Source organism: Aeromonas enterica (genome assembly GCF_054052465.1).
Genome location: NZ_JBSTYL010000027.1, coordinates 1 through 56,863 on the forward strand (window position 1 = coordinate 1; position 56,863 = coordinate 56,863).

39 protein-coding genes, 3 tRNA genes and 1 pseudogene are annotated in these 56,863 nt (G+C 55.9%); 32 read left to right on the forward strand and 11 right to left on the reverse strand.

The genetic code is table 11. The features are described from left to right. Positions 1–68: 68 nt before the first annotated feature. Both ACW5XD_RS20425 and ACW5XD_RS20430 read right to left on the reverse strand, forming a co-directional pair. A complete protein-coding gene (locus ACW5XD_RS20425; protein WP_456496460.1) occupies positions 69–1,454 on the reverse strand; it encodes an alkaline phosphatase in 1,386 nt (461 codons plus the stop codon). Between the two features lie 11 nt (positions 1,455–1,465). Further along, on the reverse strand, positions 1,466–2,857 hold the full coding sequence (locus tag ACW5XD_RS20430) for an alkaline phosphatase (protein WP_456496461.1): 1,392 nt from the start codon (positions 2,855–2,857) through the stop codon (positions 1,466–1,468). A gap of 331 nt (positions 2,858–3,188) precedes the next feature. On the opposite strand from ACW5XD_RS20430, the gene ylqF reads away from it, so the two are divergent. After that, positions 3,189–4,139, forward strand: a complete 951-nt coding sequence (gene ylqF / locus ACW5XD_RS20435; RefSeq protein ID WP_456496462.1) for a ribosome biogenesis GTPase YlqF — start codon at positions 3,189–3,191, stop codon at positions 4,137–4,139. 142 nt (positions 4,140–4,281) lie between these two features. On the opposite strand, the gene ACW5XD_RS20440 is transcribed toward ylqF, so the two are convergent. The 3 genes from ACW5XD_RS20440 to dinG form a co-directional block, all read right to left on the reverse strand. Beyond that, entirely contained in the window at positions 4,282–5,178 is an 897-nt protein-coding gene (locus ACW5XD_RS20440; RefSeq protein WP_456496492.1) for a histone deacetylase family protein, read from the reverse strand. Between the two features lie 78 nt (positions 5,179–5,256). After that, on the reverse strand, positions 5,257–5,916 hold the full coding sequence (locus ACW5XD_RS20445; protein ID WP_456496463.1) for a YccT family protein: 660 nt from the start codon (positions 5,914–5,916) through the stop codon (positions 5,257–5,259). A 172-nt stretch (positions 5,917–6,088) separates the two neighbouring features. Further along, the gene (gene dinG / locus ACW5XD_RS20450; RefSeq protein WP_456496464.1) at positions 6,089–8,161 is read right to left on the reverse strand and encodes an ATP-dependent DNA helicase DinG; all 2,073 of its coding nucleotides are present in this window, start codon (positions 8,159–8,161) and stop codon (positions 6,089–6,091) included. A gap of 381 nt (positions 8,162–8,542) precedes the next feature. Here dinG and ACW5XD_RS20455 point away from each other — a divergent pair, with 381 nt between their 5' ends. The 3 genes from ACW5XD_RS20455 to ACW5XD_RS20465 all read left to right on the forward strand — a co-directional run bounded on the left by ACW5XD_RS20455 (position 8,543) and on the right by ACW5XD_RS20465 (position 12,184). Further along, on the forward strand, positions 8,543–9,661 hold the full coding sequence (locus ACW5XD_RS20455; RefSeq protein WP_456496465.1) for a porin: 1,119 nt from the start codon (positions 8,543–8,545) through the stop codon (positions 9,659–9,661). A 231-nt stretch (positions 9,662–9,892) separates the two neighbouring features. Further along, positions 9,893–10,834, forward strand: a complete 942-nt coding sequence (locus ACW5XD_RS20460) for a hypothetical protein (protein WP_456496466.1) — start codon at positions 9,893–9,895, stop codon at positions 10,832–10,834. A gap of 159 nt (positions 10,835–10,993) precedes the next feature. Continuing rightward, positions 10,994–12,184 (forward strand): amino acid aminotransferase, encoded by a 1,191-nt coding sequence (locus ACW5XD_RS20465; RefSeq protein ID WP_456496467.1) that lies wholly within the window; start codon positions 10,994–10,996, stop codon positions 12,182–12,184. A 105-nt stretch (positions 12,185–12,289) separates the two neighbouring features. On the opposite strand, the gene ACW5XD_RS20470 is transcribed toward ACW5XD_RS20465, so the two are convergent. The 3 genes from ACW5XD_RS20470 to ACW5XD_RS20480 all read right to left on the reverse strand — a co-directional run bounded on the left by ACW5XD_RS20470 (position 12,290) and on the right by ACW5XD_RS20480 (position 14,937). Next, on the reverse strand, positions 12,290–13,798 hold the full coding sequence (locus ACW5XD_RS20470; RefSeq protein ID WP_456496468.1) for a helicase HerA-like domain-containing protein: 1,509 nt from the start codon (positions 13,796–13,798) through the stop codon (positions 12,290–12,292). Positions 13,799–13,930: 132 nt separating this feature from the next. Continuing rightward, positions 13,931–14,425, reverse strand: coding sequence for a DUF2062 domain-containing protein (locus tag ACW5XD_RS20475; protein WP_456496469.1), 495 nt, complete (start codon positions 14,423–14,425; stop codon positions 13,931–13,933). Then, on the reverse strand, positions 14,419–14,937 hold the full coding sequence (locus ACW5XD_RS20480; RefSeq protein ID WP_456496470.1) for a DUF2062 domain-containing protein: 519 nt from the start codon (positions 14,935–14,937) through the stop codon (positions 14,419–14,421). Before ACW5XD_RS20480 ends, ACW5XD_RS20475 begins: the two co-directional genes overlap by 7 nt. Positions 14,938–14,964: 27 nt before the next feature. On the opposite strand from ACW5XD_RS20480, the gene ACW5XD_RS20485 reads away from it, so the two are divergent. The 12 genes from ACW5XD_RS20485 (at position 14,965) to ACW5XD_RS20540 (ending at position 26,997) form a co-directional block, all read left to right on the forward strand. Then, positions 14,965–17,202: a DNA internalization-related competence protein ComEC/Rec2 gene (locus ACW5XD_RS20485; protein WP_456496471.1), complete on the forward strand. Its 2,238-nt coding sequence runs from the start codon at positions 14,965–14,967 to the stop codon at positions 17,200–17,202. A 190-nt stretch (positions 17,203–17,392) separates the two neighbouring features. Further along, complete coding sequence (gene msbA / locus ACW5XD_RS20490) at positions 17,393–19,162, forward strand: lipid A ABC transporter ATP-binding protein/permease MsbA (protein ID WP_456496472.1); 1,770 nt, start codon at positions 17,393–17,395, stop codon at positions 19,160–19,162. Further along, entirely contained in the window at positions 19,162–20,157 is a 996-nt protein-coding gene (lpxK, locus tag ACW5XD_RS20495) for a tetraacyldisaccharide 4'-kinase (protein ID WP_456496473.1), read from the forward strand. The genes msbA and lpxK overlap by 1 nt, the downstream gene beginning before the upstream one ends. Positions 20,158–20,357: 200 nt before the next feature. Next, the gene (locus ACW5XD_RS20500) at positions 20,358–20,546 is read left to right on the forward strand and encodes a Trm112 family protein (RefSeq protein ID WP_042036532.1); all 189 of its coding nucleotides are present in this window, start codon (positions 20,358–20,360) and stop codon (positions 20,544–20,546) included. Further along, positions 20,543–21,304 carry a 3-deoxy-manno-octulosonate cytidylyltransferase gene (kdsB, locus tag ACW5XD_RS20505; RefSeq protein WP_456496474.1) on the forward strand — a complete coding sequence of 254 codons (762 nt, stop codon included), beginning with the start codon at positions 20,543–20,545 and terminating at the stop codon, positions 21,302–21,304. Before ACW5XD_RS20500 ends, kdsB begins: the two co-directional genes overlap by 4 nt. A gap of 209 nt (positions 21,305–21,513) precedes the next feature. Continuing rightward, complete coding sequence (gene uvrY / locus ACW5XD_RS20510) at positions 21,514–22,158, forward strand: UvrY/SirA/GacA family response regulator transcription factor (RefSeq protein ID WP_011706579.1); 645 nt, start codon at positions 21,514–21,516, stop codon at positions 22,156–22,158. A 130-nt stretch (positions 22,159–22,288) separates the two neighbouring features. Then, on the forward strand, positions 22,289–24,142 hold the full coding sequence (uvrC, locus tag ACW5XD_RS20515; protein ID WP_456496475.1) for an excinuclease ABC subunit UvrC: 1,854 nt from the start codon (positions 22,289–22,291) through the stop codon (positions 24,140–24,142). Between the two features lie 328 nt (positions 24,143–24,470). Continuing rightward, entirely contained in the window at positions 24,471–25,025 is a 555-nt protein-coding gene (gene pgsA / locus ACW5XD_RS20520) for a CDP-diacylglycerol--glycerol-3-phosphate 3-phosphatidyltransferase (protein WP_042036538.1), read from the forward strand. 182 nt (positions 25,026–25,207) lie between these two features. After that, positions 25,208–25,283: transfer RNA gene (locus tag ACW5XD_RS20525), tRNA-Gly, on the forward strand. 35 nt (positions 25,284–25,318) lie between these two features. Continuing rightward, positions 25,319–25,392 (forward strand) — tRNA-Cys (locus ACW5XD_RS20530). Between the two features lie 41 nt (positions 25,393–25,433). Further along, positions 25,434–25,520, forward strand: a tRNA-Leu gene (locus tag ACW5XD_RS20535). Between the two features lie 262 nt (positions 25,521–25,782). Then, positions 25,783–26,997, forward strand: a complete 1,215-nt coding sequence (locus tag ACW5XD_RS20540) for a tyrosine-type recombinase/integrase (RefSeq protein WP_456496476.1) — start codon at positions 25,783–25,785, stop codon at positions 26,995–26,997. 182 nt (positions 26,998–27,179) lie between these two features. Here the strand turns inward: ACW5XD_RS20540 and ACW5XD_RS20545 are convergent. Then, positions 27,180–27,524 (reverse strand): annotated as a pseudogene (locus ACW5XD_RS20545) (ATP-binding protein). Positions 27,525–27,667: 143 nt separating this feature from the next. Here ACW5XD_RS20545 and ACW5XD_RS20550 point away from each other — a divergent pair. From ACW5XD_RS20550 to ACW5XD_RS20565, 4 genes are all read left to right on the forward strand, one after another. Then, positions 27,668–27,904 carry a helix-turn-helix transcriptional regulator gene (locus ACW5XD_RS20550; RefSeq protein WP_427234282.1) on the forward strand — a complete coding sequence of 79 codons (237 nt, stop codon included), beginning with the start codon at positions 27,668–27,670 and terminating at the stop codon, positions 27,902–27,904. A gap of 10 nt (positions 27,905–27,914) precedes the next feature. Then, complete coding sequence (locus tag ACW5XD_RS20555; protein WP_456496477.1) at positions 27,915–28,247, forward strand: hypothetical protein; 333 nt, start codon at positions 27,915–27,917, stop codon at positions 28,245–28,247. Further along, positions 28,244–30,505, forward strand: coding sequence for a DUF5906 domain-containing protein (locus ACW5XD_RS20560; protein ID WP_456496478.1), 2,262 nt, complete (start codon positions 28,244–28,246; stop codon positions 30,503–30,505). The genes ACW5XD_RS20555 and ACW5XD_RS20560 overlap by 4 nt, the downstream gene beginning before the upstream one ends. A 717-nt stretch (positions 30,506–31,222) precedes the next feature. Beyond that, positions 31,223–31,771, forward strand: coding sequence for a terminase small subunit-like protein (locus tag ACW5XD_RS20565; RefSeq protein ID WP_456496479.1), 549 nt, complete (start codon positions 31,223–31,225; stop codon positions 31,769–31,771). 118 nt (positions 31,772–31,889) lie between these two features. Here the strand turns inward: ACW5XD_RS20565 and ACW5XD_RS20570 are convergent, their stop codons facing one another. Further along, on the reverse strand, positions 31,890–33,599 hold the full coding sequence (locus ACW5XD_RS20570; RefSeq protein ID WP_456496480.1) for a DEAD/DEAH box helicase: 1,710 nt from the start codon (positions 33,597–33,599) through the stop codon (positions 31,890–31,892). 1 nt (position 33,600) lies between these two features. Continuing rightward, positions 33,601–38,367, reverse strand: coding sequence for a DUF3883 domain-containing protein (locus ACW5XD_RS20575; RefSeq protein WP_456496481.1), 4,767 nt, complete (start codon positions 38,365–38,367; stop codon positions 33,601–33,603). Between the two features lie 220 nt (positions 38,368–38,587). Between ACW5XD_RS20575 and ACW5XD_RS20580 the strand changes: the two genes are divergently transcribed. The 12 genes from ACW5XD_RS20580 (at position 38,588) to ACW5XD_RS20635 (ending at position 56,537) form a co-directional block, all read left to right on the forward strand. Next, positions 38,588–39,511 (forward strand): WYL domain-containing protein, encoded by a 924-nt coding sequence (locus ACW5XD_RS20580; RefSeq protein ID WP_456496482.1) that lies wholly within the window; start codon positions 38,588–38,590, stop codon positions 39,509–39,511. Further along, a complete protein-coding gene (locus ACW5XD_RS20585; RefSeq protein ID WP_456496483.1) occupies positions 39,508–39,915 on the forward strand; it encodes a hypothetical protein in 408 nt (135 codons plus the stop codon). Before ACW5XD_RS20580 ends, ACW5XD_RS20585 begins: the two co-directional genes overlap by 4 nt. Positions 39,916–39,932: 17 nt before the next feature. Beyond that, a complete protein-coding gene (locus ACW5XD_RS20590; RefSeq protein WP_456496484.1) occupies positions 39,933–41,939 on the forward strand; it encodes an HsdM family class I SAM-dependent methyltransferase in 2,007 nt (668 codons plus the stop codon). Then, entirely contained in the window at positions 41,939–43,612 is a 1,674-nt protein-coding gene (locus ACW5XD_RS20595; RefSeq protein WP_456496485.1) for a restriction endonuclease subunit S, read from the forward strand. The genes ACW5XD_RS20590 and ACW5XD_RS20595 overlap by 1 nt, the downstream gene beginning before the upstream one ends. Continuing rightward, positions 43,609–44,847 carry a hypothetical protein gene (locus ACW5XD_RS20600; RefSeq protein WP_456496486.1) on the forward strand — a complete coding sequence of 413 codons (1,239 nt, stop codon included), beginning with the start codon at positions 43,609–43,611 and terminating at the stop codon, positions 44,845–44,847. The genes ACW5XD_RS20595 and ACW5XD_RS20600 overlap by 4 nt, the downstream gene beginning before the upstream one ends. After that, on the forward strand, positions 44,840–49,126 hold the full coding sequence (locus ACW5XD_RS20605; RefSeq protein ID WP_456496487.1) for a hypothetical protein: 4,287 nt from the start codon (positions 44,840–44,842) through the stop codon (positions 49,124–49,126). Before ACW5XD_RS20600 ends, ACW5XD_RS20605 begins: the two co-directional genes overlap by 8 nt. Continuing rightward, positions 49,123–49,953 (forward strand): hypothetical protein, encoded by an 831-nt coding sequence (locus tag ACW5XD_RS20610; protein WP_456496488.1) that lies wholly within the window; start codon positions 49,123–49,125, stop codon positions 49,951–49,953. Before ACW5XD_RS20605 ends, ACW5XD_RS20610 begins: the two co-directional genes overlap by 4 nt. 3 nt (positions 49,954–49,956) lie before the next feature. Beyond that, positions 49,957–51,099: a hypothetical protein gene (locus tag ACW5XD_RS20615; protein ID WP_408855164.1), complete on the forward strand. Its 1,143-nt coding sequence runs from the start codon at positions 49,957–49,959 to the stop codon at positions 51,097–51,099. Beyond that, positions 51,096–52,781, forward strand: coding sequence for an ATP-binding protein (locus ACW5XD_RS20620; protein ID WP_252377465.1), 1,686 nt, complete (start codon positions 51,096–51,098; stop codon positions 52,779–52,781). The genes ACW5XD_RS20615 and ACW5XD_RS20620 overlap by 4 nt, the downstream gene beginning before the upstream one ends. After that, on the forward strand, positions 52,774–53,352 hold the full coding sequence (locus ACW5XD_RS20625) for a hypothetical protein (RefSeq protein WP_456496489.1): 579 nt from the start codon (positions 52,774–52,776) through the stop codon (positions 53,350–53,352). The genes ACW5XD_RS20620 and ACW5XD_RS20625 overlap by 8 nt, the downstream gene beginning before the upstream one ends. Beyond that, positions 53,349–54,821 (forward strand): protein kinase domain-containing protein, encoded by a 1,473-nt coding sequence (locus ACW5XD_RS20630; RefSeq protein ID WP_456496490.1) that lies wholly within the window; start codon positions 53,349–53,351, stop codon positions 54,819–54,821. The genes ACW5XD_RS20625 and ACW5XD_RS20630 overlap by 4 nt, the downstream gene beginning before the upstream one ends. Before the next feature lie 693 nt (positions 54,822–55,514). Beyond that, positions 55,515–56,537 (forward strand): tyrosine-type recombinase/integrase, encoded by a 1,023-nt coding sequence (locus tag ACW5XD_RS20635; protein WP_456496491.1) that lies wholly within the window; start codon positions 55,515–55,517, stop codon positions 56,535–56,537. Positions 56,538–56,863 lie beyond the last annotated feature (326 nt).

Genomic DNA, 56,863 nt, shown 5'->3' on the forward strand with positions numbered 1-56,863 from the left:
AAACCGAAACCTTGTTGTCCGCCCCAACCCCGCGGGGCCCGGGGTCCCCCACCCGGGGCCCCTGCAGCTTATAGGCCGAGCGCCTCCCGCAGTTTGCCGAACACTCGGGTATTGTCGAGCGTGCCCTTGAAACGGCTGCTGCCTGCACCGTCCGCGAACAGCATCACATCGCCGCCACCGTGTGTCTCGGAACCCAGCTTGACGCCTGTCTCCTGCAGGTAGTCATCCGCCATTACCTTATCACTGGTGAGAGTGGCGCGCACGTCGGGGCGGTTGGGGCCGTTGCCGAACACCAGCGTCGTGAAGGGTTTGCCATCCACGTCGTTCTGGGTCGAGCCGTCGGCGTTCTTGACCAGATCCAGTACCTTGTTGCCCTTGGCTGAGTAGCCGTTGATGGTCATGGTGTGGTCATGGTCGGCGGTGACCACGATCAAGGTATCGCTCAAATCCACCTTGCCCAGCGCCGTCTTGACTGCGTCATCCAGCGCCACCGCATCGGTGAGGGAACGTTTGGCATTGGTGCCGTGCAGGGCGTGATCGATACGTCCCCCTTCCACCATCAGGAAGTAGCCCTGGCTGTTCTGGCTCAGGAGATCGATGGCCTTGGCCGTCATCTCCGACAGGGACGGCTGGGTATTCGCCGCCCCCTTGGCGACGCGGTCCAGCTCGTAGTCGAGGTGGGACTTGGTACTGAACAGGCCGAGCAGCTTGCCACTCTCGACCTTGGCCAGATCGCTCTGGGTGGTGACGTAACTGTACCCCTGAGCGGTCAGCTCGGCGGTCAGATCCCGGCCATCGGCGCGGCCGCCCTTGTTGCTGGCGCTGTAGGGGGTCCAGTGATTGGCCCCGCCCCCCATCAGCACGTCCACCCCGTCACCGAGCGCGGCGTTGAAGCCGGCGCCGCCCGGTACCGCCTGTTCGGCGATGGCATAGGCGGCATCCCGGTGGCAGATATGGGCATAGGTTGCGGCCGGGGTGGCATGGGTCAGCTCGGTGGTGGTGACGGCGCCAACCGACTTGCCCGCCGCCTTGGCCAGCTCCAATATGCTGGGCACAGGCGTGCCGTTGTCGCTGGTACAGTTGTTGATACCCTTGTTGCCGTTGGCATCCTTGCCGGGAGCGACCGCCTTGGTGTCGCTGCTCATGGCGATCACCTCGTTGTTCATCTTGACCCCGGTGGTGTAGGCCGCCATGGAGGGAGCCGAATCCGTGGTCTGGGCATCATTGGAAAAGGTCTTGATGCGGGCACTGCGTGACAGCTTCATCATCTCCAGGTTGCCCTCTTCCCCCACCTTGAACAGGCGAGTGGCGGTGAGCACGGTGGGGCCCATCCCATCACCGATAAACAGGATCACGTTCTTGGCGTCCGCGGCCTGCGCCTGGGTAACGGAACCGAGTGCTGCGAGCAGAGCAGAGCAGACGAGGGTTTTGTGGTATTTGGTGGTTTTTTTCATGGGAATGCTCCTTACAGCTTGGCTGCAGCCTTGACCTTGCCAAAGACGGCGGTGTTGTCGAGTGAGCCATGGAAGCTGTCTGCTCCCTGGCCGATGGCGCCGAGGAAGACGTCGGTACCGCCATGGGTCTCGCTACCTATCTCGCCCACCTTGACCACCACTTCCTGGTGATAGTCGTTGGCGGAGACGGTCGCATCATCCAGCGCTGCGACGCTGCTGCGCGGGCCATCCACCCGGTTGTAGCCGTTGCCAAAGCCGATGATGGTGTAGGGCATGCCATCGGCATCCTTGCTCGGTTCGCCAGTCTCGTAGTTCTTCACCAGCCCGAGCACGCCCGGGTTGTCGGCCGTGGTCTTGCCGGTGCGTTTGGCGTAGCCGTTGAGCACCAGCGTGTGGTCATGGTCGGCGGTGACCACGATCAGCGTGTTTTTCAGCTCGGGGTCGGTCTTTTTCACTTCATCGATGGCGGCCTTGATGGCGTTGTCGAAGGCCAGCGTATCCTGCAGGGCGCGTTTGGCGTTGGTGTCGTGCAGGGCGTGATCGATACGTCCCCCTTCTACCATCAGGAAGTAACCCTTCTCTTTATCCTTGAGCTGCTTGATGGCGGCCTGGGTCATCTGGGCCAGTGATGGTTCGCTAGCCGGTCTGTCCAGGTCATATTTCATGTGGCTTGCACCAAACAATCCCAGCAGCGGCTTGCCCGCGTCGGCCTTGTTCAGCTCGTCCAGGTTGCTGGCAAACTGGTAGCCCTTGGCCTGCATCTCGCTGATGAGGTTACGACCATCCTCCCGCTTGCCCTTGTCGGCTGTTGGCAGAAAGAAGCTGCTGCCACCGCCGAGCACCACGTCCAGTCCCTCTTTCAGGGCGCCGTTGTAACCGACGCCACCCGGTACCAGCTGGGCGGCGATGTCATTTTCCAGATCCCGGTTGCAGATATGGGCATAGGTGGCGGCCGGGGTGGCGTGGGTGACCCGGGTGCTGGTGACGATACCGGTGCCGCGGCCATCGGCCTTGGCCAGTTCCAGCAGTGTGGTGACCGGCTTGCCGGTACTCTTGCTGCAGTCACTTTCATAGGTAGCCTCGCTGTCCATGCTGATGACGCCGTTGTTGCTCTTGACCCCTGTCATGTAGGCCGACATGGAGGGGGCTGAATCGGTGACTTGGGAGTCGTGGGAGAAGGTTTTGATGAACGCCGTCTCCGGCAGGGTATCCATGGTGAGACTGCCCTCCTCGCCAACGCCGTAGATGCGGGCGGCGGTCAGGGTATTGAGGCCCATGCCATCGCCGAGGAAGAAGATGACGTTTTTGGCACTGGGGTCGGGTAGGGTGCTGTCGTTGTTGGAGTTGCAACCAGCAGCCAGGGCGGCGCCGATCATCAATGCAAGTCCTGCCATGTTTCTCATTGTGGTTCGCTCCTTGTAAAACCTGAGCGCAGCCTAGAGGCAGGAGATGACAATTTTAGTGGTTATCGATGACATTCCAGTGAAGGTATGAATTAAATGTGATGTTATATCAAAAGGTTACTTGTAGATTTCAGGAGAATTTCGCTTGAGGTCGCACTGGCGACCAGGGGGCGGGATCCTTGGTGGTTTGCACTCATGGGGCTAGAATAGCCTGTCAAATCGGGTCAGCGGCAGGTAAAATGCGCCCCCTTGCGACGCCTGACGTCCGCCATTGCCCGCCGCTCGTGATATAGCAAGCCAGCGCCCGCAGCCCCTACAGAGAGTAACGGATATGTCCATCAACTGGTTCCCCGGCCACATGCACAAGGCCCGCAAAGAGATTGCAGAGGTCATGCCCCAGGTCGATGTCATCATAGAGATGCTCGACGCCCGCATCCCCTTCTCCAGCGAAAACCCGCTGGTGCCCGAGTTGCGCGGTGATACCCCTGTGATCAAGGTGCTGAACAAGGCCGATCTCGCCGACCCCGAGATCACGGCGCTGTGGGTGGCTCATATGGAAAAAGAGAAGGGGATCAAGGCCCTTCCCCTGACTCAGCAGGAGCCGGAGAAGATCAAGCAGCTGCTGAACCTGTGCCATGAGATGCTGCCGGAGCGCAATCTGGAGCTGCGTGGGGTACGCGCCATGATCATGGGGATCCCCAATGTGGGCAAATCCACCCTGATCAATACCCTGGCAGGCCGCATCATAGCCCGGACTGGCAACGAGGCGGGGGTGACCAAGTCCCAGCAGCGGATCAAGCTCGACAACAACGTCATCCTGACCGATACCCCAGGCTTTTTGTGGCCCAAGCTGAACCCGCCCTCCTGCGGTTATCGACTGGCGATCACCGCGGCCATCAAGGACACCGTCTTCGACTACGCCGACATCGCCATGTTCGCCGCCGATTACTTCATCAAGGCCTATCCGGAGCGCGTCAAGGCGCGCTATCAGATAGCCGAGCTGCCGGAAACCGAGATCGAGCTGCTGGAGCTGATCGCCCGCCAGCGCGCTTTCATGCGCAAGGGGGGGCTGGCCGACCTGCACAAGGCGTCCGAGATCCTGGTCAACGAGTTCCGAGCAGGCTTCTTGGGTCGCATCTCGCTGGAAACCCCCGAGATGGTGAGCGCCGAGATAGTGGCGGCCGAAGAGGATGCGGCGCAGAAGGCCAAAGAGAAGGCCGAACGTGAAGACGAGCGCCAGGCGCGGGCCCGTCGCAAGTACGCCAAAAAGCGTCAAAAGTAGGTCTTCACCTTTTGTTTCGATACCGCTCGGGCCGTTCGATTGGATAAGCCTAATCAGGCGATTACCGCGTTATTCGGATGAAGTAAAAAGAAGAGGCGACCCACAGGGCGCCTCTTTTTTTTCATGGGCGCAGAGCAACGTATTAGGCAAAGTGCTTGCGTGCTTCCTCAAACAGCGACATGTGCAGCGGGAGCAACTGCGACCAGTCTCGACGATAACCACCGCCCGGCACGGCCACGATGGGCAGCCCATGCTGAATGGCATGGTCAAACACCATGGTATCTCGTTGACGTACGCCAGCATCGCTGAGCGACAGATATCCGAGCTCATCATCCCGATGCACATCCACGCCGGCCTGATAGAGGATGAGGTCGGGTGAGTAGAGGCGCTGCGCCAGGGTAAGCGCCTGTTCCAGCGTGGCGAGGTAGGCATCGTCCTCCATGCCACTCGGTAGGGCAAAGTCCATGTGGGATGCGGGTTTGTGACGGGGGAAGTTGTGCTCCCCGTGCAGGGAAAGGGTGATGATGTCGCGCCGACCACTGCACAGGGCCGCGCTGCCATCCCCCTGATGAACATCGAGATCCACAATCAGCACCCGCTCGCAGCGCCCTTCGTCGAGACACGTTTGGGCGGCAATCACCAGATCGTTGAACAGGCAAAATCCGCTGCCATGAGCCCGATGGGCGTGGTGGTAACCCCCGGATATTTGCAGTCCACAACCCTGTTCCAGTGCGTGACGGCTGGCTGCGAGCGTGGCGCCGACCGAGCGCAGGGTGCGCTCGATGAGTCGGGCTGACCAGGGAAAACCGAGCTGGCGAATGGCGCGATCGTCGAGTGTGCCGCCAAGGACTGCATTGACATATTCGGCATCATGGACCCGCACTATCTGCTCGCGACTTGCGGCGGGAGCTTCTGCCAACGGATAGCCAAGGCTGGTGAGGATTTCGAATAGTGCCTGATACTTGGCCAGCGGAAATCGGTGACGTGCGGGAAGTGTCAGGGAGGAGTAATGAGGGTGGTAGAAGATGCGCAGTGATATGGTGGCAAGGCCTGAACGGATGTAAAAAAGGGAGGCCAAGCCCCCCTTTTTCTGCACAAAATGGCATTCAATGCGCCATTACTGTTGCTGGATGACCCAGATCTGGAAGGCTTTGCGGGTTTCCGCATCAGCCTTGTTGTACCAGTTTTGCAGCTGGGTCAGGGCTTCCGGATTGCTCTGTGCTTTGCTCGGTGCAACTTGTACCGGTGCGCTGGCGGCGGCCATGACGGCGGCGGTAGAGACGGCGACCGTCGTGGGCTGGTTGAAGGCCTTGCCCATGTTCAGCAGTTCCTGCTGGTAGTCACGGGTCAGCTGGAAGCCTTCGACTTTCGGCAGCACGAACAGCTCGCTGGCCACGACTTGGCCGCTGCTCTTGTCTTTCAGGACCACTTTTTGATCCTTGACGAACTGTTTGGCTTCGGTTTCGTTGCGCGGTTTTTTGTAGTCCAGCACCAGTTTCTGGTTGTCGGCGGCGGTGAAGTTGATCACCAGCGGTTCGGCGGTCACCAGCTTGATGTCGCTGCGGCTGGAGTAGTTGCCTTCGAAAGCGACGACCAGTTGATGCTTGCCAGCCTTGATGGGGAAGGTGTTGGTCTTGTCGAGTACTTTGGGATTGATGGACTGACCATCGATCAACTGTACGACATAAGGATTGGTGACTTCCAATTGGGCATCGGCCAGGGCACTACCTGCCCACAACAGACCAGCCAGAGCCGGCACCAGAACAGTCAGTTTCATTTCATCTCCTTGAACAGTCAGGCGAGTGCCCACTGAAAAACAGGGGCTCATTTTTACAGGTTTGCTCAAGGGCAGCAATAGGCGTGTATGGGCCCTTTTTTGCCTTGGTCGGCGTCTCTTTTGTTGAATGAAGGTCAACTCTGCGTGCTCTGCCCGCGTGGGTGAGGCGGCCTTATTCAATCCGGCGGCTGAACGGCGGCAAGGCATCGAGCAGCCCCTTGCCGTAGCGCTTGGTCAGCAGACGCCGGTCGAGTATGGTGACCCGGCCCCTGTCTGCTTCCTTGCGAATGAGGCGACCGCAGGCCTGAATGAGCTTGCGGGAAGCTTCCGGCACCGTCAGCTGCAAGAAGGGGTTGCCGCCCCGTTTCTCGACCCACTCGGCGGTGGCCTCTTCTACCGGCGAGTTGGGCACCGCAAAGGGCAGCTTGGTGATCACCAGGTTGGTGAGGTAGTGGCCGGGCAAGTCCAGCCCCTCCGAGAAGCTGCCGGTGCCAAACAATATGCTGGCCTGACCACCATCGCACTTTTGCTTGTGCAACGTGAGCAGGGCATTGCGGGACGCTTCTCCCTGTACCAGCAAGGAGAGCCCCTTGGCGCGTAGCCCCACCGCCACCTCGTTCATCTGCCGGTAGGAGGAGAAGAGCACCAGGCTCGCCTCCTTGCCGGCCAGCAGGCGGGGAAGGGCGCTGATGAGTTCCTGGGTGAAGGCCGGGGAGCTGGGCTCATGCTCCATTTTGGGCAGGTAAAGCTCGGCTTTCTGGTAGTCAAACGGTGAGCGCAGTCGCAGATAACGGGTGCCGTCGTGCTCCTTCAGCCCCACCTGATGGCGAAAATAGCTGAACGACGAGAGGGCGGTCAGAGTGGCCGACACCAGCACGGCGCCCAGACACCTGGACCAGAGCCACTCCTCCAGCAGATACCCTACTTCGATGGGGGAGGCGTGCAGCCAGATGTCACCGTCATCGCTCTTGGCCATCCAGCGGGCGAGCGGGGTCTTGCCCTCGGGCACATGGCGTCCCAGCATCTCCCACAGGGCACAGAAACTCTCCAGCCGCTGCAGGTAGAAGCCGCTCTCTGCCAACAGGGGTTCGGCCTCTTTGCGCCGGATCTCGCCATCCTTCAATGCCTCGCCAATGGCGCCCTGCATGCGGTCGAGTGCTCGCAGTGCCTTCTTGCTCGCCTCTTTCAGGTTTTCCGCCAGTATGGGCAGGGGGTCTGGCAGCACACCTTCGGCGAATCGATAGTGCGCCTCGCCATTGAACAACCGGTCGTTGGCGCTGAGCCACTGCTCAAGCGCCTTCAGGTCCGGTTGCAGGGAGGCCAGCGCATCCTGCAGTTTGAGTTGGGGATCGAGCAGACTGTCTTTGTTCAGCGTCCTGGCCAGCTTGCCGGCACTTTGCGCCAGTTTTTCCAGCCAGCGACGGGAGCCCTTTACGCTGGCCGAGGCGGCGCCGTGGTCCCGGGCTATGGTGGGCAGGTGATGGGCCTCGTCCAGTACATAGAGACACTCATCGGGGGGCGGCAATATGATGCCCCCGCCCATGGTAAGATCGGAGAGCAGCAGGGCATGGTTCACCACCAGCACATCGGCAGCATCCATGTCGTTGCGGGCACGGTGGAAGGGGCAGTGTTGATGATGGCTCAGCGCCTTGTTGCAGGTGTGGCGGTCGGCGGCGATGCGATCCCAGCACAGATCCGGAATGGGCTTGGGCCAGTTGTCCCGGTCGCCATCCCATTTTCCGTCCGTATAGGCCTGCCACAGCGCCTGATAACGGTCCTTGTCTGAATCTGACGGTTTGTGCTTGCTTAAGCTACCGAAATCGAGCTCGAAGTTGGCCATCTCGGTGCCGCTTGCCGCTTGTTCAAGCAGATGTTCGCAGCAGTAGCGCTGGCGCCCCTTGACCAGCATGAAACGAAACGGCAGTTCACTGTGGCGGTGATAAAAGGGCAGGTCCTTGTGGATCAGCTGCTCCTGCAACGCGACGGTAGCGGTGGAGATCACCAGCTTCTTCTGGGTCAGGCGTGCCACCGGGATGGCACCCTGGGCATAGGAGAGGGATTTGCCGATGCCGGTCCCCGCCTCCGCCACCAGGATGCGACGCTGCTTGTCATATTCCCCTGTCAGGGTCTTGGCTATCTCTGCCACCAGAAAATTCTGCTCCTTGCGCGGCACAAAACCGGGTAAACCATCGGCGATCTGACGATAGGTATTGCGAATGGCGGCTTTGAGGCGGGTAGACAGCATGAAAGAAAAGACCGTTGCGGGGGAGAAGAGGGACAGGATACCCGTAACTGCCAACCCGGGTCGAGGCATGGTGCAACGCACAGATCGGACCTCTTCTTCTATTTATAAGGCGGGCCCTCGTTACTGTGCGATAAATCACCAGCATGGGCCGCTAAAGCCAGCCATTATCGCTGTAAACGTTTTCCCAAGGCGTGCAAACAATGTGGGATTCAGGTCACAATTTTTCCGCTGTGACTATGCTTTTCGTAAAAAGTTCCAAGTTTTTTCATTGCGGATTGGAAAACCCGGTGCTAGTCTCGGGCTCCATAGTGATGCAAAGAACATCGCTAACACAGGGAATAACAACAACTTAGTGTTTAATTACAGTAGGCATTGGAAACTATGAAAAAGACAATTCTGGCTATTGCTATCCCGGCTCTGTTTGCATCTGCAGCTAACGCCGCAGTGGTTTATGACAAAGACGGTACCACTTTTGACGTATACGGCCGTGTACAAGCTAACTACTACGGTGACCACAACAAATCTGTAGCTGCTACCGACCCTTCCTTGGGGATTGTTAACGGTCAGCCAGGAATTAAACCGGGCACTCCTGCTCATTATGAGGACGTTGATGGTGAACTGATCGGCTCTTCCCGTCTGGGTTGGTCCGGCAAGATTGCCTTGAACAACACTTGGTCCGGTATCGCCAAGACCGAGTGGCAAGTTTCTGCTGAAAACTCTGCTAACAAGTTCGACTCCCGTCACATCTATGTTGGTTTCGACGGCACCCAGTACGGTAAGATCATCTTCGGTCAGACCGACACCGCCTTCTACGACGTGCTGGAACCGACCGATATCTTCAACGAGTGGGGCGATGTAGGTAACTTCTATGACGGTCGTCAAGAAGGTCAGGTCATCTACTCCAACACCTACGGTGGCTTCAAAGGTAAACTGTCCTATCAAACCAATGATGACAAGGCCGTCAAAGTTACCGATGTTGGTCAAGGCATCAAAGAAAACGCGGTGTATGGCAAGGATGTTAAGCGTAACTACGGTTATGCCGCCGCAGCCGGTTATGACTTCGACTTCGGTCTGGGCCTGAACGCTGGTTACGCCTACTCCGATCTGGAAAACGCCGGAACCAACAACACCGGTGACAAGAAAGAGTGGGCACTGGGTGCACACTACGCCATCAACGGCTTCTACTTCGCCGGTGTCTACACCCAAGCAGATCTGAGCTACGACACCACCACCGGTGGTGACAAGGACAAGGGCCGTGGCTACGAGTTGGCTGCTTCCTACAACGTTGATGCTTGGACCTTCTTGGCTGGTTACAACTTCACTGAAGGTAAAGCTGCTTCCAACAAAGCTGGTGCCGAGTACCAAGACATCGTTGACGAAACCCTGCTGGGCGTACAGTACGCTTTCACTTCCAAGCTGAAAGCCTACACCGAGTACAAAATCCAGGGTATCGACAAGCTGGATGACGAGTTCACTGTTGCCCTGCAATACAACTTCTAATCCAGTCTTAGCACTGATTTAGTTGATAAACGGCCAAGCTTGCTTGGCCGTTTTGTTTTATCTGCTGCCTGTCATTTCATTGCCCGCTTCCGCCCGCGTTAATCACTCCCCTTGACCTCTTTGGCCTGCGCCAGTTCACGTTGTCTCTTTTTTATCCTTGGCTCTTCGTCAGCGAATCGCTAGATTATTCAACTCGTTGAAGGACGCTCGACCAACAGGGAAGGACGACGCTTGATTGACTTCAGTCACCCGCAATGGCGGGAACTGGCCCGCCAGCTATTGGATCACTCCCCCCTGGTGATCCGGGCTCGCCAGTATCTGCCGCTGGTAGGCCTGCTCAAGGACAACCAGTTACTGCTCGCCCTTGGCAACCACCACTATGAGCTGACCCCGGCCGGGCGGCGCTATCTGACCCGTGAGCTGATGTTGGCCGAGATAGCCACAGCCCCGCCGGCGCCCGAAGAGTGGTTGCAGGCCCATGGCTGGCAGCTTGGTGAGCGAGTCAATGAGCGAGTACTGGCTGCGCTCTATCGCAAACCGGAGGCAACCTTCAGCCCCAACGAGCAGATCGATTTCGAGGACAAGGGCATTCGGCTCTGCGCCGATCAGCTGCTGCGCTTGCGTGCGCCGCAGCCCTTCAGCCTGTTTTTCAGCGGCGGTACCCTGCTCGATGCGGCCCCCTGGTTGCAGGCATTGGGGGAACTGGCCTTGCCTGAGCGTACCCTGGCCGGGCTTGGCAAGATCCTGTGGGGAGAGGGGAATATCGAGCGGGTGATCACCACCGACAGCGTCGGTGCCTTTGCCGAGCTGGCGCTCTGTGCCGGCTCCCTGCTGGTATGGGCGCCCACGACGGCGCAAGTCGCCTTGCAACAGGTCGTGGCCGCCCTGCCGCCCAATGTACAGTGGAGCCACCTCACCTCACTCGATCCCGCCGGTGTGGATCGGACATTGACGCTGGCCCAGCGCTTGGGTCGCCCGGCCAGCTGGTGGCAGCCTACCGCGCTTGCACCCATCATGGCGGCTTATGCCCTGCCGCTGGCCGATTCCCGCCCCTGGGAACCAAGCCGGATCCCCCGCTCATTGTTAGCAGTTTGTAGCGGTTTGGTTGAGTCCAATAGTGGCTTGTCTGCCGAGGTGTGCGCGCTGGCGCCAGAGTGGCATGCGGTCGGTTGATATTGCCGCAGATGTCGTTGAGAAAGCGGTTTTCCCCCATTGAGCGCGATGATATAAAGAGTTGACGAAGCGCTCGCCAAACGGGCGCTTTCGTGTGTCACAGACGGTTTGCCGACACGCTTTGCCACCCAACGAACTCAACGGAATACAGGGAATACCATGTTTGAAAAGGTTGTTGCCGCCCCAGCGGATCCGATCCTGGGCCTGACCGAAGCCTTCCGCGCTGACTCTCGCAGCCACAAGATCAATCTGGGGGTCGGGATCTACAAGGATGAGACCGGTGCCACCCCTATCCTTCACTGCGTCAAGAAAGCCGAGCAGAAGCTGCTCACTGGCGAGAAGACCAAGAACTACCTCGGTATCGAAGGCAATATCGAATACGGCCGCATAGTGCAGCAACTGCTGTTCGGACAGGACTCCGCCTTGATCACCAGCGGCCGCGCCAAGACGGCCCAGGCGCCGGGCGGCACCGGTGCTCTGCGCATCGCCGCCGAGTTCGTGGTGCGCAATGGTCTGGCCAAGACCATCTGGATCTCCGATCCCACCTGGGCCAACCACGTCAGCGTGTTCCAGGCTGCCGGTTTGACCGTCAAGTGGTACAAGTACTACGACGCCGCCACCAAGGGGCTCGACTTTGCCGCCATGCAGGCGTCGCTCAGTGACGTGCAGGCTGGTGAGCTGGTGCTGCTGCACGGATGCTGCCACAACCCGACCGGTATCGATCCGACTACCGAACAGTGGCGCGCCCTGGCCAAACAGAGTGCCGCTGCCGGCTGGCTGCCGCTGTTTGACTTCGCCTATCAGGGCTTTGCCCGTGGTATCGAAGAGGATGCCGAGGGCCTTCGCATCTTCGCCGAGTGTCACGACGAGCTGCTGGTGGCGAGCTCTTTTTCCAAGAACTTCGGCCTCTACAATGAACGGGTCGGCGCCTTCACCCTGGTCAGCGCGACCAAGGCGATCGCTGACGTGGCCTTCACCCAGGTCAAGACCGTCATCCGAGCCAACTACTCCAACCCGCCGTCACACGGCGCCGCCGTCGTCACCGCCGTGGTGAGCGATCCGGCCCTCTATGCCGAGTGGGTGGAAGAGGTGGCTGCCATGCGGGTGCGCATTCGCGAGATGCGCGAGCTGCTGGTGGAGAAGCTGGCGGCCCTCGGTGTGAGCCAGGACTTCAGCTTCATTCGCGAGCAGAACGGCATGTTCTCCTTCTCCAGTCTCTCCAAGGATCAGGTTGAGCGCCTCAAGAGCGAGTTTGCCATCTACATCGTTGGTTCAGGCCGGATCAGCGTGGCCGGGATCACCCGCGCCAACATAGATCCGCTGTGTGACGCCATCGCCAAGGTGCTGTGATGCTCCAGCCGTGATGGCTGAGTGTTTGCGTAGGTGATGTTGCCTGAGCCGTAAAAAGCCCGCCGGGGAGACCCGGCGGGCTTTTTCATTCCTGCGGTTTGTCCCTCAGCGGCGTCGCTTGTTGCCCCCCAGCAGGGAGCCGAGTACCCCGCGTACCAGCTGGCGTCCCACCTCGCTGCCTATGGTGCGAGCCACGCTCTTGGCTGCGGTCTGCACCACGCCGTCGTGCTGGCCTCCACGGGGGCCGGTGTGGCCAAACAGGATGCCATTGAGGGCATCGAGCAGGCCGCCTTCCCCGCTGGATGACTGTTCGCGGCCTTGCTCGCCAGTGGTTGTCACCTTGCCGCTGTTGAGCCGCTCGAAAGCAGACTCGCGATCCTCCGGCGTCTCGTAGCGGCCGTGCAGCAGGGAGCCCTGAATGAGTGCCTGCCGCTCGGCCTCGCTCAAGGGCCCGATGCGGCTGGCGGGCGGTGCTATGAAGGCGCGCTCCACCACGTTCGGGCGCCCCTTTTCATCGAGCAATGAGACCAGGGCCTCGCCCACCCCCAGTTCGGTGATGACGCCGGCCGCATCGAAGGCCGGGTTGGCGCGCAGGGTGTTGGCGGCGATCCGTACCGCTTTTTGATCGCTCGGGGTGAAGGCGCGCAGCGCGTGCTGTACCCGGTTGCCGAGCTGTCCCTGCACGCTGTCGGGAATATCGGCCGGGCTCTGGGTCACGAAGTAGACGCCGACTCCTTTCGAGCGGATGAGCCGCACCACCAGCTCTATCTTCTCCAGCAGCGCCCTGGGGGCATCGTTGAACAACAGATGGGCCTCGTCGAAGAAGAATACCAGCACCGGCTTGTCCGGGTCGCCCACCTCGGGCAATTGCTCGAACAGTTCCGACAACAGCCAGAGCAGGAAGCAGGCATAGAGCCGGCTGGACTGGGTCAGCTTGCTCGCCGCCAGCACATTGATGTGGCCGTGACCGGCTTCGTCGGTCTGCAACAGATCCTGAATGTCCAGCATGGGCTCGCCGAAGAAGTGATCGCCCCCCGCGCTCTCCAGGGTGAGCAGATTGCGCAGGATGGCGCCGATGGAGGCGGTCGACACATTGCCATAGCGGGTGGTCAGGGATTTGGCGTTTTCCCCGGCAAACTGCACTATGGCACGCAAGTCTTTGAGGTCGAGCAGCAGCAGGCCCTCGTCGTCCGCCACCTTGAACACCAGCTCCAGCACCCCGCTCTGGATATCGTTGAGGCCGAGCAAACGGGCCAGTAGCAGGGGGCCCATGTCGGAGACGGTGGCCCGCACCGGGTGCCCCTGCTCGGCAAACAGATCCCAGCACAGGGTGGGGCTGGCGGCAAAGGCGGGAGCTGGAATGGCGAGCTGGGCCAGACGCGCATCCAGCTTGCTGGATGGGGTGCCGGCGGCACCCAGTCCACTGAGATCACCCTTTACGTCCGCCAGAAAGACCGGCACCCCGAGGCGGGAGAACCCCTCTGCCAGCACCTGCAGGGTGACGGTTTTGCCCGTGCCCGTGGCGCCCGTGATGAGACCGTGACGGTTGGCCATGGCGGGCAGCAGGGAGAGGGAACGGCCTTTGGCATAGGCCAGCGTCAGCGGTTCTGTCATGGTGGGCTCCTTGTCCTGGCTGGTGGCGGAAAGCAGCTAGCTACAAGGAGTGTGGCGGCAGAGCCAAATGATGGCAAGAGAGGGGGGGGGAATCACCTTGTCAGGACAAAGGCTGTCCTGACAAGGTGTTGGTCAGCGTGCGCGCGCCAGCTTGGCCAGCTGCAACAGCAGCAGAGTGAGGGCCGCGCCGCTGGCGGCGGTCAGCACCGCCAGCAAGAGGCTGCCGAGCAGGAAGGGCGGCACCAGGGTAGCCGCCTCGTGTTCCAGCCAGTGCAGGGACCAGGTGAGATGAAACGGCTCGGGTGTCTTGTGCAGCATCATACAGCCGGTGCGGTAGGCATAGAGATACATGAAGGGAAGCGTCACCGGATTGTTGAACCAGACCGCCAGCAGGGCCAGCGGCAGGTTGAGGCTGAAGGCCAGCGCAAGGGCGACGGCGATCAGCGAATGCATGGGGACCGGGATCCAGCAGGCGAAGAGACCGGCTGCCACGGCACCACTCAGAGCCCGCGATCCTCCCTGCCAGAGTGCGGGTACCAGCAGGCGTTCACCAAACAGGGCGAACCACTTCTGTTGGCGCAGGGTGTCCGGATCTATCTTGAAACGGGCAAACCAGCGACTCAGCATACCCGCGCCTCCTTGCGCTTTTGCCACTGGCGTACCGTGCTGATGCGCCAGAAGGTGCGGATCAGGGCGTAGCCGATCAGCGAACTCAACAGGGCGAGCACCAGAGAACCCAGCAGCAGGGGCGGGGCCACCGTCTCGAATACCGACACCAGCCAGGCCCAGGTGAACTCGATGTCGATGTGTTGGGAGGGTTGCCCCAGCAACTGACAGCCGGTCAGATAGGCGCCGTAAAACAGGGGCGGCATGGTAAAGGGGTTGGAGAGCCAGACCAGGGCGACCGAGAGGGGCAGATTGACCCGACAGGCAATGGCACCGCCGGCCGCCAGCAACATCTGGCAGGGGAGGGGGATCCAGGCCATGAAGAGGCCGACCGCGAACGCGCCGGCGGCGGATCGCCGGTTGAGATGCCACAGATTGGCATCGAGCAGCAGCTTGCCGAACAGCCGCAAGTGCTTGTGTTCCTTGAGTCTCTCTTGATCAGGCATCCAGCGTTTTATGAGTCGTTTGGGCATATTGAAACCTTGCTAAATACTTGCACCATGGATCTGCGCTTGTTGTCGTTTGCCCTGGGGGCAAGCTCCTCGCTACTTTGGCCATGGTTACCTTCATGGGAATGGGGGGGCCTGATGCTGCTGATCGCGCTCCCCCTCGCCTGTTATCGCTGCTGGCGTCTGCTGTTTCTGCTGCTCGGCATCCTCTGGATGCAGACCAATCTGCAGTACCGGCTCGCCTGGCTGGATCAGCTGGAGGCGCAGGCGAGCCACATCATAACCGCACGCTTGCAAAGTGCAGAGCCCGAGGGCGATAAATTTGTCCGGCTGCTGCTGCGGGTAGCGTCTCTCGATGGTCAGGCGCTGACCCCGGCGCCGCTGGTGCGGATCAATGCCTACCAGACCCTGCCCGCTCTGCCGGCGGGCAGCCAGGTGACGCTGGTGGTCTCTCTCAAACCGGCCCATGGGCTGGCCAACGAGGCGGGCATGGATGGACGGCGTCTGTTGCTGGGCAAGGGCATCACAGCCACCGGCAACCTGCGCCGCATCATAAAGACGCAGGCCGCCGCGCCGGGCTGGCGGGATCGCTGGCTGGCTGAGGCCGCCGCCAGCTGGCAGGGGCTGACCCATGCTCCCCTGTTGTCGGCACTCACCTTTGGCGAGCAGAGCGGCATCACGGATGAGCAGTGGACGCTGTTTCGCGGCAGCGGGCTGACCCATATCATCGCCATCTCCGGCCAGCATATCGCATTGGTTGCCGTGATCGGCTGGTGGCTGGGGCGGTTGTTCGGGCTGCGCGGGGCCATACTGGGCGCCCTGCTGTTTGCCGCCGTCTACAGCTGGCTGGCGGGATTTGCGGTGGCCACCGAGCGGGCCCTCATCATGGTGCTGGTGTGGAGCCTGCTGCGCTGGCGCCGGCGCGAGTGGCCCGCTTATCGCATCTGGCTGTGGGCCTTCGTAGCGCTGGTGTTGTGGGATCCCTTCGCCCTCTACTCGGCCGGCTTCTGGCTCTCGTTTCTGGCGGTGGCCCTGCTGCTGGCGGCGGGTTATCTGGAGGCCAAACCCGGTCTGGTGCGGCTGCAGGGCTTGCTGCTGCTCGGCTTGCTGCCGCTGCAACTGGCCTTGTTCGAGGGCATAGCGCCGCTGGCGCTGCTGCTCAATCTGCTGGCGTTGCCGCTGTTTTGCATCGGGATCATTCCGCTGGCGCTGATCGGCGTCCTGCTGGCGCCGCTCTGGGGCTGGCTGGCCCACGGTTTGTTCTGGCTGGCGGATCTGGGGTTGCAGTGGGTGTTGTGGGGGCTGACGCAACTGGCCAGCCAGTGGCAGCTATGGTGGCCTGTGCCGGGCTGGGTGATACCGGCCAGCGCCCTGCTGACCCTGCTCTGGGGCGCCTGGCACGTGCCGGGGGCGCGCCCGCTCTGTATTCCTGTGGTCGCGGCCCTCTTGCTTGCCGCCTGGCCTACGCCAATGCGCTGGCAAGTGCGGGTGCTGGATGTGGGGCAGGGCTTGTCTGTGCTGATCACCCAAGGGGAGCGCAGCATCCTCTACGACACAGGGGATCGTTATCCCGGCGGTTACAACATGGCGGATGCCGCCATTCTGCCGCTGCTCAACCGGCTCGATGTGCAGGTACTGGATTATCTCATCATCAGCCACAAGGACAGGGATCACGCCGGCAACCGCCGGGCCATACTGCGGGCGCTGCCGGTGCGTCATGAGCTCTCCTCATACGATTTCGGCTCGCTGACCGGCTTGTGTCGGCGTGGCCAGCGCTGGCACTGGCAGGGGCTCGACTTTGCCGTGCTCTGGCCCGAGCAGCCCGGACGCGGCCACAACAACGATGGCTGTGTGTTGCAGATAAGCGATGGCAACCGGCGCATCCTGCTCAGCGCGGATATCGAACAGGAGACAGAACGCCGCCTGCTGGCACTGGATCGGGGCGAGCTGGCCAGCACCTTGCTGGTAAGCCCGCATCATGGCAGCCGTACCTCGTCCACCCCGGCTTTCGTCGCGGCGGTGAATGCCCGTTATGTGGTGCACAGCGCAGGATTTATTAATCAGTGGGGCTTTCCCCGTCCCGAGGTGGTAGCCAGGTATCGGCAGGCCAGTCAGTGGATCACCGGGCTGGATGGCGCCATCCTGATTGAACCCCAGGCTGACGGGCTCGGCATCCGCGCCGAGCGTGACCATGGTCCCTGGTATCGCCGGGGCGGCACCTGGTGGCGTCCCGCTGGCTGGCCCACGTCACCCTCTGCCATTTCCCGCCCGGAGCCGGTCAGGAAATAATTCATCATCTCCCCCTATCGAGTCCCGTTCTCTGGTATCGAGATGGCGGTGCTTGGCGGATGCCCAGGCGTTGGCCAGGGTAATAATCCGTCATTTCCCGCTTGGGTTGTTGGTATCGAGATGGCGGTGCTTGGTGGATGCCCAAGCTTTGGCTAGAATACCCCGTCATTTCCCTTATTAACGGCTATTCATGCAACAAGAAACCTCACAAGACAGCTGGCCCGTCTTCAAGCGTCTGCTCGGTTATGTCCGGGATCGCAAGCTGGGTCTGGTCGGCGGCATCATTGGGATGCTGGGCTATGCCGCCGTGGATACCACCTTCGTCTACTCCATCAAGCCACTGATCGATCAGGGCCTCAATGGCAATGACAGCGACGTGCTGAAATGGATGCCTTTCTTCGTGCTCGGCATCGTTGCCCTGCGTGGCTGCGCCACCTTCCTCTCCAACTATTGCATGGCCTGGGTCGGCAACCATGTGGTGATGCGGCTGCAACAGCAGGTATTCAGTCACCTGATGGCCATGCCCATGAGCTTTTTCGACCGCCAGAACACCGGCAACCTGCTGGCCAAGGTGACCTATGACGCGGGTCAAGTCTCCTCTGCCGCCAGCTCCACGCTGGTCTCGCTGGTGCGGGAAGGGGCGACTGTGGTCGGCCTGCTCGGCCTGATGTTCTGGCACTCCTGGCAGCTGTCGGTGATCTTCCTGGTGGTGGGGCCGGTGGTGGGCATACTGATTGGTCTCATCAGTCGCCGTTTTCGCAAAATAAGTCGTCACATCCAGCAGGCGGTGGGTGACATCACCACCTCGACCGAGCAGATGCTCAAGGGTCATAAAGAAGTGCTGATGTTCGGTGGCCAGCAGGTCGAAGAGAAACGCTTCTTCCGCGTCAGCAACCACATGCGCCAGCAGACTATGAAGATGGTCGCCGCCGATGCCATCGGCAGCCCCATAGTGCAGATGGTGGCCTCGGTCGCCCTGGCTGTGTTCCTCTACGTGGCCACCATAGACTCGGTCAAGGCGACCCTGACCGCCGGTACCTTCACCGTCATGGTCACCTCCATGATGATGCTGCTCAAGCCGCTCAAAAGTCTGACCGACGTCAACAACCAGTTCCAGCGCGGCATCACCGCCTGTCAGAGCCTGTTCGGTCTGCTCGATTCCACCCCGGAAGAGGACAGCGGTACCCGTACCCTGGATCGTGCCCGTGGCGAGATCGAGTTTCGCAACGTCACCTTCACCTACCCGACCAAGGACACCCCTGCGCTGCACAACGTCAGCTTCAAGGTGGAAGCGGGTAAATCCGTGGCCCTGGTGGGGCGCTCCGGCTCCGGCAAGAGCACCATCGCCAGCCTGCTGACCCGTTTTTACGACGTGGAGCAGGGCGAGATCCTGCTGGATGGCGTCAATATTCGCGAGTACCGCCTGAGCGAGCTGCGCAAGCAGTACGCCCTGGTCTCCCAGCACGTGCACCTGTTCAACGACACTGTCGCCAGCAACATCGCCTATGCGGCGGAAGAGAAATACAGCCGGGAAGAGATCCAGCAGGCGGCCCGCATCGCCCATGCCGACGAGTTCGTCAGCAAGATGACCCAGGGGTACGATACCGTGGTCGGCGAGAACGGGGCTTCACTGTCCGGTGGTCAGCGTCAGCGTATCGCCATCGCCCGCGCCCTGCTGCGCGATGCGCCCGTGCTGCTGCTGGATGAGGCGACCTCTGCACTCGATACCGAGTCCGAGCGTCACATCCAGGCTGCCATCGACGAGCTGTGCAAGGCGCGCACTTCGCTGGTGATCGCCCACCGCCTCTCCACCATAGAGAAGGCGGACGAGATCCTGGTGATCGACGAGGGTCATATCGTCGAACGCGGCAACCATGAAGTCTTGATGGCCAGGCAGGGCACCTATGCCCAGCTGCGTGCCATTCAGTTTGGCAATGTTGCCGTGGGTAACAAGGGCTAATGCTGCAGCAACTCTGGTATGGGCAGACCCGCTGGCGCTGGTTGCTGGCCCCCGCCGCCTTGCTGTTTGCCATCATCAGCGGCGCTCGTCGTGTCGCCTATCGGCGCGGTTGGCTCACAAGTTATCGTGCCAACCTGCCGGTGATCGTCGTGGGCAATATCTCGGTTGGCGGCAACGGCAAGACCCCTGTGGTGGTCTGGCTGGTGGAACAGTTGCAAGCTCGCGGGTTCAGGCCCGGGGTGGTGAGTCGCGGCTATGGCGGCAAGGCGCCCCATTATCCCTATCGGCTCGATGCCAATAGCAGCACGGCGCAGGCGGGTGACGAGCCGGTGCTCATCGCCCGTCGTTGCGGCTGCCCCGTGGTGGTCGCACCCAAACGGGCCGATGCGGTGCGTCTGCTGGAGCAAGGTGGCGAGGTAGATATCATCATCACAGACGACGGTCTGCAGCACTATGGGCTGGCCCGTGACATCGAGCTGGTGGTGGTGGACGGGGTACGCCGTTTTGGCAACGCCTGCCTGCTGCCCATGGGGCCGCTGCGCGAGCCCGTGACCCGGTTGAAACGGGTGGATGCCATCATCTGCAACGGCGGCACGCCAGGCAAGGGGGAGTACCCCATGCGGCTGCTGGCCGCTGCGCCGCGCCGGGTGCGCGATGACATGCCCGCCAGCGAACCCTTGCCCCGCGCTGTGGATGCCCTGGCAGGCATAGGTCATCCCCCCCGTTTCTTTGCCACCCTGACCAATCTCGGTTATGAGCTTCAGCAGAGCGTTGGTTATGCGGATCATCAGGCGTTTGAGCGGGATGAATTGCTCGCTCGCTTCGGCGAACGGCCGCTGCTGATGACCGAAAAAGATGCGGTCAAGTGTCGGGGTTTTGCGCCGGATAACTGGTGGTATCTGCCGGTCAGTGCCGAGTTGCCGGCCTCCTTGCTCGACAACCTGTTGCAGAAATTGGCCCTAGTAAAGATGCCAGGTTCCGGCTCTGAACACTGAAGGGTGGCATGGCCCGACGCCATGGCCCGACGCCATGGCCTGTGCTGGCTTGCCCGGCATCATAGCCTGCTCGACGTCGTTGAAGGAGCCGTGATTTGGCTCCAGATTGTAGAATATTAATTGCTCGACATCATGGCGTGCCCGGCATCATGGCCCGCTTGAGATCGTCGCTTGCTCGACATCGTTGAAGGAGTTTCGTTTTGGCACTGGATATCAAATTGCTCGACATCATCGCCTGCCCGGTTTGCAAGGGGAAGCTGCACTACAACAAGGCTGTACACGAGCTGGTCTGCCGTTTCGACAAGCTGGCCTATCCGTTGGAGGAGGGGATCCCGGTGCTGCTGGAGAACCGTGCCCGTCATCTCAATAGCGATGAGATGCCCTCATGAGTTTCGTGGTGATCATTCCTGCCCGCTATGCCTCCACCCGCTTGCCGGGCAAGCCGCTGGCGGACATCCACGGCAAGCCCATGGTGCAGCACGTGGTCGAGAAGGCGCTGCAATCCGGTGCGGATCGGGTGATCGTCGCCACCGATGACGAGCGGGTACGCAGTGCGCTGGCCTCCTGTGCCGCGCTCGCGGGCTTTGAGGTGTGCATGACCTCGCAGGATCACCAGTCCGGCACCGAGCGTCTGGCGGAGGTGTGCCGTCACTACGGCTTTGCCAGCGATACCATCGTTGTCAATGTGCAGGGGGATGAGCCGCTCATCCCGCCCGCCATCATACGTCAGGTGGCCGACAATCTGGCCGCGGCGACGGCCCCCATGGCCACCCTCTCAGTGCCCATTGTGGATGCGGAGGAGGCGTTCAACCCCAACGCGGTCAAGGTCGTGACCGACAAGGATGGCTACGCCCTCTACTTCAGTCGGGCCAGCATCCCCTGGGACAGGGATCGCTTTGCCAGGGGCCACGAACAGATTGGTGATCACTACCAGCGCCACATCGGCATCTACGCCTATCGCGCCGGTTTCATCCAGCGTTACGTGGATTGGGCGCCGAGTGTACTGGAGCAGGTCGAGGCGTTGGAGCAACTGCGGGTGCTCTGGTACGGAGAGAAGATCCACGTGGCCCAGGCACTGCAAGCGCCACCTGTCGGGGTGGATACCCAGGCTGATCTGGACAAGGTACGCGCGCTGCTGGCGAACTGATGCCAGCACCACCGATATGACTCTGAACGGTGCCCACGGGCACCGTTTTTTTGTTGATATATACATAATTATTTGATTAAAAACGCCATTTATGAACAGTTTCAAACTTTTCCCGCCCATGGTTTGCCAAACCAGCGAGTTTGGTTATGATGCAAGACGCCGTGTTAACCCTAACTGGCATATAACGAGATAAAAAACGGGGTGTTTGGGTGATTAATGTATTCCTGGTCGATGATCATGAGTTGGTGCGTACAGGGATAAGACGCATTCTGGAAGATGTCCGCGGGATCAAGGTGGTGGGCGAGGCGCAGAGCGGAGAAACCGCAGTCACTTTCTGCCGTCAGCACCATCCAGACGTGATCCTGATGGACATGAACATGCCGGGCATCGGCGGCCTGGAGGCGACCCGCAAGATACTGCGGATCCGGCCCGATGTGCGCATCATAGTGCTGACCATTCATTCAGAAAATCCGTTTCCCACCAAGGTGATGCAGGCGGGCGCCGCCGGTTATCTCACCAAGGGGGCCGCCCCGGACGAGATGATCCACGCCATTCGCCTGGTGCACTCCGGCCAGCGTTACATCTCTCCCGAGATCGCCCAGCAGATGGCGCTTAGCCAGTTTGCGTCGGCGGATGAAAATCCCTTCAAGTCCCTCTCCGAGCGCGAGCTGCAGATCATGATGATGATCACCAAGGGGCAGAAGGTGACCGACATCTCCGAGCAGCTGAACCTGAGCCCGAAGACGGTCAACAGCTACCGTTACCGCTTGTTCAGCAAGCTCAACATCAACGGCGATGTGGAGCTGACCCATCTGGCCATTCGCTATGGCATGCTGGACGCCGACACCCTGTAAACGGGTGGCGGGGAGTCAAAAAGGCGGCGGGTGCCGCCTTTTTGCATTTCGCTGACCTGGCGCAGTATGCTCTCCCCCGTCGATGTTGATTTCTATCGTTTTCGTCCCTTTGTGTTGAGCCGAGTAGCTGATGACCCTTTCTCCCGAGCCCCTTTTTGACAGCAAAGCCTTTCTGAGTGCCATGACTCACCAGAGCGGCGTCTACCGCATGTATGACAGCGGTGGCACCGTCATCTATGTGGGCAAGGCCAAGGATCTTAAAAAACGGCTCGCCTCCTATTTTCGCGCCAAGGTCGACAGCATCAAGACCCACACCCTGGTGCGCCAGATCGCCGATATCCAGGTGATGGTGACCCACACGGAGACCGAGGCGCTGATCCTCGAGCACAACCTCATCAAGCAGTACCAGCCGCGCTACAACGTGCTGCTGCGGGACGACAAATCCTACCCCTGGATCATCATCACAGGGCACCAACATCCCCGCATCGGCGTCCATCGCGGCGCGCGCAAGGTGAAGGGGGAGTACTTCGGCCCTTACCCCTCCGGCGGCGCCGTGCGCGAGAGTCTGCATTTGATGCAGAAGATCTTCCCGGTGCGCCAGTGCGAGGATGCCGTCTATGCCAACCGTACCCGTCCCTGCCTGCTCTATCAGCTCAAGCGCTGCGCCGGCCCTTGCGTGGCGGGGCTGGTGAGCGAGGCGGAATATGCCCAGCAGGTGGAGTTGGCCAAGCTGTTTCTGGCAGGCAAGAACCAGCAGGTGATTGGGGAGCTGGTGGGCAAGATGGAGTGCGCCAGCGGCGATCTGCGTTTCGAGGATGCGGCCCGCTATCGCGATCAGATCCAGGCCCTGCGCCGGGTGACCGAACAGCAGTCGGTGAGTGGCAACGTACTTGATGAACTGGATGTGGTAGGGGTGGCGTTCGAGCAAGGCGCGGCCTGCATCCATGTGCTCTTCATTCGTCAGGGCAAGGTGCTTGGCTCACGCAGCTACTTCCCCAAGGTGCCGAGCGATACGCCCCTCGACGAGGTGGTGCAATCCTTCCTGCTGCAGTTTTATCTGTCGGGGCAGGGGGGCAGGCAGATCCCGAGCGAGGTACTGCTGGATGTGGCCCTCGAGGATGAGGGCGTGATTGCCGAGACCCTGAGCCAGACCGCCGGTTACAAGGTGCGGGTGGTGAGCCGTACCCGCGCCGAGCGGGCCCGTTTCATCAAGCTCGCCTCCATCAATGCGCAGACGGCGCTGCGCTCGCGTCTTGCCCACAAGAGCACCACTCAGGCCCGCTTCAGCCAGCTGGAGGAGCTGCTGGAGCTGGAGCAGCCCATCGCCCGGATGGAGTGCTACGACATCTCTCACACCATGGGGGAGCGCACCGTGGCGTCTTGCGTGGTGTTCAACCGGGAGGGGCCGCTCTCCTCGGAATACCGCCGTTTCAATATCGACGGCATCACGGGGGGGGATGACTACGCCGCCATGGAGCAGGTGCTGGAGCGCCGCTTTGGCAAGCAGCAGGAGCCTGACAAGGTGCCGGACGTGCTATTTATCGATGGCGGCCTGGGTCAGCTGCGCCGCGCCGAGGAGATCCTGGCCCGTCAGCTGGAGTTCCTCGGCGGCAAATACCCGCTGCTGGTGGGCATCGCCAAGGGGGTAACCCGCAAGGCGGGGCTGGAGACTCTGATCATGGGGGAGAGCCACGAAGAGCTACACTTGCCGGCGGATATGCCCGCTTTGCACCTTATTCAGCATATTCGCGACGAATCCCACCGTTTTGCCATCACGGGCCACCGGGCCCGCCGAGCCAAAGCCCGTACCACCAGTACCCTGGAGGATATTCCGGGGGTGGGGCCCAAGCGGCGTCAGGCGCTGCTCAAGTATCTGGGCGGTCTGCAGGAGGTGAAAAAGGCAGGGGTGGACGAGCTCGCCAAGGTGCCCGGCATCAGCCAGGAGCTGGCCCAGTCCATTCATGATGCCTTGCACTCGCTCTGAGCCGGCAGAGTGCTCGGCATCAGCCAAGCGCTGGTCTGACCCACGCCATTCACGATGTCCTGCACTCACTCTGAGCCGGCGGTCAGGGCTCGTCGCGCTCGGCATTCAATCTATGGCATCTCCCATGCGCAGCACACGTTCTGAATCGTGGCCGCAATCCTGCCTCTGAGTGCACAAGAGCCGTGACGCAGGGGGGCTGCAAATGCCATAATGGCCCGCATCCTGAGGTTGTTGATGGATTAATAGACCAAGGCGGGCGCCTGTCCGGTTGCATCCGTGATCGGCTTGGGGCTACCATGTAGCGGCATACAAGAAGTGGCTGAAAATAATGACAAATATTCCTAACCTGCTGACGTTTTTTCGGATCTTGCTCATCCCCGTCTTCGTCATTCTGTTCTATGTACCCTATCAGTGGTCCTATCTGGCGGCGGCCCTCGTCTTCATTCTGGCGGCCGCGACCGACTGGTTTGATGGCTACCTCGCCCGCAAGCTGAACCAGTCCACCGCCTTCGGCGCCTTCCTCGATCCGGTCGCCGACAAGATCATGGTGGCGGCGGCGCTGGTGGTCATCGTCGAGCACTACAACACCATCTGGGTCACCATCCCCGCCATGACCATGATTGGCCGCGAGATCATCATTTCAGCACTGCGCGAGTGGATGGCCGAGCTCGGCAAACGCTCCTCGGTGGCGGTCAGCTGGATTGGCAAGTGGAAGACCATGATCCAGATGGTGTCGCTCACCGGCCTCATCTGGCAGTACGACATCTGGATGGTGTGGCTTGCCTACGTGCTGCTCTATGTGGCGACCGTGCTCACCTTCTGGTCCATGTTCCAGTACATGAAAGCGGCCTGGGGAGATCTGACCTACCACTCCCGCTTCTAGTTCTGCTCTGGCATAAAGCATCGTTTCCCCACCGTTGGGGCAGGGAAACGATCATTAGTGGTAAAAGTGCAGGGAAAGGGTAAAAAACACCCGAACGATCAGGGTATTAAACATTTTTGGTTGACTGGGCGAGGAACATCGCTAGAATGCGTCCTCGTAGTCAGGCAGTCAGCCAGACCAATGCGGGAATAGCTCAGTTGGTAGAGCACGACCTTGCCAAGGTCGGGGTCGCGAGTTCGAGTCTCGTTTCCCGCTCCAAATTCAGACAATAGAGAGCCAACTCTCTTTTGCATGGCGCGTTAGCAAAGCGGTTATGCAGCGGATTGCAAATCCGTTTAGTCCGGTTCGACTCCGGAACGTGCCTCCATATTGACAAGCCCGCCGCGCGGACTTGATACCGATTGCGGTGCCCGAGTGGTGAAATCGGTAGACACAAGGGATTTAAAATCCCTCGACGTTCGCGTCGTGCCGGTTCGATTCCGGCCTCGGGCACCATTAATACTTCCAAAGTATTCCGAAAAAGTTCAAAAAACCCAGTGAATTCAACGTCTCTGGGTTTTTTTACGTCCAGAACATTCCGAGTCATTCCTAACACATCCGCTATAAATTGGTATACGCTTAGGTATACATCGATTCGATAAAGGAGTCGTATACCAATGCCGCGCACTACCAAACCCCTGTCTGATACAGAGTGTCGCAATGCCCGCCCGCGAGAAAAAGACTATTCCCTGTTCGATGGGAATGGTTTGCACTTATATTGGTCAAAAAGAACGGTACCCGTTCGTGGCGCATCAAGTTCAGCAAGCCAGATGGTAAGGCCGGGCTGATGGCATTTGGCGACTACCCAACCCTCTCTTTGACTGACGCACGTAAAAAGCGCGAAGAGGTTAGAAACCTTTTAGCCAAAGGCATCGATCCTGTCGTCCATAAACAGCAGGTGCGTAACGACATCACCCGTAAACAGGCGAATAGTTTTGAAGCGGTTGCCCGTGAATGGCATTCAAGGAGTGCAGGCAAGTGGTCCCAGGATCATGCTTCACGCATCTTGACCCGGCTGGTTACAGACGTGTTCCCATTGATTGGCCATTGCCCTGTGGCTGAACTCAAGACCCGCGACCTGCTTGTTCCACTGCGCATGATTGAGCAGCGAGATGCGCTTGATTTGGCCGGACGAGTGAGGCAACACATCAACGGTATCATGCGCTATGCAGTGCAAACGGGGTTGATTGACAGCAATCCTGCCGCTGACCTGACGGGGGCGTTGTCGGTTCGCAAAGGCAAGCACCATCCCGCGCTGCCGCTGCAGGATATTCCCGAGCTAGTTCGTCGTCTAGATAGTTATTCGGGGCGTCGGCTGACCAAGATGGCGGTGAGGTTGACCTTGTTAACCTTTGTCCGTTCGAGTGAATTGCGCTTCATGCGCTGGGATGAGCTCGATATCGAGCGAGCAATCTGGACGATCCCGGCGTCCCGAGACCCTATTGAAGGGGTCAAATACTCACACCGTGGTGCCAAGATGCGAGAACCGCACATTGTGCCGCTGTCACGCCAGGCACTGGCCATCATTGGGGCTATTCGCCCTTTGACCGGGCGTTTTGATCTTGTATTCGCTGGTGACCATGATATATCAAAACCCATGAGTGAAAACACCGTGAATAGTGCCTTGCGCCGACTGGGTTATGACACCAAGGTTGAGGTATGCGGTCATGGTTTCCGGGCGATGGCATGCAGCGCGTTGCTTGAATCAGGCCAATGGAGTGAGGATGCTATTGAACGGCAGATGAGCCATAAGGAGCGTAACGGTGTGCGGGCGGCTTACATTCATCGGGCCGAATTTATCACCCAGCGGCAACAGATGGTGCAATGGTGGGCTGACTGGCTGGACAGTTGCAAGCATCGCTATGTGCCACCCCATGAATTTACCGGGTTGGAGAGCAATGTAATTCACTTGCCAAACAGTCTGTCTGTATAGGCGGATCTGGTTGTCAATCAGCACCGAAAAATGACCAGGGATCTGCGTCCAACATTGACCAGGGTTAGCTGGCTGACTTAATCCTCTGTTTGAAGCGATAGGAGTCGTTGCCTGTCTCGATGAACTCGCATGATCCTATCCCGCATCGCCGTAGTCACCTTCTTATCCGTAAATACCTTGCCCTATTTGCTGAAGGCCAGAGCGGTGGTTAAGTGCAGGCTGGTGTGCTTGTACAGCTTGCTGATCAGATGAAACTGCAGGGCGCCTCCGCTTTCGGCAAACGGCAGATAGCCGAGTTAGTCCAGGATCACCGCATCGACATTGACCAACTGAACGGCAAGCTGGCCGGCTTTGCCTGCCGCCTTCTCCTGCTCCAGTTCGTTGACCAGACCCACCACTGTGTAGAAATGCACTCGCTTGCCCCAGCCACCAACATTGCGTCCCATAGCGATGGTCCAGTGGGTTTTACCCGTCCCGGTTCCGCCGATCAACAGCCGATTGCGCTGCTGTTCCAGGAAGTCATCCACACCTAGTCGCCATTTAATTTCTCTTGTCAAGTGCGTCTCTGACGGGGTTCACCCCTGTAGGGCTAGGGATTTATTGCGAGATGATAAAAATAAGGAGCCATGCTGGTGCATTTCGTTCCAGTGCATGACAGGGAATAACTAACATGGCTAAAGAAAGCAAACCCACTCTGACCATTATTCGCCGTAATGAGGTTGAAGCCCGCACCGGACTCTCACGCTCTACCATCTACGCCAAAATGCGTCCCAATCCGAAGTGCCCCAATGTTTATGACCCGACTTTTCCCAAACCGGTGTCCATCGGCGCCAAAGCCGTTGGTTGGATTGAAGAGGAGTTGGAAGCCTGGCTCATCGCTCAGATTCAGAAGAGCCGTGAGGCGTAAGGAGGCGAGGATGACAGTCACCAATTACGCAAAAAAGAGCCGCCATGGTACGGCGGCCTCTTCGATTGGCATGTTTGATATTGGCCAGATAGTTAAACCTGACGCTGAGAGCGTAGCACCTGCGCGTTTGCTGGCAAGCAAAAGCATGTGTCGTACAGCATCGGGGGGAAGCTGCAAGGGAACTATTCGTGGGCAGTCCGCACTGTATGATGCCCCCCATAGCACGAACAGTGAGCTCATCGAGAAGCTGCGCCGCCTTCAGGAAGGCTATGAGAACGATGACGGCGTGTCACTGTTCAATCACAAGCTCGCCGTTCTGCGCTTGTTCGGGGGGGAGAAATGAGCACCTCCCTGCAAACCAAGGCTGCCAACATCGAGGCCAACGCCCACGCAGTCATTCCGTGTCAGTGCAACGGCAATCCGCAACCCTATGGCAATGAGCAGCGCTACCCGTCCTTCATGGTGCGCAAGGATGACACCCTGTTTGGTGTTCGCTTGGATGGCATGATCTTGCTGGATCTGGATGGAAACAAGGCTGCCGAGGCACCTTCCCCTGATGTTCTGTTGGCGATGCTGGGGCTGCCGGGCGATACCCCCGCGAACCAGTATCGGATGCTCACCGATAGCCAGCCGGACGGTTCGTATCACTGGCTGTTCCGCTTGCCTGCTGGGGTAGACCTTGCCAGCTTGAAGCAGAGCGTCAACAACGCGAATGGACTGGCGGGCGTAGATGTGAAGACCGGCAATCAGCTGATCTACATCAAAGCCGGTAAGGTGCTGCGCGGCGATACCATCCCCCAACTGGCCGCTCTGCCGGAGGCACCTTCTACCTTGTTGACGTGGATCACCAAACCCAAGCATGAGCCAAAGGTGATGGCCCCCATGGTCAGCTCCGCAGAGACCAGCCGCTATGGTGAGAGAGCGTTGACGAGTGCCTGTGAGGCGATTGTCAGCGCGCCGATGGGGAGCCGTAACGAGACGCTCAACCGGGAGGCGCTGGGGGTGGCGCAACTGGTCGCTGGTGGAGAGATCTGCCACGCCGACGCTGAGCGTCAGTTGTTGGCTGCTGGTATGGCGTCTGGCCAATCTGCACAGGAGGTCAAGGCGACTATTGCCAGTGCGCACCAGAAGGGGATGCAGGAGCCACGCCAAGCTCCGACGAAACGTCAACAGCTGGCCAATAAGAAGGCCAGCCAAAAAACAAGTTCCCTGCTGTCAGCCAATGTTGTTTCTCTGCGCTCTGAGCAGGGCGACGCGGCGCTGATGCTGGATCAGATGAGTGCCAGCCAGCGCGGTGAGGCACTGGCTGCTAGTCTGGAACCCTTGGCCATCAATGTCGACACGAGCCTGGTGTACCTTTACACCGGCAGCCTGTGGGAGCCGATGCCGGATGCGGTGCTTGCGCGCTGTATGACGGCAATGTTTAAGCAGCAAGGCGCCAAATACAGTGCCCGTGTGATCAACGCTGCTGTTGAAACCATGAAACTGGGCCTTGATAAAATACCGCGTCCTACGCTCAACCTGATTGGTTTTGCCAATGGGGTCTATGACCTAGTGCTCCGCACGTTTCGCCTGCATTCCCTCGTCGATGGTTTGCTGGCTCACAACGGGATCGAGTACAGCGAGCCGCTGGTGGGGGAAACCCTGGAGCATTGTGCCCCCCACTTTATGAAGTGGCTGAGCTATGCAACCGACAATGATGTGGCCAAGATGGATCGCATTAACGCGGCGCTGTTCATGGTGCTGGCGAATCGCTACGACTGGCAACTGTTCCTGGAGGTGACGGGGGAAGGCGGCAGTGGCAAATCGGTCATGGCGGCACTGTGCGAACTGCTGGTTGGCCAAGAAAATGTGGGTAGTAGCTCGATGAAACTGCTTGAGGACCAATTTGGTCTGGAGAACGTCTGGAACAAACGCCTGATCTTGTTGCCTGACCAACCTTCGTACGTTGGCGATGGCCACGTGCTCAAGGCGATCACTGGCGGGGATAAAGTATCGGTCAACCCTAAAGGCAAGACGATTTTCAGCACCCGGATCCCAGCTGTGTTGCTGGCCACCAACAACGTACCGATGGTCTTTAACGAGCGCAATGGGGGGATCGCTCGTCGCCGGGTGATCTTCCACTTCGGACGAGTGGTGGCATCCGCTGATCGGGATGGGGCGCTTGGCGACAAGATTGCCGCTGAGTTACCGGTGATCATTCGCCATCTGCTGACCCGGTTTGCCGACCCAGACCAGGCCAAGCGTCTGCTGGAGGAGCAACGGGATGGGGCTGATGCGCTGGCGGTGAAGCGCGAGACTGACCACGTACTCGACTTTTGCGCCACCTTGGCGTTTCTGGCTGAGCCGAAGGGGCTCTATATGGGGGGAAATGTCGCCTTGAAGGATGAGCCGAGAAAATTCCTTTATCACCTCTACCTGGCTTACCTGGAGTACCACGGCTTGAACCGCCCACTCTCGCTTAATTCATTCAGCAAAGCCGTCAAACAGGCTGCAAAGGAGCTGGGCGCGGAGTACAAGAAGCACAAGACCAATGGTCACACTCAAACCAATGTTGTACTCACCGAACAGGCAGAGGAGTACCTTCCGCGGGCCCTGTAGGCCAATATGACTTAATGAGGCCAAACGGCGATGACAAGAAGGCTCCTTGCGGGGCCTTTTTTTCTAACTTGAGGGGAGGGGCATACCCCATTTCATAGTCACTGAGTCACTTTACTGTGTGAATGTCTTGTCCTGCACGGGTTGGGATGCAGTGACCAACATTGATTCATGGTCACTGTTTGTCACTGGGTCACTGCCCTGATGCTTCTTGATGGATGACAGATGGGAGATGACGCAATGAGTGGATCAGTGAAAGCAGTGCTCAAAAGAGTGATGTGAGTGACTCCCAGAGACCATGAAAAATCACGGTCACTTGCTGCTAGCCCAATGATGGCGCTATGTTTATCAAAACAGTGACCAAGTGACTATCACAGACAACTTCTTGCCACACACAGCTGCGTTTGCACTGACGGGACTCCCCCTGTAGGGCTGGATACCTACCTGCCTCCTCGTAAATACTGGTCGCCTATGATCTATTCCCCTATGCATTCAACAGATTCCCCAGACTGGCACGGTATCGAACTCGCGTACTGTGCTGGCCGCCAGAGTGTGCGCCAGATAGCGCTAGATCACGGAATTTCACATACCGCCATTAACAAGCGGGCCAAGACGCACAAATGGTCAAGAGTCACAACACCCGTTAACGTTACCTCATCTTCAGGTATACCTCAGGCCCCTATCAGTGGCGCTGAACATGTAAATGCCACAACTCAAGTTATGATCCCAGTTGTCACTCCTCAGGTTTCCACAGTGGAAACCAATACGTCGAATCCCAAGACGTTAACAAGAGGCCGTCGGAGCGCATACACAAACGAGTTGGGGGAGGCCATATGTAGCGCCATTGCTGATGGGGTGAGTCTACGCGCAGTGTTGGCTCGTCCGGGTATGCCGTCCAAATCCATGGTGATGCGCTGGTTGGCTGATGAACGCTACGTAGAATTTAGGGACCATTACGCGTGCGCGCGCGAGGATCTGGCCGACAAACTGGCCGACGAGATCCTCCAAATCGCCGATGACGGCAGCAATGACACCTTCCTCGACGCCAACGGGAACGTAAAAGTTAACCATGATGTGATTGCTCGTGCCCGCCTGCAGATCGATGCTCGTAAATGGCTGGCCTCAAAGCTGGCTCCCAAGAAGTATGGCGATGGGGGGCGGCGAGAAGACTCTGGCGTTAACCACGGGAGCATGCAGGTGAAATCGACAGTCACGTTTGTGAATCCACCCAACAGGGATGAAGACTGCGATGTGATTAAGGATGACTGAATGTGCAAGAGTGAATTAAAGTTCAAGAGCCAGCATTGCAATCTCGTTCGGGACGAAGGGGCAGGATTTGTGAAGAACATCACGTAAAATGCTGCTTGGTCTGTACGTTATAGAATTACTACTTGAATGCTTCGCAAGTTGCAACTCGCCCTACGATGATCAGTAGAGACTTCGCCCGACTCATCCCCACGTACATCAACTCTTGTCGTTGTGACAAATCGATGGTGTCCAAACCCCACAAGATAACAATTGGCGATTCGAGTCCCTTGAATCGTTGAATGGTGTCGGTCAGAACTGTGGTCTTGCCTCTGACCCCCTCCTCCAGCCAAATAGCGGGCTTCGGCAACGGAAGCCTTCTCATGGCAGCATAGTACTCGGCTTTGTGCAAGGCATCGGCCACCAGCACCGTGATGTCACCGGGCGCTACGCCCTGCCTCGCTATCAAGTCGACGATGTGGGCATTGATCTTCGCAGCTTGAGCGTCTCGGTTTGGCGACGCATCAAGCTGAACATTGTCACCTTGGATATCAGGTGGACTCACTGGAATGCCCTTGTAGTGCTTGTAGGCAGCCTCGTGAATAGGTGCCGTATTGCGGCAATTCGTGGTCAGTGAGAATGCTTTTTCACGGATTGGAAAAGTCCCTGCACGGGCATACAAATTCTGGTTGTCGTCGTAGAACACATACAGCGGACTAGTTTCGTAGTCAGTTAGAAGCAGCTCAAGCGGCACCCAGAATTCCTCACGGAAATCCTGACCCTCATCGCAAACGACGGCATCGTAACGATCTGGAAGGATATCGAGGGAGTATCCGAGCGCATTAGGTAGTTGTACCTCGTAGAGATCCTTGCCTGGATAGGTGACCTTTGCCTCAGCAACAAGGTCTCGCCCAGAGGTTCTGTTGGCTCTCTCTACTTGACGGTGGCACAGTTGATGGAAACTCATCACATCGAGGTTTCGGGTGCCTGAGCAAAGGCTTGAAAGGTGATCCGCGAGCTGCCGGTTATAACAAGTCAGTAGCGTTCTGAAACCCTCGGAAGCAAGGCGACGCGCCTTTTCAAGCGCCAAGACGGTCTTGCCTGTACCCGCGCCACCGCTGATTGCGGCTCTTCGATGTGAACGAAGGAAGTCAAGAACTCGCATCTGGTCTTTCGTGAGCATCAGTCTGCGTGCCTCCTGATCGGCAAGCCGCGACGCGACTAGCGGAGTGACGACAAAGGATCTCGCAAATACATCACGGACTACGTCGATTCCACGGCGACCTATCGGCGTAAAACTTTCGACATCGTTGCCCCAATAGGCAAAGATTCCATCGATCCACGATTTCGGGTCTTGGAGTGTCTTTGCAGAACCAATCAAAGCTTCAGGCATGTCCGGTCGACTCAGTACATGGGTGTCACCCAAGTCGGGAAAGAACACCGCGTGGCCACGAAGCACATTCCCAAGGGATAGATCTTGCCATCGTGGGTGCTCATTCAGTTTCGAACGGATCGAATACTTGGCCTTAAGGGCCTGGCCGATAGGGTTATTGATAGTATGCTTCTGATGGTGGCGGTCCACTGAAAACCACTCGCCGCTGACCGCGTCAAAACCTACGCCACCGCCTTTGACCTCAATGCACAGATATCCATGGTCGGGATGGCAAACCAGGAAGTCGGTTTCCCCATCCTTCGCTTGTTCTTCCTGTCGTCGCAGTATCCACCCAACTTGAAAAAAAACCACGTAATCGTTCGGAAGTTTGTCCCTAAGAGCCCGATAGACCTTCGCCTCGGCCTGTGATGGCAGCTCATTGAGCTGCACTTCAGAAAGTTCAGGAATCATTTTCGTCATCTTAGTCTCCCAATATGCGCATGCGATGCAAATTCAAAGTCACATATGGGGTCGCCTGCGACTTGCCATCAAACAGGATCGTAAGCAGCTTGGTGTTGCCGCGAGTGACTACATCTTGAATTTCTCCACACCCCATGTCCTGATGCTGTATCCGTGTGCCAGGAATAAACAGTGCTGATGGATCTGCTCGCTCCGCGGTTACCGCGTCCCGCCAATTGCCATCGAACATGAAGGCCGTTATTTGGGTTGCGGGGCTGTGAATTGGGTGCACACGCATGTGCTCGGGGTCAGAAACAAATTCGACCACATACAGCCAGTAACGGTCCCCATAATCTAGTGCATTGCTGAACTGGAGACGTGATAGCCCGACACCTGTTTGGTTCCACTCTCCATTGACGCCCTTCACTTCGATAAACCGGTCTTCGCCAGTAACGGGGTTGATGCTGATAATGTCGTATCCAGGATGCGTTTGTGCCATTTGCTCTGGCATGCGACCGCGCTCCTTTTCATAGGCACATACGGCCTCGCGAGCCACGACCTCGATCGCCAAATTGTGCTCGGAGGGGCCGTCCAGAACACCAGTGTTCGCAGATTCCTCTTGCCGTTGCCGAACATAGGAAAGTAGACGCCTATCCCATTGTTCTTTGTGTTTCGGGCGGGGTTTCTTCGCGATCCGCTCACTGTCACCAGAACGATGTTTGCCGCCAACGTCAGTTGCAGAAGAATTGCTTTCAGGGGCGCTACGGCCTGGGCTGCTAGATCCTGATTCACGCCACGGTTGTTCTCTGGAACTTCCTCCATTTGAAGACGCTGACTCGCTCTGTTGCTGATTTCTGTCGTTGCCCCCATGAGCCTCGTCGGCTTGTTCGGCAGAATTGTCAACTGAGGTAGGTGCTGGCTGAGTTTCCTCATAGTTATCTGGGTCCGTTGCGCCACCCATCTCATCGAGTTCCGGCGACGTCAGATCTTCAGTGTTTCCCTTCCCAATCTCTGCATCTAGAAATGGAATACCTGCATCACTCAATTCGCGATGTGCTTCTTCTATTGTCATTCCCATAAGGGGACGAACGCTTAGCGTCAGCTTTGAGATTTCGCCGCCTGATTCTTCTGGCATCAATTGGTGGAACAACGCATTGAGGACGTGAGCCCAACTCCGATCGCCAACTGGGCGGGCGAGAATCAAGCGCCCATTCTCGATGTCGTAGAACGCCTGTGTTGGCGTTGGCGGCGCTACTACCTGATCCCCTGCAATATGGACCGATGCTTGGATGCGGACAATGTCGTGGCTAACCGCCGTCAACGTCGAAAGAGCTCTGTGAATTTTCTTTCTAACAGTTGTTGGTTTGTCATGAAGCAAACGGGTGAGGATGTCTAGCCTGTCCATCAATTTTTCGGCAAGTTGGGTTTCGTCGGCTTGCGGACCATCAACGAATTCAAGGGCAACCTGCGCGCTCTCACTCAACCGTTTGACATCGACTTCTTCTACGAATGGCCAAAGCTCAGGAGCTGGTTTGCACAAGGCTTGATCGAGTTCCCCGCAAAAGAATCCTGCATGCCACTCGCTATCCTGAAGTAGGACTTCGTCCGGATGAGTAAGCAGGCCCCATACGTTCAAAATGGTTGGAGCCTCCCGCAGTCGCTGCAAGTCTGATTGTGTCAGCTCCTCATGTTCATGGGCGGCTGCAACGCTACTCAGGCAGACGTCATAGACCGCTCGGTCTAAGCCAGTCAGTGCTTTGGATTGTTCGAAGTATTCACCAACAATATCTAGCAGGATGTCGACGTAGTCTCGTCCTTCAGGGACGTTCTTCACGCCAATTGCATTAAACAAGGGCTTGAACGCTTCGAGGTTGCCAGGAATGGTGAACGCATAGCTCCCAAGCTGCTGGGGCATCCAGAACAGCTGGTTGGAGCGCACATAGCCCCTCTGGCTTTCAATGTAGATGAACGGTTCCCCAGACAGCGTTGAAATGGAAGAGCCTTCGTCTTTCGATCTCTCGTTTAGTATCTGATACGTGGTGAACGGTGCTGGTGATTTTTTCGATACGCAATGCCGAAGGTGATTGATGACCAGCGAAGTTTCTGGCTCCAGCGCAACGTTTAACTTTTTCAGCAAGTCACGGTTGAGCCTTGCCATGTTCCGAAAATCGAGCACTGATGCTTGCGACGAGAAGGCTTCGGCGCGGTAAGGCGCATACAGAAAGTTCGCGGAATACCATTCCTCTTCGTCATCAATCGCAGGGAAGCATCGCGATCTCTTGAGGTTGTTAATGGCGTCCAGAAAGAACGGCTGTTCCTTGCATTCATCGAAGCGGTCGCACAGGATATAAAAGGCCTCGGCACTAGCTCTTTTTGCATCTTCGGTCGGAAGGTATTTTTCTGCGATAAAAAGCATCCGCTGAACCAGATGCTCTGCCATGGGGGATCGACGAAGTCCAATGCTGTCAATGAAAGAGTGAACTGAATGCGTGTTTGGCACACGACTGGTATCGAGCCAAAGGCTCGTAGCATCGCCAAGAACCCTCACCAAATCATCGGTGCGTCTGTAGGTTTTCGTGGGGAGCGACCAATTCCCGTCCTGCGTGGGGATGATCGGCAGTGCCCCCAATATCCTACGAATGTTTTCATCATTCACGAGCGCCGGATAGTTGGCTATTTCGCCAATAAGGCGGACATATTTGGATGCATCCAGAGGTCCTTCTTCATTGAAGAATCTCGGTAAGACGTTTTGCACGAATGCTTCAATGGTCTGCGTTTGAACGTCGAGTTTGCTCGACACGAACTCTCTGGCGGACGCAGAGAAAACAGAGATTTCTAAAAGATCGGCCTGGCCAGTAGGGTCGGTGAAATTTCCCGGTAATAGCGCTTGTGACGCTTTGATCAGACCTCGGCCTGAGAGCCAAATTGGCAGATTTCGAAGTGATTGATACACCGCTGCGTCGCCATTGCCGTTGTAGTCCAGATCAGCAAACATCGCATACAGGTCACGCAACTCTTCTTGCTCAACGCCGATGACATCTTCGATGGCATCGGTAGCGCACATCGAACTGAGGTGGCTGACGACTGCGCCAAGCTCTAGTTGGCGAATTTGTCGTGCGATCTTGGGGAATCCAAGGACGTGGCGCGATGCAATGGCCAGCCTTGGCAATAGTGACGCCACCCGCCCAGCTTCCAACGCTGCGGGCGCGACAAAAGACTGGCTGATCGTAACGGCGTACAGGTCTTCAGTGACAACAAAAGGAATCGCCAGCAACCGCTGAATGGCAGCCTTCGTGGCGGGAGGGGGCGTTATTGCCTCGGGGAACAGCTCGTTGATCATTCCCCATAGCGGACGATAGAACCCTTCAAGCCGATCTTCTTCCACCTGCAGTGTGCCAGCCGTCTGCGGTGGCATAGCTTGCTCCAGCAGCCCAACAAGGCGTTCAAACGTCAGAAATGGTGCGCCCAATTGATTGACTGCTGTTCTGAATGGCCGCAAATCCTCGGTGATGACTTGTCCGCCAACCTCCTTCAATGCACTGACTTGAGTAGAGTTCAGTGCTTTATCAGGGAAGAATACGTCACTGGGAATATGAACACTCCCATCTTGTGCAGGAGCAATGCGCGCTTGAGAGGCTGTGGTCAGTATTCGCTCCCAAAATCGCTTGAAGCAGGCCGGGTGATTTGATGGTCTCGACAAATCAAACGCTCGCGCCATAATCTGCCAAAACTGAACGTCGCCGAGCATCTTGAGAAGACCCTCAGGGTCTCTGGCCAGCGCTGTTGCTGCGACATCAATGAGCATCTCATTCCAGGCCTGTTCATGCTGGTGCCCAGCAAAAATCACGGCCTTTCGATCTGACTCTGGAAAGAAGTCTGCATTGATATGCAGAGGCAGACCGGTCGACTGTTCGGTTGGCAGGAACGCGTAGAGCAGTCCCTCTGCAAGCGGCTCTGGATTGATCCTCAAGCCAATGCTGATCTTGGTGCCCCGACCAAGGGACTTTAGTTGAGGGTGTGTGGCATACAGCCGCGCTGCAGAATAAGCCGCATCAGTCCGCAAGATATGCCAATGCTCTACTTCACCACTCGGGCGAAAACTAGCGCTCAGATCCGACCCATCCGTGCGATCTAAATCGCAGGCCAGCAACAACTTCCCATTTCTGCACAACTCTGCAGTTCGGACATGCCTCAAGAACAACAAGCTCTTACGCAGGACCTTTTGAAAATCTGCGACAAGCTGATCAATGTGTGCAGTGCTGACATGCGACACTCCGAGCGCCAAGCGTGCCTGAGTATTTGGATCGTCTGCCCAAGGCAAGAAGAACGTGGTGCCCTCAGGTTGCTCGAATGACTCGACGAACCATTGTCCTTTTTCGGGATGCAGTTGCAATTTGATTCCAGCGGATCGGATCTCTGGGTGATCCGTAACCTGGTATGTCGAAACAAAACCAATACCGAATCGGCCAATGTTCTCGCCGCGAGAGAGTTTACCGCCACTGCCGACATCCGTGATTCGGTGGTAGTCACACTTGTAATTATCTTCGGCAAGAAACGCGCACGGTTTGTCCAGATCGCCACAGTAAGTGAACAACCCGCTATTGAAGACAATAAGACCCTGATCTGTGACGTCAAAAACCACAGATTCCGCTTTTGCGTCGTCCGCGTTCTGAATTAGCTCAAGGGCCATGACGTCATAGCCCTGAAGTCCCGCCAGGTGGCTTCTGATGTTTCCAAGCAGGTTCGCGGTGTACGAGCCACGCTTGCGCTCTAGGGTCGGTAGGTCCATCTAGTATCCTGTAAATTTTCAAGTGCTGGTGATGCACAAACCATATTGATAATGATTACATATCAGTCACTTGAGGCAAGACATGACTCAGATACACAATTAAATAGTGATCATAATGCAACACATATTGGTACCATTGAGATGCGTTGGACTCATTCTATGGCTGTCGATATACTGCACCCAATAGATAGGGTAAGTAAATTCAAATGAGCCTTTATTAATGCTGAAAGATCAACTGGCAGCACTGACTCAGCCACAACGAGACCGACTCGCGTTTGTAGAGCTGCGCATACGCTTCCTTGGGGAAATGCGTCGCCAAGATCTGGTATCGCGATTTGGTATTCAGTCAGCGGCAGCATCCCGTGACCTGGCCCTTTATAAAGAGCTGGCGCCTGGCAATATCGACTACGACATCAAGGGCAAGTCTTATGTGCTAGGTCCTGCATTCAGGCCGGTTTTTGACTTTCCGGTGGCGCGGGTGTTGTCGTGGTTGACCCAGGGATTTGGTGATGGGGAACCAAGTATCCTTATGGCATGGGTTGTCAGTGATAACCCATCACGATTGACTCACCCTGACTTGGATGTCCTTGCCTGTGTGACGCGGGCAATTCATAAAGCGGTACCACTTCGCATTGACTATCACTCGATTTCCAGTGGAAAAACAGTGCGGGAAATCGTTCCTTTTGCCTTGATCGACAATGGCTTGCGCTGGCATGTCCGGGCTTTTGACCGTAAGACTCAAGAATTTCGTGATTTCGTCATCACCCGCATTCGGCATCCGAGCGTGCTTGAAGGGCAGGCGGTGGTTGCTCATGAACGTAGCGAGCAAGATATTCAATGGAACCGTGTTGTTGAACTGGAGCTGGTACCTCATCCAGATCAGCCTAGACCCGAGATCACTGCAATGGACTATGCCATGCAAGGGGGCATCCTAAAGGTCAAACTACGTGCTGCGACTGTCGGCTATATATTGCGTAAATGGAGTGTGGATTGCTCGCCAGATCACTCCCTGCGAGGCGATGAATATCGCTTGTGGCTTCGAGATCCCCTTGCTTTGTACGGTGTAGTTAATGCCACCCTTGCGCCCGGCTACCGCGCTCCTGCACCCTCTTCATTCCATGACATGGGCGAGGGTGGCGCATGAACACGACAGATGTATTCCAGCTTATTTTGCCCAGCTTGAAGGGGGGGGCCGTCACGTCAGAACAACTCTGGATGGAGTATGGTCCTCAATGGCATCAGCTGGGGTGGAGTACCGCCCAGCTGAGGCTCTGGCTCTCTTGTGTTTCGCTACTGCAGCAATGTGAGTTGCCCGGTGGAGAGAGGGCTTGGACGTTACGTGAACATCAAAGCCTTTCCACACCAACCTTGGCTGATGAATTGGTCGCACTGTTGCAAAAAGCGGGGCGTCCCATGCCATTGGTGCAACTTATCAGCAAATTGCCTACAGGCATGTTGGCGACAGAGCCCATGCTGCGAAGTGCCGCGCAACAAGATAACCGACTCGAATTAAAAGGCCCGCTGCTGAAGCTGGCTTCAACAGACTAACTAGGAATTGAAGACCCATGACAACACCGACACTGGATCAGCTGTATCAAACCATCCGTACCCAATATCGAGAATATACAGAACATACCCCGCTCAAGAGCGACCATGATTTCCTGCAAGCAGGCCTGGTCTGGGGCATTGATCAGGGTAACCAAACGCCACCGGTATTATTGATCGCTCTGGAGTCAGGTCATTGGGACTACTCTCGCGAGGATAAGCTGGATCTGCTTGCCTACGAGCTGTTGGGCAGTGTGCAAGGTGATTGGCCAGTCTTTGCCCATCTACAAGATGACAAAAACAAGCGCTGCTTCAGCCTGTTTGGTGTCGATGGCAGTGATGGGACTCACTCGGTGGATGAAGTGCCGTCAATTGAGCTGATCCGCAACTATGAAAAGTTGGAGAAAGACCCGACCTTCCGTTGGTCGATGCGCATCTACACCCGTTTGATGCACCGCTTTGATGCCTTCCACGAGCAGGTGTTCCAAACAGTTAAAGACCGTGTCAATGACAAGAACGACATCATCGAAGAAGTGGCCAAGCTGCTGTTCCTTGAAACCTTCCGTGTCCATCATGGCGATGAACTCAGCTTTACCGACCATGAAGGCCAAACTCTGCGTTTTCGCGAAGTGTTTGACCACCGCTATGTAGCCAAGCACGGGGATAAGGCCGTCGAGCAAATCAGGGCCGCATTCGAAGCGTTCAAGGCCCACGAAGATTATGTGGTGGTCAGCGATGACGGTAGCCGTAATGCTATCTTCCCGGAAGATGCTCATTTGCGCTTGGCGAAACCAGAAAACTACCGCACCTTGCTGGAGGCAATGCAAGATCTGGGGCCGGTAACCGATAACCAGGGCCGCGTCATCGCAGGCAAAGAGGTTGGCACTCTGGCCGATGTGGCGGGCGATTTGCTGGGGCGGGTGTTTGATGTGTTTTTGCGTGCCAACTTTGAATCCAAAGGTGGCCTGGGGGTGTATCTCACCCCTAATCCGGTCAAACAGGCCATGCTGGAAATTGCCATGTACGATATCCAGCAAGATAACGCCGCGATGGAGCAACTCACCTCTGGTGCCTTCCGGTTTTGCGATCCCACTTGCGGCTCTTTTGGCTTTGGCTCAGTGGCCCTCAGCCATATCGAAAGCGTGGTTGACCACCTGGGTGGTATGAGTGATGCCCAGAAACAGAACCTCAAACAAACCCTGCGCGATACCGCGTTTACCGGTGCTGACGCTGCGCCACGTATGGTGATGCTGGCCCGGGTCAATATGGCGTTGCAAGGGGCGCCCAAAGCCAAAATTTTCTATACCGACAACTCGCTTACAACCAAGGCGTTCAAGCCCAACAGCTTTGATTTGATCTGCACCAACCCGCCGTTTGGCACGCCTAAGTTCAGCTCCGACAAAAAGGGGCAAGAGTCAAAAGCGTTATATGCCAAAAACATGGACAAGATCCTGGAGAATTACCGAACTGACCTTAGAAACGTTTCCACAGGGAAAAAAGAGAAGTTTTCACTGTTCCCTACTGTGAGTGGATTGGCTTTGGGGAGTTCGCCAAACAATAAAGGTGAATGGACCCCTGTTAAAGGGGGATCTATCGACCCGGCAGTGCTGTTTATCGACCGTTGCCTGCAGATGCTCAAACCCGGTGGTCGCTTGCTGATTGTGTTGCCTGATGGGGTCTTGTGTAACTCCGGCGACCGCTATGTGCGCGAGTACATCATGGGCAGCAAGGACGAAAAAACCGGCCAGTTTGTAGGCGGTAAGGCCATCGTCAAGGCGGTCATCTCGCTGCCTGGCGATACCTTCAAATTGTCAGGGACCGGCGCTAAGACCTCGGTGCTCTATCTGCAAAAACGCCATGCCAGCAAAGATCAGCCCGAGCAGTTTCTGCCCGAGCCGCAAGGCGACGTGTTTATGGCGGTCGCGGAGACGCTGGGTTATGTGGTGAAAAACAATATCGAGGACTACTCGGCAGGCGTGCCCAATGATCTCGACAAGATTGTTGGCGCTTATAAGCGGGGTGAGTGATGTTTGCAGTATCTGTCAGTAACAGTTTGCTAGGAGAGCGCCTTGATGCCGGTTTTTATCGGCCTGCCTTTCTGTCCATGGAAAAGGCCTTGAAGAAAAAAGGAGCGGTTAAACTTGACACTCTTGTTGACTCGGTTGCTTGTGGGCCGTTTGGCGGAAATGCTATTGCCGATGAACTCTACGCAAAAGATGGCGTGGCGTTTATTCGGCCAGTCAATATCTCTTCCCATGTGTTTGACGACAGCTCCTTGGTTCGGGTACCAAAGAAAAATCTTGCAGCAAATGGGCTAAAAATTTATCAAGGTACCAATATTTATTTTGGGCGCGTTGGTGATCCATGTATCGCAATAATTGAGGGAGAGTCCAGCATTTCCCCGAATATCATAATTGCTTGCACCAAAGGCGACTTGGCGGATCCGTATTACATTTATTCTTTCGCTGCATCAAGTTTTGGTTTGCAACAATTAAAGCGCCAGCTTAAAACGGTTGCCCAACCGACCACATCGACAGATGCCATCAGGGAATTGATGGTTTTCAAACCTGAAAGTTTCGTTCAAAAATACATCGGCGACAAAGTCCGCCAAGCTGAGCGGCTGCGTACTTGGGCGAAAGTTGGCTCAAGAGTCCCTGCGTTTATCGATGCAATCCTAGTTGGTGAAATTCCTGAACGTGTTGTTTTGGAAATAGTTGAGGCCGCAACTAGAGACGCAGATGAGGGACTTTCATCTGTGAGGCAAGTGCTGGCAGAAGGTTATTTGGAAGGTGATTTTTCAGCAAGTCTTGCCGCTGCCATTGGGCGTAATACAATGGGGTCAGTAGACATCGATAGAGAAAATTTTCATGTTAGTGTGGTAAATATCGATGATGTAGATGATTTTTTATCAGCCCAGACTTATCGTCCTCCCATCATATCGGCATATTCTGCGGTAACCGCGATTAATCATTGCAAGTTACAAAACTTATGCACTGAGTCAATTCGGCAAGGTGCAACTCCTCACTTCTCTGAGGCCGGAAGGAAATGTATCAAGTCAAAGCAGACTAGGGATATCTATATTGAAGAGGAGGGGTACGAGACTGTTGATCCATCTCACGAAAAGAATGAAAGGATCATCAGGCTGCAAGAAAATGATGTTTTAGTTACACGCCAAGGCGCAGGAACGGTTGGGCGAGCATCAATTTTTCTTGATCTGGAAGAGACATATATTACGGACTCATTATTCCTTGTGCGTATTGATTCCTCAAAGGCTGATCCTGGATTCGTTGTCGCATACCTCCGGACTTACACTGGCCAGAGGCTAATTGAGAAAGGGGTATATGGCTCCACCGGGCAGCTGAACTTATCTAGTACATCACTTAGAAACCTACCAATTGCCGATTTTGATATCCGTTTTCAAAGAGTTCTTGGAGAGCAGATTCGGGTTTCTGACAAGGCTACAAAACTTGCTAAGAGATTAACCAACGCAGCAAAACTACTTGTTGAAGATCTTATTGAAGGCCAAATTACCGAAGCGCAATTGATCGCGGCTGAGCAAGCGCTACAAGCCGGTAACGATGGGCTGGATCGCAATATTCTGGGCCGTTTGAAGACGGACGGTATCGATGGTGAAGGTGCCGCGCTATTTAGCGATCTGGATGAGCTTTACAGTCTGCTGGCGCTGGCTGAGGTGGAATGATGAATTGCGCCTTGACCGTCTTAATCCCGCGTTTGGGTACTTTGCTGGCCACGGGGTTGATGGCTGCCAACAAGCGCGATACCGATCTGCCGCTGCATGGTTTGGTTCATCCGCTGGTAGCAAGTGTCGCGGGGGATGGAGAGGAGGGCAAGCTCATCGGTTGGGTCATCAGTCAGCGCCTGCTGGCGGCACGACCTGCCTTGGCCAGCGATGCTGAACTGCTTTGCGCTCTCCTTGCCCAATACTCCGAGCTTCGGGCTGCTTGGCTGACCATTGCCGCAGCCCGGTGTAAGGAGGCTGGGCAGATGGCGGAGGGCGCAATCCTGATCGAGCTGGTGTCAGGGCTGGGTAAATCCGCAGCCTGGGTTGAAGCTGCCTTGTCTAATGCGGCGATCGATGCCAGCCCTTATGCCGCACAAGAACGTGAATTGTTGGGAATGAGTTTTGAGCAGGCGGCAGCAACGCCTGCGCTGCTCCGTATTTTGGCTGTGGCAGCAGAATTGGCTGAGCATCAGGATGCGTTGCCAGCCCTGCTGGCCGTGGATGTCTGCGGTATCCAGGCAGAGCAGAATTGGGTCAAGGGACGGCTGCTGGCCTTACCCACATCAAGGCTTAAGATTGACACTCGTGCGCTGTTATCCGGTGATGCCTCCCCCCAATTGGCTGAAGGCAATACCATGGCTTGGGTACTCGCGCATCCTTGGGTTTTGCTGCTGACCATGTTGAGTTATGCGCAGGATGCCTGGCGTGCAGAAAACCGGGGTGGTTTGCTATTGGAGCTGCCCGCAAGTCAAGACGCGTTTGCCCCGGCTGCAATTGCAGTTAATGTGATTGGCCCTGAAGGCGACGAGGTGCGCTGTGGCACGCTGGCCGATCTGCTTCTCTATACCCTGGACCGTTTGGGGGTGGCCTGCTTTCCCGCTCAGCCGAGCCCGGCAGAATTAAATACCCAGCTCTCGCCGCTGGTGGGTTTGTTGCTCAAGCACGCCGTCTGGCGTTATCAGGACGGAGCAAGTAGTCAGTTGGGTCAGTACCAGATCCATCCGCAATTCTCTGATCAGTGTTACAGCCTACCTGCAAGCAAAGTCTTTAACCGAACTGGCAAACTGCTGTGGCAGGCCGTACGTCTCAGTGCCGAGGCCCTGTATCAAGCACACAAACAAGTCTATCAACACCGTTCTGTCCGCGAACCAGAGGCAGAGTACGCGGTTCAGGGGGAAGTTACAGATGAATAAAAGCGATCAATTTACCGCTGCGGATATTGCTGGTATGGCTCGTCGCCACAGTTGGGCGGCTACCGGTGTTTCCGACTACCCACCCCGTGATCCGCTGGTGGGTCAAAGTCGCTTCTTTAAGCGCTACCGCACGTTTATTCATACCGTGGATCAGGATGCAGATAATTTTGCCCATGTGTTTGCGGTGGAGGCGGAATGGGGGCGCGGTAAATCGCGTCTGGGACATGAGCTGATCGCCCAGATCAATGATTGCTCCAAAGGCTGGTTTGTGCGCGAAGACGGTGTGCAGCTGGAAGATAAAAAGCTGTTTGATCAGGCCACGCAAGATAAGTACCTGGCGCTGTATATCCGCTATTCGCAGGTGGCTTCTGACTACCAGAACTCGGATAACTGGTTCGGCTATGGTCTTTATAAGGCGCTACTGCCGTTGGCAACGGGGTCGTTCGATGGCTCTATTCAGAGCAAGATCGCCGAACAGGCGCTACATCGGTTGAATCCGGCAGGCTTCGACCCTCAGCAACTGGCGCAATGCCTGGAGTTGGATCAGGCCCATTCTGAGGAGGCACTCTACGAAGAAGAGGGCTTGGTTGTGCGCCTGGTGCAGGCAGCCTACAGCTATTTGCAAAAGTTTGGCATTGGCTATGTATTGGTGGTGCTGGACGAGCTGGAAACCGTGGCAGAGGCGGCCACCTTTGGCTTGGAGCAAGACGATGCCAAGCGACTCGACGGCCAAGCCATCCGCCTGATCGGCAAAGCCATCAAGGAAGAGGACCCACGACGCAAGCTGCCTTGGCTACGGTATGTGGCGTTGTGCTCGCCTTTGCTGGGCCAGCAGCTGCGCGAGATCCAGTCTGTCGCCCGCCGTTTTGAACTGGTGGAGCTGGAGCACAATGCGTTTGCCGATGTATCTGACTATGTGGCGCAACTTCAGGCAGAGCGTAAGCTGGCCCACGATTACCCGACCGGGCTGGTGGAAGCTGCCTATGCGATGAGCGGTGCCAACTTTGGTTGGTTCAACGTGATCATGGCCAACGTGGATGCGGTGCTGGCTCAGTATGAGGCAGCGGGCAAGCCACTGACCAATATTGGTGAGCTGTTCGATGCCGTGATCGAGAGTTCAGGGCGTGTGGCCGAGCATGTGTTGGACAAGCACGCCATAGAGGGCATCAAAACCGGCGACCACGATTTGCGTGCCGTTGCGCAGGAGTTGCTGTACGGCCAACTACCCGTGGCGCTGGGGGCCACACCAACGCGTAGCAAAGAGCTGTTGCAGTTGGTCAATGAAGATGGCGAACCGGTCGCTAGCCTGTATCGCAAGATGCCATTTGACGCGATCCAATGCCGCCAGGCGCTGATCGATGCCAAGTTCAAACGTGAAAAGGATGAATGGCTGTACCCTGCTGTCGAGCAGGCACTCAGCCTCACGGCCCTGCTGCAAAACCTGCGTACCTTTGCCATCAATGAGGCAGAGAAAGATGTGCTGCTGATGCCGCTGTCACGCGGAGAGTTCAAGCATCTATTGAGTTTGCTCTATGACCACCCGGCCGTAGAGTTCGCCGCTGATGCTCTTTGGCAAAAGCTGATTGGCGGCGATCAGTTCATTCCGAATGATGAAGCCACCCATATTGGCCCCAGCGTGGCAATGCTGTTGCGACTGGATTTGCGCTACCGTAACCAGCAACACAACTCGATGATCTTCCGCGACCCAGTGGATGCGGATCTGCACGAGGCGGCGATAAAGACCTTCTTGCAGGCCAGTAGCCACAACCCGGGTTTGCGCTGGACTGCTCGCCTGATCGGGTTAATGCGTTTGTTAGACAAGAACTGGCAATACGCACAGGCCAGCCTCGCCAACAAAGAGAATTTGCACATTCAAACCAGTTTGCGTGGGCAAGGGGCAGGTCAGCGTGGAGGCTTGTTGTATTGCGAGGGATTGAAGCTGCACCCGGACAATCTGGCGTGGTTTGTCTGGGTGAACAACCGTGAGGAGCTGGATCGCCTGCATCAATTGGCGGCCACGCGCCACTCGGATGAAGGCCGCTTCCCGGTGATGGCATTCACAGCATCGACGCACTTGATGGAACAGTACAACCGAGGCGATGTCAGCGAAAAGCTTAAAGACGATTTGCTGCTCTATTACCTGAACCCTAGCGAAGTGGACCAGTTGGAACGCATCGGTCTCTCGCCCGAGCAGTGCAAGGGCCTGGTACTGGATGAGTCACGACTGACCAGTAAGTTCAAGAACAAACTCAATGCCCTGCGCGACTTTGCCTATCAAGCGATCCACCAATGGCGTGCCCGCTTGAATGAGCGCGGTTTGATTGCGTGGCCATTCAAACCGACTGGAAAGGTCAATGCTCAAGAGCGCGATCTTTTACTGCGAGCTTGGACGCTATTTATGTTCAAGGAGCCAAAGCTCTCGGGCTTGCATGATTTGGAAACTCGGCACGGCATTGATGCCGAAGCTATCGCATCACTGATGCAACGTCTGACGCTGCCAAACAAACTCTTGAGCTTAGGGTTCACTAAGGAAGATCACGCAGGCTTGTTTAGCGATCTGGCTAACCCGCAGCAGGCGCAAGCAATATTTCCCTACTTTTTGGCTCGTATAGCGAATCCAGCCAGTATTCAGGAATGGACGTTGGATAAGGCCAAGCGCGATTGGTATTGGGGCTATTTGCAACATGCCAACGTGACAGCCAAGAACGTGTTTGACGACTGGATGTGGTGGTGCGGGGAGCTGTATTTGTTGCAGCTACAAGATGCAACTGCTGCAACCGCCAAATGGCAAAGCCTGCCGCGTGCCAAGCTGGATAACGCCATCAACGAGGCGCAGAACTGGTTTAATGGCGACGGGGCTGACGGCTACAAGGCTGTGGTTGCCAAGTTGGAACGTGTTTTCGGTTATGACCGGATCCCTGGCCTTTTCGCACCCTTGGGTAAGTCACCCACCGGTACTGAAACGGTGGAAGCGCACGAATTGCTCAAGGCGGCCCGCTGCGCCTTTGACGCACTGAAGGTCGGTGAAGAAGCGCTCGCCTTGCAAGGTGCCGCTGATTTGTCTGCTATTGCTGAGAAAATGCCCACTCTACTCGCCGGACGTTATGAAGTGTTGCAGCGCGTTGCAGGTGTCAAACCGGAGAGCGTGCCTGAGATTACCTTGGGTAATATCAATACCCTACGCCTCGACGATAAGGGCCAATCGCTCTATCAGCGCATCGAACAGGCCCGGTTGTTTGCGGATTATGTTGAGAAGGCAGCATCTCACATCAAACAAGGCATTGATCATCTGATCACCGACATTGAGGCTGAAGCACAACATCTGCCTTTGTTCCCGCGTAGCCTATTCACCCTATCGCTACAGACGGTGACCAACATTCTTGATGGGGCGTTGCAGCAACACAACGCCAGCGGTACCGCAACGGCAGAGGGCACGGCGAGCTCAGACACCTTGTTGCATTTTCTGCGCTCACTTCAACTGGACAAGGCGGCGGATCGCCTGCGCCTGCTCGCTGAAGAAGCGGGCGTCAATATCGACAATGGAACTGCTTTGGGTCTGGCTGAGAACCTTGGCTGCATTGCCAGTAGCTACAGAGCAGGCAAGAAAAAATTTGTCGAGATCACCGAATACCTTGCACAGTTGCAAGGGCGATGTGCAGAGGCTGCGCGAGTTTTGGAGCCCATGCCTGCAGATTACGCGACACCGGCACACGGACAAGAGCTAGCAGCACTCACACAAAAATTGGTGTTGATTGGCGATGCGTTTGAAGACTTGGCTGACACGGCGAAGAGCGAACGTGAGAAATTCCGAGAGCAAGCACGCAAGGGGCAGTTCAGCGCCATCCGTGATGTTCCGGATCGTTTATTGAATCCCATCCAAACTCAGTTGAATGTTATTGGCGGCGCTATCACGAAGATTGACAATACGATTCTGTCTCATCGTGAGACTTTGGTCCGTCAGACCAATGATCGTTACCTTCCGGTGCTAATGCCACTGTTCGCTGCTTGTAACGAAGCTGCACCAACGGCAATTAGCCTGAGTAGCTTATCTCCACTTTCCTTGCATGACCTGCATGTGACGATAGATGTGCAGCAAGCGCAGTGGGAAGCCAAAGCAACTCAGTTGTTAAGCGGGACGGGGCTTGACTTCAAAGGCTGGGAAGAATTGGCGAAGGTGATAGCCGAGGGCAAAAGCCCAGTACTTTCACAAACCGCGCAAGAGGCTTTGGTGGCCAAGGGCATCCTGAAAATGAAACTCTATTTCGGGGGGAATACGTGAAGCTTTATTTGACCCCGGAATTGCAGGCGCACCGCAGAGGCCGCTTTTTAGCCAGCTTGTTGGATATTAACTTGTCGCCCGAGCATGGCTTACCGCAGACAGGTTTTGTTCTGATGACTGGTGAGCAGTTGCAGGCATCGCCAGATTTGCAGGAAGAGTGTGCAGCTTGGGTACGCCAACCTGGTTGTTCATTACTGCTGCTCCCACCCTACAAGGAGGGGCGTATTTCCCATTTTCTCGACTGGGAGATTGAGTTGGTACCGTTATTTCTGGTTGCGGATCAACAGCCATCGTTGGAGAACTTGCTTAAGGATGAGGTCTCGTACCGGCTGCGTGGTATTGAGGGCGAATGCATAGAGCAAGCCTCTGCGAGTGAACTGGCTAGCCATACTCGATATTGGAAAACCCATTCCAATAGCGGCTTGATCGCAGCAACAACACTACCGCTTTGGTCGATTAGTTTATTGGATCAGGCTGCACTAGTGAACGACTTTCTGGCTAAGGTCGAGCGACATTGTGGGGTGCAGTCTGTTACTACTGAGGTTGAAGAAAAGAAGCCTCAAGAAGATGCTATACGTCCTCAGGATGCCACTGTATTGGTGTGTTGCTACGGGTTTAATGTTGCTACGACTGAGGAATTGCTGAGCAGATTGAAGACAAATGGAGTGCCACTATTGAATTTAGCCAGCTTCGATCTGCCTGAAAATATGTCGCGCCTGAGAAATGCTGGATTGCTCAATGATCGCGGAGTGACCGAGCTGGGCGTTACTCACTTGATGGAATCTAAGTACTGGGGATTTGCCGAAAATTTGAGAAAAGAGGCCTAGTTGATGAAAACAACCAATCTTGCACAAGCACTGGCTATTGATAGTCAGTTGAGATTGCCTGGCAGTGCTGGTCGCTTACTCAAACAGATTCGGGATATTGAGCAAATGGCGCCCCTATTTCGGGATGCAGGCTTAATTAAGTCGGTAAAGCGACCATCAGTCGTCAATCTCGCGGTCTCCGGTATAGCGAGTCATTCATGTATTCACCGTGCTTTGGGGGGATTTATCTATGCCTCCGCTGCGGTAAGAACAGATCTGACGATACAGGATAATAAGGTCAGCACTGCTGGATCTGATTCTGTATCTGAGCTTGATGATATTGATTTCGAAGCACAGAGAAAGCGCCTCGATTTGGTGGAGATGCGGCACAGCTATGCCCTAGTGGAGCGGCTGCTGCAACAGAAGGGTTCTGCCAACCTGATTCTTATTGATACCCCGTTGTTCATTGATCGTGACATGGTCCCATTGAAACGGAACGTGCGGCACTGGGCTGAATTTGAAAAGACTAGGGATACAATCGAGCGGTTTTGGCAGAATAACCGAGCATCCCTGTTTCCATGGAATCCGGAAGGCCCTGTCCTCACCAGCATTCTGGCTGAGCGATTCTCTGCCATTGTCAGTATCGCTCGGCAAGATTTGCGCACAGAAGAAGGCCGTAAGCATATTTTAACCAGCGACGGTTTTGCGCCGAACACGGCTGCCTTGCTCGAAGGATTGGAAGAGCGTCTTAGCGGCATTGGCGATACTCGTTTTATCAATGGCATATTGGGTAACTTCACCCGAACTATCGCTTTTCGGATGACCGAGAATCGATCACGAATGGAGCCTGCTGGTGAGGTGGGACAAGGAGTCATTGGCTTTCACTTTCGCAGTGCGCGCTCAAGTCAAATAAAACTGGCCCAGTTGGCTGGAGAAGAATCCGATTGGAATTCCACCTTGCTGGATACAGTGGCATCCCGATTGATGATTCTGGATATGCAAAGCAGGAAGCAAGCAATGCCATTGCCGCAGCTGTTAAGTCGGCAGCAACTCAATATTCTCGAAAAATTCACTGCCTACTATCAGCAAGGGTTAAATGAAGCTCTGCGTAGTAATGATGTTGAAAGTACGTGGTTATCCGGTCTCGATGAAGGGTTTGAATCATGAAACACAAGGTACTTGGAAAGCTGGTTGGCAATACCGGTGACGCAGCGCAACTGACGATGGTGGTTCAGGATTCCTTTTCCGTACGCCGAGGGGAGTTTGTCCGCATCATGCATCAGGAACGCGCCGATGAAGGCGTTGTGCCTGTGCTCGGACGAGTTACCAGAATTACTCGAACTAATATGCTGTTCAATGCTGGCTTTGGCGATGGCGTGACTGAGCTCGAATTACTCCCGGGCGCCAGCGTTACTGGCGAGAATCTCTATGCAAATGTTGAACTGGTTGGTTACCGCGATCCGGTGTCTCGTCAGATAAAAATTCCGCGCCGCCCGCTCGATCCCGGCGCTGCCGTTGAAACGGTGGATTTTCAATTTTTAAGCGACTTCTACGAATTCAACGAACACTCGAGTTTGCACCTAGGAAATCTCGTTGGGTATGAGCGCGGCGATAACACAGTGCCCGTCTTTTTAGACGTAAACAAACTGGTCACTGAGCATATGGCCGTTTTGGCGATGACTGGTTCAGGTAAGTCCTACACAGTTGGCCGTATCATTGAACGCTTGGTGGCACTGAACAATGGAACTGTTGTTGTTTTCGACCCGCATGGTGAATATGGAAAAGCCTTGGCAAAAGGGCAATTGAACTTCTCAGAAGGCCTGTCAGAAAGCGAAGATGGACGCGATCGCACTACGCTTCCGAAAATCCGCGAGACCTTGGAACGATTACAGCAAGCTGGAGCGGGAATCCATGTTTACACACCACAAAATGATTCGTTCAAGCACAAATACGCAGGCAAAAACACCCAGCTTGCGCTGCAGTTCGATCACTTTGAAATGGATGATGTGGCAGAGATTCTGCCAGGACTGACCGAGCCGCAGCAACGTGTTCTTGATGTGGCGTTGCGCTACTGGCGAACAGCAGACAAGACTGAGCCAAGAGATATCAATCGCCTTCGATATCTTCTCGGTGATGGCATTGAAGAGTTACGAGAATGGGATGATCTTTCTGAAGCAGAAGGCAAAGCATTAAACGGCCGCAGTGCGGCTGTGACTTCGATGAAGTTGTCTCGAGTACTCAACGAAGCGCAAAGTTTCTACTCTGCGGCTATGGCCGCCCCGACCGATGTTTACAAAATGGTCGGCCGCCCTTCGAATAAACAGGGGCGTCTCGTTGTGATCGATCTGCAAGGGCTGAGTGATACGGCCAAACAGGTGATCTGCGCGCTACTTTCCAGTGAGATTTTACGTGCTGCGTCCAGCAAAACAGATCCACTGCGACCTTGTTTCCTGGTTTATGAAGAAGGACATAATTTTGCTCCTGCCGGCGGAAATGCGGTCAGTCACCGGATCATCAAGAAAATTGCTGGTGAAGGGCGCAAATTTGGCGTTGGCTTTGCCATTGTTAGCCAGCGTCCATCAAAATTGGACGCAGATGTGACATCACAGTGCAACACCCTGATTACCATGCGACTGAAAAACCCGGACGACCAGCGCTTTATCGCAAAAGCGTCTGACATGGTAAGTAAGGCCGACTTGGACGAGTTGCCTAATTTGTCAACGGGTGAGGCTTTGGTATGTGGGCGATCTATTCCTGCTCCACTCTTGGTTAAAGTGGGTGGCAAGGCTCTGATACACGGCGGAGAATCGCCTGAAGTGCTGCGAGTTTGGGGAAGCTTTGGTGACTGATCTCGTAGGGCGTATTTGCGCAGAAATGTCCTCACTCGAGTTTGTCGGTCGCAGTTACCCCATGCTGTCTAGCTGGGGGGTTCGTGACGAGGATGTCTTAATTCACAGCTTAGGTTGCAGTGCTTGGAATCAGCTAGGATATGAACTTGGTTTTATGGCGGTAACCGAGTATCCGGTGCCGATGACGCATGGTGCTGATATTCGTTCTGACTCAACCTGGTTTTGCCGAACGAAACGGACGCCTGATGTCTTGATTGAGTTTGAACGCTTCGATGGAACCGCTCGGGGGAAAAAAAAGCTCGACGAGAAGCTTTGCAATTTACTCGAGGCATCCATGAGGTGGGGTGATGCTCCTTCAGTGCTGATTCTTTCGGCCTGGAGCAAGGGGGTTGTCTCTGCGCCAAATAAAGATGTGCTTCTACAGAGATGTCGACAAGGTTTCAAATCGTCGGTTGGTGTGCTGGTCCCGGCAATACGAAATACAGCTGTTATTTTTAACCGGTTTATTTTTGAGATTGAGCCCAGTGGAACTCTACTTCTCAAACAGATTCGTAGTGAGAGGTTGATGTGAAAATTAAGTCTGCACACTTTCTGCCAGGTACCAATAAACGCTTAGGCAATAGGTATCTCTTGCTCGAATGTCTCGGTGACGGCAGTCATGGTTGGGTATGGCGGGCGGAGAGACTGTCAGACAACACCATTGTCGCGGTGAAGATACCTAAAGACCTGACTAAAGATGATCGTCTACTTGCCGAAGGAAAAGAGCTTCTAACAGTAGATCAACATCCTAATATCGTTCGGATTTGTGATATGGGGAGAATTCCTCCAGAGAACGAATGGTTCTTCATAGAAATGGAGTACTTTCCGAGTCAAAGCCTTGCTCAAAAACTGGAGCAAAGAGATAAACATTTCGGTAACACGTTTGAGTGGCTGTTCGGCATATATGCGCAGGTGCTTGACGCTGTTGGTTTTTTGGCAACTTTACCAACCCCTATTTCGCATGGCGACATCAAACCACATAATATTCTTGTGGGTGCGGGAGATTTGGTGAAGTTGACTGACTTTGGAAGCTCCGCTCTTCCCGAAGAAATTTATGTCCGAACTCGGGAAAATGGGGGTACAGTTCTGTATGCTGCACCAGAGTTTTCCGATAGTGTTTCTCGCAAAGGAACATTTGAGGATTTATTGAGAGGTGATATCTACAGCCTCGGTGTTCTTTTATATCAATTGTTAACTGGACAGCTCCCGCATGACACACCTTCTCAGGTGCGCCGCCATGCACCCTTCAAGCGCCCCAGTGAAATCAACACCAACATTGTTCCTGCTGTGGATGCACTGATCCTGAGGTGCATGAGGAAATTACCGTCTGAGCGATACTGCGATATTGAATCTCTTCGATCCGATTTTGAGCTGGCAAGGCAAAAGCAATTAAGCGCTCCACAATACACCGTAACGCCATCAGGCGGGCAGGTCTCTACGGATTGGTCAACATCGGTTGTTACGGCCTTGGAGGAAAAAGACTACCTAAAGGCCGCAAAAGTAGCTGGGAGTGAGTTTACTCGCAACCATGATTTTACTGCTTTGGTACAGCAACTGAATGCGCTCTATCGTGCAAATAGACTGTTTGATTTTGAAGAGGTATTCCTCCGAGAATACAAAAGCGGCCTACAGGGGAGTGATCAACAATCAATCCGATTGATTGGCATAAAGGCGTTTCTTACGCTTCGAAAAACTAATCCAGCAAAAGCTCTTATTCAGGAGGCAGAAAGGCTGGATGGTGAGTCGCTAGAGCTTGATTTTCTGCGTGCAACGTTGTTTGGATTGGAGGCTAATTTCTCGGAGGCACGCGAAGCGCTTGAGGTAATAAATAGAAAGTGTCCGAGTAAATCTCACGTTCTAATCCGCTTGATCCAAGTTTGTGAACAGATGCGAGACTATTCCGCTGCTGCTGGCTATCTAAAGCATGCTTTGCGCATCATCAATAATTCGGTGGAGTTGGAATCTAAGCGGCAGTTTTACCAGGGATTAGGACTTTGGTAAATGGAAGGTATGTTCTCTGAATGGTAAATAAAGTGGGGGATGAACGTGTAAATCGCTATCAAAATCCCCCGGAAAGTGAGCGGTTGTCATTGGAAGTTGGTTTATGGTTGGCCTGGTGTTGCTCAAAAGTGAGAATAGACAAGGGCTGCATCGCTACGAGCTTTGCTACATCTGGTACCGATAATATTTGCGGGGGGATTACCGTTTCAGTGATGCATGCTTGCCCAGGCTAAATCAGCCAGTATGATGCCCCTCTTCATATAACGGTCATCATCACGCAAGATGCTGCTCAGCAGTGGCTCCACCTGTGCAAGCAGTTCACGGGTGTCTGCAGCCTGCTCGATATCTGGTTGTTGTAGTAGGTTCTCGCTCTGAGAGTTGGCAACCCCTTACAAAGAGGGCGGCCTTGTCCCTCAGCATGTAGCTTCTTTGCTGCTTGGCCTTGGCCAATTGAACCAGATCGGTACTGGGTGTCGATACATGCAGGACGGTAGCACTAAAATATTATTGGTATACGGGTAGGTATATGATGAAATTTTTACAATGTGCATTTGTTGATTTTAAAGGCTTTGGTGTGCCATCTTCGATTCCGGCCTCGGCACCATTAAGTTGATGATTTTAAAATAAAAGCTCTAACTCTGTCAGTGCGAGTCAACATCCCATTAGGCGCAATCAGGCGTAAGGATGTTGAAAATGGCAAAAGTACAAGAACGACAAGGCGCAAAAGGTAAAACCTACCGTGTGGAATTCATGCGGGAGGGTTCTCGCGTATCTAAAACATTTCGCCTTAAAAAAGAGGCGGAAAAATTCGCCGCTTTAATCACCCTCAATGCTGACTTGGCTGGAACACTGGCTAACGTTACGCTCAATACTCTATCCCTCCAAAGTGCTATAGCTGAGTACCTCGACCAGCACACCGGCAAAGACCCCAACGTGAAAGGGCGTCTCAACTGGTGGGCCTGTGCGATTGGTGCAGACAAGTTAATCGGCAAAATCACAAAACAAGACGTTAAAAAATGCCTTCAGGCGATGCTTGACGATGGCATGGCTACGGCTACCCATAATAGGTACAAGTCCGCACTGTCCTCCGTGTTCGAGTTCATAAACGACCGCTACGACTGCCAGCACAACCCCGCCCGCCAGATCAAACAAATCAAAGAAGCCCGCCAGCGTGAGCGATTCGCATCCCGTGAGGAACTGGAGCGACTATTAGCAGCCTGCAAGGTAAGTCAGTGGGAGCGTCTGCACCTGCTTGTGCTGATGGCCGTCAGCACTGGGGCTCGCCGTTCTGAGCTCCTGGGGCTACGCTGGAGCGCGATCAACTTCCAAGACAAGACAGCATACCTAAGCGACACTAAGAACGGCACAGACCGTGTTTTGCCGCTCACTGGCGACTGTCTGAACGAGCTGGCCGCCTTTCGTGAAATAGGGAATGGCTGGTTGTTCCCACATCCTGATGATTCCCTATTCCCTTTCAAGCACTTCGATAAGCATTGGTACGCCGCATTGGCACAGGCAGAGATCACCGGCTTGGTGTTCCACGGTCTGAGACACACAACCGGCAGCTACCTGGCTATGAGTGGACAACCTCTGTCAGTGATTAAAGAGGTACTGGGCCACAAGACCATTGTCACTACTCAAAGATATGTCCACCACTCCGTTGAGAGTAAAAAGGCGGCGGTGGATGAGGTTTTTGGAAATATTTTAAATAAATAATCCAATACTTATTAATTGAATTAAAGAATTTTGTATTAGGTGAAATATATAAATGGGATAAAATCGAGTAAGCCACTTTACATTTTCACTAGGCTGATATAAAAGGGCTTGCAATATGAATTACGCTGAATCAATATGGCAGTCGTTGGCTCGCACTGACTAAGTAATTTAATTAAATCACTTTTCTGAGGGTATATATATGAACAAGGTACAAGAACTGGCTATGGACTTAAATAAGGCTATGTCCCAATTACGTGTTGCATGGGGTGCCCCAGCGCCTCATGCAAACACGCTTTGATATTTACTCCCCTTCCGTAACGCTCCAG

Excerpts from the sequence above, each read along its gene's own strand:
- ACW5XD_RS20465 (WP_456496467.1), top strand. The coding sequence starts at position 10,994 with ATGTTTGAAAAGGTTGTTGCCGCCCCAGCGGATCCGATCCTGGGCCTG.
- ACW5XD_RS20635 (WP_456496491.1), top strand. The coding sequence starts at position 55,515 with ATGGCAAAAGTACAAGAACGACAAGGCGCAAAAGGTAAAACCTACCGT.
- ACW5XD_RS20475 (WP_456496469.1), bottom strand. The coding sequence starts at position 14,425 with ATGCTGAGTCGCTGGTTTGCCCGTTTCAAGATAGATCCGGACACCCTG.
- ACW5XD_RS20430 (WP_456496461.1), bottom strand. The coding sequence starts at position 2,857 with ATGAGAAACATGGCAGGACTTGCATTGATGATCGGCGCCGCCCTGGCT.
- ACW5XD_RS20445 (WP_456496463.1), bottom strand. The coding sequence starts at position 5,916 with ATGAAACTGACTGTTCTGGTGCCGGCTCTGGCTGGTCTGTTGTGGGCA.
- ACW5XD_RS20615 (WP_408855164.1), top strand. The coding sequence starts at position 49,957 with ATGAAAACAACCAATCTTGCACAAGCACTGGCTATTGATAGTCAGTTG.
- ACW5XD_RS20555 (WP_456496477.1), top strand. The coding sequence starts at position 27,915 with ATGACAGTCACCAATTACGCAAAAAAGAGCCGCCATGGTACGGCGGCC.
- kdsB (WP_456496474.1), top strand. The coding sequence starts at position 20,543 with ATGAGTTTCGTGGTGATCATTCCTGCCCGCTATGCCTCCACCCGCTTG.
- lpxK (WP_456496473.1), top strand. The coding sequence starts at position 19,162 with ATGCTGCAGCAACTCTGGTATGGGCAGACCCGCTGGCGCTGGTTGCTG.
- ACW5XD_RS20425 (WP_456496460.1), bottom strand. The coding sequence starts at position 1,454 with ATGAAAAAAACCACCAAATACCACAAAACCCTCGTCTGCTCTGCTCTG.
- msbA (WP_456496472.1), top strand. The coding sequence starts at position 17,393 with ATGCAACAAGAAACCTCACAAGACAGCTGGCCCGTCTTCAAGCGTCTG.
- ACW5XD_RS20485 (WP_456496471.1), top strand. The coding sequence starts at position 14,965 with ATGGATCTGCGCTTGTTGTCGTTTGCCCTGGGGGCAAGCTCCTCGCTA.
- ACW5XD_RS20480 (WP_456496470.1), bottom strand. The coding sequence starts at position 14,937 with ATGCCCAAACGACTCATAAAACGCTGGATGCCTGATCAAGAGAGACTC.
- ACW5XD_RS20590 (WP_456496484.1), top strand. The coding sequence starts at position 39,933 with ATGACAACACCGACACTGGATCAGCTGTATCAAACCATCCGTACCCAA.
- ACW5XD_RS20605 (WP_456496487.1), top strand. The coding sequence starts at position 44,840 with ATGAATAAAAGCGATCAATTTACCGCTGCGGATATTGCTGGTATGGCT.
- dinG (WP_456496464.1), bottom strand. The coding sequence starts at position 8,161 with ATGCTGTCTACCCGCCTCAAAGCCGCCATTCGCAATACCTATCGTCAG.
- ACW5XD_RS20595 (WP_456496485.1), top strand. The coding sequence starts at position 41,939 with ATGTTTGCAGTATCTGTCAGTAACAGTTTGCTAGGAGAGCGCCTTGAT.
- ACW5XD_RS20470 (WP_456496468.1), bottom strand. The coding sequence starts at position 13,798 with ATGACAGAACCGCTGACGCTGGCCTATGCCAAAGGCCGTTCCCTCTCC.
- uvrC (WP_456496475.1), top strand. The coding sequence starts at position 22,289 with ATGACCCTTTCTCCCGAGCCCCTTTTTGACAGCAAAGCCTTTCTGAGT.
- ACW5XD_RS20560 (WP_456496478.1), top strand. The coding sequence starts at position 28,244 with ATGAGCACCTCCCTGCAAACCAAGGCTGCCAACATCGAGGCCAACGCC.
- ACW5XD_RS20575 (WP_456496481.1), bottom strand. The coding sequence starts at position 38,367 with ATGGACCTACCGACCCTAGAGCGCAAGCGTGGCTCGTACACCGCGAAC.
- ACW5XD_RS20600 (WP_456496486.1), top strand. The coding sequence starts at position 43,609 with ATGATGAATTGCGCCTTGACCGTCTTAATCCCGCGTTTGGGTACTTTG.
- ACW5XD_RS20620 (WP_252377465.1), top strand. The coding sequence starts at position 51,096 with ATGAAACACAAGGTACTTGGAAAGCTGGTTGGCAATACCGGTGACGCA.
- ACW5XD_RS20570 (WP_456496480.1), bottom strand. The coding sequence starts at position 33,599 with ATGACGAAAATGATTCCTGAACTTTCTGAAGTGCAGCTCAATGAGCTG.
- ACW5XD_RS20550 (WP_427234282.1), top strand. The coding sequence starts at position 27,668 with ATGGCTAAAGAAAGCAAACCCACTCTGACCATTATTCGCCGTAATGAG.
- ACW5XD_RS20585 (WP_456496483.1), top strand. The coding sequence starts at position 39,508 with ATGAACACGACAGATGTATTCCAGCTTATTTTGCCCAGCTTGAAGGGG.
- ACW5XD_RS20455 (WP_456496465.1), top strand. The coding sequence starts at position 8,543 with ATGAAAAAGACAATTCTGGCTATTGCTATCCCGGCTCTGTTTGCATCT.
- ylqF (WP_456496462.1), top strand. The coding sequence starts at position 3,189 with ATGTCCATCAACTGGTTCCCCGGCCACATGCACAAGGCCCGCAAAGAG.
- ACW5XD_RS20580 (WP_456496482.1), top strand. The coding sequence starts at position 38,588 with ATGCTGAAAGATCAACTGGCAGCACTGACTCAGCCACAACGAGACCGA.
- pgsA (WP_042036538.1), top strand. The coding sequence starts at position 24,471 with ATGACAAATATTCCTAACCTGCTGACGTTTTTTCGGATCTTGCTCATC.
- ACW5XD_RS20565 (WP_456496479.1), top strand. The coding sequence starts at position 31,223 with ATGATCCCAGTTGTCACTCCTCAGGTTTCCACAGTGGAAACCAATACG.